At 58.1% G+C, this 42,822-nt stretch carries 37 protein-coding genes; 14 read left to right on the forward strand and 23 right to left on the reverse strand.

All coding sequences use genetic code 11. The annotated features are described in order from the left end of the window. Positions 1-115: 115 nt before the first annotated feature. Complete coding sequence (iadA, locus tag G5253_RS17475; protein WP_421203864.1) at positions 116-1,246, reverse strand: beta-aspartyl-peptidase; 1,131 nt, start codon at positions 1,244-1,246, stop codon at positions 116-118. A 66-nt stretch (positions 1,247-1,312) separates the two neighbouring features. Next, the gene (locus G5253_RS17480; RefSeq protein WP_266135644.1) at positions 1,313-2,092 is read right to left on the reverse strand and encodes an ABC transporter substrate-binding protein; all 780 of its coding nucleotides are present in this window, start codon (positions 2,090-2,092) and stop codon (positions 1,313-1,315) included. Between the two features lie 389 nt (positions 2,093-2,481). Here G5253_RS17480 and G5253_RS17485 point away from each other — a divergent pair, with 389 nt between their 5' ends. After that, positions 2,482-3,090 carry an ACP phosphodiesterase gene (locus tag G5253_RS17485; RefSeq protein WP_266135645.1) on the forward strand — a complete coding sequence of 203 codons (609 nt, stop codon included), beginning with the start codon at positions 2,482-2,484 and terminating at the stop codon, positions 3,088-3,090. A 56-nt stretch (positions 3,091-3,146) separates the two neighbouring features. Here G5253_RS17485 and G5253_RS17490 read toward each other — a convergent pair whose 3' ends face one another. Further along, positions 3,147-3,530, reverse strand: a complete 384-nt coding sequence (locus G5253_RS17490) for a DUF2069 domain-containing protein (RefSeq protein WP_019445364.1) — start codon at positions 3,528-3,530, stop codon at positions 3,147-3,149. Continuing rightward, complete coding sequence (gene arsC / locus G5253_RS17495) at positions 3,527-3,877, reverse strand: arsenate reductase (glutaredoxin) (protein ID WP_266135646.1); 351 nt, start codon at positions 3,875-3,877, stop codon at positions 3,527-3,529. Before arsC ends, G5253_RS17490 begins: the two co-directional genes overlap by 4 nt. A gap of 60 nt (positions 3,878-3,937) precedes the next feature. Here arsC and G5253_RS17500 point away from each other — a divergent pair, with 60 nt between their 5' ends. Further along, positions 3,938-4,420: a TlpA family protein disulfide reductase gene (locus G5253_RS17500; RefSeq protein WP_266135647.1), complete on the forward strand. Its 483-nt coding sequence runs from the start codon at positions 3,938-3,940 to the stop codon at positions 4,418-4,420. Positions 4,421-4,520: 100 nt separating this feature from the next. Here the strand turns inward: G5253_RS17500 and G5253_RS17505 are convergent, their stop codons facing one another. Continuing rightward, positions 4,521-5,975 carry a M48 family metalloprotease gene (locus G5253_RS17505; RefSeq protein ID WP_410170593.1) on the reverse strand — a complete coding sequence of 485 codons (1,455 nt, stop codon included), beginning with the start codon at positions 5,973-5,975 and terminating at the stop codon, positions 4,521-4,523. A 121-nt stretch (positions 5,976-6,096) separates the two neighbouring features. Here G5253_RS17505 and G5253_RS17510 point away from each other — a divergent pair, with 121 nt between their 5' ends. From G5253_RS17510 to G5253_RS17520, 3 genes are read left to right on the forward strand one after another with little or no spacing between them, the layout of a single operon-like run. After that, positions 6,097-6,330 (forward strand): sulfurtransferase TusA family protein, encoded by a 234-nt coding sequence (locus tag G5253_RS17510; RefSeq protein ID WP_201936513.1) that lies wholly within the window; start codon positions 6,097-6,099, stop codon positions 6,328-6,330. A 25-nt stretch (positions 6,331-6,355) separates the two neighbouring features. Then, a complete protein-coding gene (locus tag G5253_RS17515; protein WP_266135648.1) occupies positions 6,356-7,426 on the forward strand; it encodes an AI-2E family transporter in 1,071 nt (356 codons plus the stop codon). Positions 7,427-7,461: 35 nt separating this feature from the next. Further along, positions 7,462-8,268: a MipA/OmpV family protein gene (locus G5253_RS17520; protein WP_266135649.1), complete on the forward strand. Its 807-nt coding sequence runs from the start codon at positions 7,462-7,464 to the stop codon at positions 8,266-8,268. Positions 8,269-8,379: 111 nt separating this feature from the next. Here G5253_RS17520 and G5253_RS17525 read toward each other — a convergent pair whose 3' ends face one another. Next, the gene (locus G5253_RS17525; RefSeq protein WP_266135650.1) at positions 8,380-9,180 is read right to left on the reverse strand and encodes an alpha/beta fold hydrolase; all 801 of its coding nucleotides are present in this window, start codon (positions 9,178-9,180) and stop codon (positions 8,380-8,382) included. Between the two features lie 128 nt (positions 9,181-9,308). On the opposite strand from G5253_RS17525, the gene ppk2 reads away from it, so the two are divergent. Beyond that, positions 9,309-10,124: a polyphosphate kinase 2 gene (gene ppk2 / locus G5253_RS17530; RefSeq protein WP_266135651.1), complete on the forward strand. Its 816-nt coding sequence runs from the start codon at positions 9,309-9,311 to the stop codon at positions 10,122-10,124. A gap of 112 nt (positions 10,125-10,236) precedes the next feature. Here ppk2 and G5253_RS17535 read toward each other — a convergent pair whose 3' ends face one another. The 5 genes from G5253_RS17535 to yejK form a co-directional block, all read right to left on the reverse strand. Beyond that, positions 10,237-11,373, reverse strand: coding sequence for an ABC transporter ATP-binding protein (locus G5253_RS17535; RefSeq protein WP_005333867.1), 1,137 nt, complete (start codon positions 11,371-11,373; stop codon positions 10,237-10,239). Positions 11,374-11,441: 68 nt separating this feature from the next. Continuing rightward, positions 11,442-12,332 (reverse strand): maltose ABC transporter permease MalG, encoded by an 891-nt coding sequence (gene malG / locus G5253_RS17540; RefSeq protein WP_005333868.1) that lies wholly within the window; start codon positions 12,330-12,332, stop codon positions 11,442-11,444. Between the two features lie 12 nt (positions 12,333-12,344). Further along, entirely contained in the window at positions 12,345-13,997 is a 1,653-nt protein-coding gene (gene malF, locus G5253_RS17545; RefSeq protein WP_005333870.1) for a maltose ABC transporter permease MalF, read from the reverse strand. A gap of 75 nt (positions 13,998-14,072) precedes the next feature. Then, positions 14,073-15,254: a maltose/maltodextrin ABC transporter substrate-binding protein MalE gene (malE, locus tag G5253_RS17550; protein WP_005333871.1), complete on the reverse strand. Its 1,182-nt coding sequence runs from the start codon at positions 15,252-15,254 to the stop codon at positions 14,073-14,075. Positions 15,255-15,649: 395 nt separating this feature from the next. After that, positions 15,650-16,699: a nucleoid-associated protein YejK gene (gene yejK, locus G5253_RS17555; protein WP_216953345.1), complete on the reverse strand. Its 1,050-nt coding sequence runs from the start codon at positions 16,697-16,699 to the stop codon at positions 15,650-15,652. 73 nt (positions 16,700-16,772) lie between these two features. On the opposite strand from yejK, the gene G5253_RS17560 reads away from it, so the two are divergent. Then, the gene (locus G5253_RS17560; RefSeq protein WP_005333874.1) at positions 16,773-17,000 is read left to right on the forward strand and encodes a YejL family protein; all 228 of its coding nucleotides are present in this window, start codon (positions 16,773-16,775) and stop codon (positions 16,998-17,000) included. A gap of 47 nt (positions 17,001-17,047) precedes the next feature. Beyond that, positions 17,048-18,898, forward strand: coding sequence for a DUF3413 domain-containing protein (locus G5253_RS17565; protein ID WP_216953344.1), 1,851 nt, complete (start codon positions 17,048-17,050; stop codon positions 18,896-18,898). 85 nt (positions 18,899-18,983) lie between these two features. On the opposite strand, the gene G5253_RS17570 is transcribed toward G5253_RS17565, so the two are convergent. Further along, on the reverse strand, positions 18,984-19,769 hold the full coding sequence (locus G5253_RS17570) for a MetQ/NlpA family ABC transporter substrate-binding protein (RefSeq protein WP_254204306.1): 786 nt from the start codon (positions 19,767-19,769) through the stop codon (positions 18,984-18,986). Between the two features lie 603 nt (positions 19,770-20,372). Between G5253_RS17570 and G5253_RS17575 the strand changes: the two genes are divergently transcribed. The 3 genes from G5253_RS17575 to G5253_RS17585 all read left to right on the forward strand — a co-directional run bounded on the left by G5253_RS17575 (position 20,373) and on the right by G5253_RS17585 (position 25,526). Next, positions 20,373-22,247 carry a S8 family serine peptidase gene (locus G5253_RS17575; protein WP_216953342.1) on the forward strand — a complete coding sequence of 625 codons (1,875 nt, stop codon included), beginning with the start codon at positions 20,373-20,375 and terminating at the stop codon, positions 22,245-22,247. 18 nt (positions 22,248-22,265) lie between these two features. Next, positions 22,266-22,724 (forward strand): serine protease chaperone, encoded by a 459-nt coding sequence (locus G5253_RS17580; protein WP_216953341.1) that lies wholly within the window; start codon positions 22,266-22,268, stop codon positions 22,722-22,724. Between the two features lie 420 nt (positions 22,725-23,144). Further along, positions 23,145-25,526 (forward strand): beta-glucosidase, encoded by a 2,382-nt coding sequence (locus tag G5253_RS17585; protein WP_216953340.1) that lies wholly within the window; start codon positions 23,145-23,147, stop codon positions 25,524-25,526. A gap of 95 nt (positions 25,527-25,621) precedes the next feature. Here the strand turns inward: G5253_RS17585 and G5253_RS17590 are convergent, their stop codons facing one another. From G5253_RS17590 to queA, 8 genes are all read right to left on the reverse strand, one after another. After that, positions 25,622-26,599, reverse strand: a complete 978-nt coding sequence (locus tag G5253_RS17590) for an AraC family transcriptional regulator (protein ID WP_216953339.1) — start codon at positions 26,597-26,599, stop codon at positions 25,622-25,624. A 600-nt stretch (positions 26,600-27,199) separates the two neighbouring features. Then, positions 27,200-28,135, reverse strand: coding sequence for a lipoprotein NlpI (gene nlpI, locus G5253_RS17595; RefSeq protein ID WP_005344691.1), 936 nt, complete (start codon positions 28,133-28,135; stop codon positions 27,200-27,202). A 90-nt stretch (positions 28,136-28,225) separates the two neighbouring features. Next, positions 28,226-28,594, reverse strand: coding sequence for a rhodanese-like domain-containing protein (locus G5253_RS17600; protein WP_005344690.1), 369 nt, complete (start codon positions 28,592-28,594; stop codon positions 28,226-28,228). An 84-nt stretch (positions 28,595-28,678) separates the two neighbouring features. Continuing rightward, positions 28,679-29,626, reverse strand: a complete 948-nt coding sequence (secF, locus tag G5253_RS17605; protein ID WP_005344682.1) for a protein translocase subunit SecF — start codon at positions 29,624-29,626, stop codon at positions 28,679-28,681. Between the two features lie 10 nt (positions 29,627-29,636). Next, the gene (secD, locus tag G5253_RS17610) at positions 29,637-31,490 is read right to left on the reverse strand and encodes a protein translocase subunit SecD (protein WP_216953338.1); all 1,854 of its coding nucleotides are present in this window, start codon (positions 31,488-31,490) and stop codon (positions 29,637-29,639) included. A gap of 18 nt (positions 31,491-31,508) precedes the next feature. Continuing rightward, positions 31,509-31,844, reverse strand: coding sequence for a preprotein translocase subunit YajC (gene yajC, locus G5253_RS17615; protein ID WP_005337327.1), 336 nt, complete (start codon positions 31,842-31,844; stop codon positions 31,509-31,511). A 51-nt stretch (positions 31,845-31,895) separates the two neighbouring features. After that, positions 31,896-33,032, reverse strand: a complete 1,137-nt coding sequence (gene tgt, locus G5253_RS17620; RefSeq protein ID WP_005337329.1) for a tRNA guanosine(34) transglycosylase Tgt — start codon at positions 33,030-33,032, stop codon at positions 31,896-31,898. A 74-nt stretch (positions 33,033-33,106) separates the two neighbouring features. Then, a complete protein-coding gene (gene queA / locus G5253_RS17625; RefSeq protein ID WP_266135652.1) occupies positions 33,107-34,159 on the reverse strand; it encodes a tRNA preQ1(34) S-adenosylmethionine ribosyltransferase-isomerase QueA in 1,053 nt (350 codons plus the stop codon). Between the two features lie 212 nt (positions 34,160-34,371). On the opposite strand from queA, the gene G5253_RS17630 reads away from it, so the two are divergent. The 3 genes from G5253_RS17630 (at position 34,372) to ahpF (ending at position 37,781) form a co-directional block, all read left to right on the forward strand. Then, positions 34,372-34,818, forward strand: coding sequence for a CBS domain-containing protein (locus tag G5253_RS17630; protein WP_013723842.1), 447 nt, complete (start codon positions 34,372-34,374; stop codon positions 34,816-34,818). 692 nt (positions 34,819-35,510) lie between these two features. Next, positions 35,511-36,077 carry an alkyl hydroperoxide reductase subunit C gene (gene ahpC / locus G5253_RS17635; protein WP_005337335.1) on the forward strand — a complete coding sequence of 189 codons (567 nt, stop codon included), beginning with the start codon at positions 35,511-35,513 and terminating at the stop codon, positions 36,075-36,077. 123 nt (positions 36,078-36,200) lie between these two features. Beyond that, a complete protein-coding gene (ahpF, locus tag G5253_RS17640) occupies positions 36,201-37,781 on the forward strand; it encodes an alkyl hydroperoxide reductase subunit F (protein ID WP_266135653.1) in 1,581 nt (526 codons plus the stop codon). Positions 37,782-37,917: 136 nt separating this feature from the next. On the opposite strand, the gene G5253_RS17645 is transcribed toward ahpF, so the two are convergent. The 3 genes from G5253_RS17645 to G5253_RS17655 all read right to left on the reverse strand — a co-directional run bounded on the left by G5253_RS17645 (position 37,918) and on the right by G5253_RS17655 (position 42,729). Beyond that, complete coding sequence (locus tag G5253_RS17645; RefSeq protein ID WP_266135654.1) at positions 37,918-38,634, reverse strand: SIMPL domain-containing protein; 717 nt, start codon at positions 38,632-38,634, stop codon at positions 37,918-37,920. Positions 38,635-38,690: 56 nt separating this feature from the next. Further along, the gene (locus tag G5253_RS17650) at positions 38,691-39,251 is read right to left on the reverse strand and encodes a hypothetical protein (protein ID WP_266135655.1); all 561 of its coding nucleotides are present in this window, start codon (positions 39,249-39,251) and stop codon (positions 38,691-38,693) included. Positions 39,252-39,336: 85 nt separating this feature from the next. Further along, positions 39,337-42,729 (reverse strand): VWA domain-containing protein, encoded by a 3,393-nt coding sequence (locus G5253_RS17655; protein WP_266135656.1) that lies wholly within the window; start codon positions 42,727-42,729, stop codon positions 39,337-39,339. Positions 42,730-42,822: the final 93 nt, after the last annotated feature.

Genomic DNA, 42,822 nt, shown 5'->3' on the forward strand with positions numbered 1-42,822 from the left:
CCCCGATGCGGTACATAGGGGGTTCTGAGTAGAGAAATGCTAGTTGAAAATGTGTAAACCTATTTCAGGACTAGACAGAAGCAACCACGCACTGGCTGCGATATTGCTCGCAGCCTTATTCGCGCCACAGGCCGCCACTCATCACCCTTTCGATAGCAAACGTCCGGTCGTGCACCAGCAGCAAATCCGCATCCTGCCCGACCCCGATACGCCCCTTGCTGCAGAGCCCCAGCGCCTGCGCCGGATTGCTTGTCACCACGGCCAACGCCCTCTCCAGCGAGACACCGAGCCGGGTCGCGCGCACGCACTGCTGCCACAGGCTGGCAATCTGGCCACAGCGCATTTCGATTAGCCGCCCTTCGCCATCAAAGCGCGGCAGGCTGGCGTTGGCATCCGAACTGAAGGTGATGCGCTCGGCAGGCACACTGGCGGCCAACAGCTCGAGGAGCGCATCGGCGGCAAGCCGCTCGCCATCCTCCAGCAGATCGGGAAAGCTCGAGGTGGTGAGGTCGACCCAACCTCCCGCCTTGCCCCACTCGATGGCCTCGGCAAAGAGCCAGGGGTTGCGGTTGCAGTGAGTGGGATAGAGTTGGCGCAGCGGAATGTCGGTCTCATCGCGCAGGGCCCGCAGGGGCGCCAATGCCCCCTTGCCATCCCCGACATGGAAGAAGCTGACCCCGCTCTTGCCCGCAAGCAGCCCGGCCACTCGCGCCTCGCTGGCAAGCCTGGCCAGCTCATCGTGGGTCGGCGCACTGGATCTGTGGTCACTGATGGCCACCTCCCCCACCCCCAATACCTCGGGGATCAGGATGATGTCCGACTCCACCGTACCGGTCAGAGTTTTGACCGGCAGATGGTAGGAGCCGGTATACATAAAGGCGCTCACCCCGGCGGCGCGAAACTCGCGCACCTTGCCGAGCACCTGCGCGGGAGTGCGGGTCAGGCTGTCTGTGCCAAGCGCCGCCACCAGGGTAGTGACACCGGCCCTGAGCGCCTCGCTCGCCGCCAGCTCCGGGGTGCGAAAAGCAAAGCCCCCCTCCCCGCCGCCGCCGGTGATATGGGCCAGCGGATCCACCAACCCGGGCACCAGATAGCGGCCACGACCATCGACCCGATGCAGCGGCCAGTTTGTGGGCACCGTCAACCCCTTGCCCATCCAGGCGATACGGCCATCAGCCACCAGCAGATCCTGCTGGCCAAGGTGGGTGGGGCTGAAGATCTCGGCTCCCTCGATCAGGGTCAACATGGCGCTCCTCCTTGCACGATTGTCGCTTGCCCAATGAAAAGAGAGGGAGCAAGCTCCCTCCCCCCGTCAACCACCATATATATCGTACTTGAAGTACTTCTGGTTGATCTGCTGATAGGTGCCGTTGGCACGCAGGGCCTTGATCGCCTCGTCCAGCTTGCCCTTGAGCTCCTTATCGCTCTTGCGCACGGCGATCCCCATACCATCACCAAACCACTGGCGATCGGTCAGGGCGGGCCCCACATAATCGAACTTGTCGCCCCCCTCTTTGCCAAGCAGCCCCTGCTCAATGGCAGAGGCATCGGCCAACAGGGCCAGCACCCGACCCGCTTTCAGATCGAGATAGGCCTCATCGGCATTGCCGTAGCGGACGATGGTGACATTCGAGCCAAAATTGTCGGTCAGGTACTTGTCGTGGGTGGTGGCACGCTGCACCCCGATGCGCTTGCCCGCCATGCCTTCCGGGGTCAGCGTCAGCTCGGTCCCCTTGGCCGCCACAAAGCGATTGGGAATATGGGCATATTTCTCGGTGAAATCGACCTTCTGGCGCCGCTCGTCGGTGATCGACATGGCAGCGATGATGGCGTCGTATTTGCGCGACAGCAGGGCCGGGATCATGCCGTCCCAATCCTGCGCCACCAACTCGCACTTGACCGCCATCTGCTGACACAGGGCGTTGGCGAGATCGATATCAAACCCCTTGATCTCGCCCGACGCATCGGTCCAGGAGAAGGGCGGGTAGGCCCCCTCCACCCCGAAGCGCACGGTTTTCCACTCCTTGGCCATGGCGGGGATAGCCAGCAGGCTGGCAACAAACAGGGCTGAGAGGGTCAGTCTGATCTTCATCTTGAGTACTCCATTACATAAAAAGCGCACAGGCGCGGACAAGGCACCGCAGGCGAATGCATGCGATGACCAAAAGCGGCAAAATCTGGATGAGCGAGATCACGCCCGAGCGGGCGTCAGTGAACTGCTCCAGGGGTTCGATCTATTCGTCGAACCACTCGGAGAGATAGAAAGGCTTGAAGTAGAAGGCCAGAAAAAAGCCTCTGGCTTTGCGCATCATGGTGGTTTGTCGCGTCCTGTGACAAAGATGGCATCACCTTAGCACGCCCGAATTTTGCCCGGCAAGAGGCAGCCGCAGGGCAGTAGCAAAATCCAGATCATGGTCAAGGCGGGCGGGATCCGTTAGGCTCGAAGCACCTTGCCATCCCATAACAGACCCACTGCGACCGATGAATTTTCTGGCCCATCTCCATCTGGCTGCCCACACCCGAAGCTCCCTCACCGGCAACCTGCTCGGTGATTTTGTCAAAGGCACGCTGCCCACGGGGCTTGCCGCCCACTTCGATGAGGGGATCTGGCTACACCGCAAAATTGACGCTTTCACCGACAGCCACCCCGAGCACAAGGTGGCCGTCGCCTGTTTCGAGGCCCCCTGGCGCCGCTTTGGCGGCATAGTGGTGGATATGATCTACGACCACTGGCTGAGCCAGCACTGGGAGCTGGTCAGTACCGAACCCCTGCCCCGCTTCCTGCAACGCAGTTATGACCAGCTATTGGCGGATCACCCACGCCTGCCGGACGGACTGCCACTCCCCCTCAAACGGATGGCCGAGCAGAACTGGATCGCCTCCTACCGCCACAGGGAAGGGCTGGGGCAAGCGCTAAATGGCATCGGTCGCCGACTGCGCCGCCCGGTACAACTGGGAGAGGCGCTGCTGACCCTTGATGAGTCGCAGTGGCAAACATGCGAGGCGGGATTTCTGCGCTTCTATCCCCAGCTGATGGACTTTAGCCAGCAACAGCTGGCCCAATATCGGGCAGCCCACGGGGCACAGTGATCCCTCTGGATAGACCTGAGTCCCCATAAAAAACGCCCCTTGCGGGGCGTTTCTCATCAGTTGGCTTCGTCTTTCTTTTTGCGAATGCTTAAGCCAAGTTCGCGACCACGCAGACGGGCGTAGTAGATGGTGCCGACAAACGCGAGGGTGGTGAAGACCAGCTCCACCACCGCCAGCCACCGCTCCCCCTCATCCGTGGTGATCAGGGTGAGGGCGTGCAGGAAATAGGGCATCAACACGAAGTTGCCCCAGGCGTGGGTGTAGGGGTTGCCCTGCACGATCCCCTTGAGGGGGAAGAGCAGCGGCACCGTCCAGATCACCGGCAGCAGCCAGGGGTTGAGGTCGGGATGGGGCGAGAGCCACAGATGCCAGAGGATGACCCAGCCCAGCAGACCAAAGAAGCCGACCAGAGTCAGCAGACGAGCAAAGCGGGTGCTCACTTGAGGATCTCCAGCACCAGCTCCGGCGGGCGACCAATGCGGGCCTGACCATTCTTGATGACAATGGGGCGCTCGATCAGCTTAGGATGCTGGTGCATGGCACGAATAAGGTCGTCTCCGTTCACTTCGCCGAGGCCCAGCTCCTTGTAGAGATCTTCCTTGGTGCGCATCAGCTGGCGCGGGTCGCTAAAGCCAAGCAGGGTCAGCAGCTTGCGGATCTCCTCTTCGCTCGGGGACTGCTCCAGATAGAGCACCACATCAGGGGCGATCCCGTGCTGTTCCAGCAGCGCCAGGGTTTCACGGCTCTTCGAGCAGCGCGGATTGTGGTAGATTTGGGTCTCGCTCATGGTAACTCCCTGATTAATCGCAAGATGGGACAAGAAACGGCGCTATTGTAGGGGAAAGTGATGGTCAGGGTAAGCGGCAGTGGAAAGGAATTGAAACGAATTTGTTGGCTGATTGTGGCCGGCCTGCTGGGCGCCTGCACGCCCGCCCCCGAATTTACCGATGCAGCGGGGCAAACGGTGACCCTTGACCACTTTGCCGGCAAGCCGCTCTTGGTCAACTACTTCGCCCCCTGGTGCGCCCCCTGCCTGCGGGAGATGCCGCGCCTCAACGGGCTGGCGGAGGAGGGCGAGATCGCCGTGGTAGCGATCAACTACGACCCGACCACGCCGGCAGAGCTGGACAAACTGGCTGCGCAGTATCACATCAAGGTGCCCCTCCTTATTGCCAATGAAGATGCCAAGCTTCCCTTCCCTCGCCCAAGCGGCCTGCCCACCAGCTATCTGCTTGATAGCGAGGGCAAGCTCAAGCAAACGCTGGTCGGCGAGCTCGACCAGCAGCAGATCGAGATGCTCAAGGCGACCGCCAGCAGCATGAGTCACTAGCCCATCGCTGCTATCACCGTCATGTACATCACGCCACCGCCATAAACAACAAGGGCGCACCGTGGTGCGCCCTTGTTTGATAGGTCAATGCCAGGTTTCGTTAGCCCTTGAGGCTGTCGAGATCCTTCTTGGCCCGCTCCAGCTCGGTGATGCGCGCCTCCAGACGAGCCAGGGTCATCCGGTCGCTAGTGGTACCGCGCGCCACGATCAGTTCGTCGATGGCTGCCTGATAATCCCCGCGCAGCGAGAGCATCTCGGCCCGCGCCATATGCAGCTCGGTCATTCTGCCCGCCTTGCGATAGGCATCAGCCAGCAGGTTCCAGGCCAGATTGTTCTCCTCGTGGGCACGGGCATAGGGGTCAAGGATGGCGATGGACTTCTTGTAGTTGCCGCTCTCGAGGTAGGCGTTGCCGAGATTGACCACCACCACTTCGTTGTCCGGCATCCGGCTGCGGAACTTCTCGAGGCGCGCAATGGCCTGGGCACTGCGCCCCTTGGCCAGATCGATGTCAGTCTGGGCATCGACGATAAAGAGATCTTCCGGATGACGGGCCGCCAGCTCCTGCATCAGGGTATCAGCCTCGTCGGTGCGCTTGAGCTGGATCAGCGCCAGCGCCTTGCCATAGATGGCTGCATCCTTGAGCGGGTAATCCCCCTTCTGGATCCGGCTATCAAAGTAGCTCAGCAGCCCCTGCGGGGTATCGGTACCAAAACGCACCTGAATCCGCACCTTGGCCAGCCAGAAGTCGAGGCTGGGCGGCAAGTCGCGGCGGCCATAGCTGCCCGCCCGAGCGCGGGCCTCGCTGATCCGGGTCTCCGGCAGCGGGTGAGTGAGCAGCATCTCCGGCGGCTTGCTGGCGTAACGGTATTCAGCAGCCAGTTTCTGGAAGAAATTGGCCATCCCCATGGGGTCGAAACCGGCATCATAAAGCGTCTTCATGCCGATGCGATCCGCTTCATATTCGTTGTCGCGGGTGTAGTTGATGGCCGACTGCATGGAGAGGCCCAGCGTGGTTTGCAGCGCGGCGATACCGGCAGTCGGGTTGATCACTGCCAGCGCGATGGAGCCCACCAGACCGGCCAGGGTCACCGCCGAGCTGCTTGCCTGCGCTTCCATATAACGGGCGATGTGGCGCTGGGTCACGTGGGTGATTTCGTGGGCCAGTACCGAGGCCAGCTCGCTCTCGCTGTCGGCGTAGAGGAAGAGGCCAGTGTGCACCTTGACTCGCCCGCCGAGGAAGGCGGCCGCGTTGATGCTGGGATCATTGATGAGGAAGAAGGTAAACGGGAAACGTACCCCATCGGCGTTGGTCAGCAGTCGCTGACCCAGATCGTCAATGTACTGGCTCAGCACCGGATCATCGATGATCGGCAGACCCGCACGGGCAAAGCGCATAAAGGCGTTGCCGTAACGCACTTCCTGCTCGATGGGCAGGGCAGCAACCCCGGCCGTGCCGATGTCGGGAAGCTGATTGTTGGCCTCGGCATGAAACGTGGCGCCCATCAGGGAAGCCAGCAGGGGAAGCGATGCCATCAGGGGGGAAAAACGTGCCACGTTATCTCTATCTCCATCAGAAAGGGCCTCGGCAGAATACCCTTGCCCATCAAGGGCTACAAGCGTTGTTTCACGCTCTTATCACGGCCATAATAGCGGCCACCTGCCTGATGGAGCCCCCATGGAAATTCTCGACCTGACCCCCTGGCGTTGCCCCGAGCCGCTGATCCGGCTCAAGCTCTGGTTAAGGGAGGCCAAAAGCGGTCAAACCGTCACCATCCGGCTGGCCGATGCGGGCTCCCGGCAGGATATTCCGGCCTATCTGCACCGTCAGGGCCACCATGTCGAGATGCAGCAAGAACCGGACAATACCCTCTCTTTGCAGTTGGTTGTCGGGGCGAAACAGCCATCTTGAGCCCCAGTGATGTAAGGATGCCGTCATGTTAGAAGTATTGAAGCACTGGTATCAGACCCGTTTTTCCGATCCCGATGCCGTTACCCTGTTCCTGTTGCTGGTGTTCTGCTTTGCCATCATCTGGCTGTTTGGCGATCTGCTGGCCCCCCTGCTGGTGGCACTGGTAATGGCCTATCTGCTGGAGTGGCCGGTCGCCCGGCTGCAAAAAGCGGGGCTGTCGCGCACCCTGGCCACCAGCATCATCCTGATCCTCTTTATTGCGGTAGCAGTCGCCTCCTTGCTGGGTCTTATCCCGACGCTGGTGAGTCAGGGGATCAATCTGGCCAAAGAGGCACCGGCCATGCTGACCCACGCACAGGATTATGTCCGCACCCTGCCTGACAAATACCCCGAGCTCATCGACGTCAGTCTGGTGGAGACCGTCATCGACAATATTCGCCAGCGCATCCTCAGTGGCGGCGAGCATCTGGTGAGCGCCTCCCTCAGTTCGCTGGTCAACGTGGTCGCCATCATGATCTACCTCATTCTGGTGCCGCTGATGGTCTTCTTTATGCTCAAAGACAAGCGGGTACTGATGGGCAGCCTGCGCCGCTTCCTGCCGCGCAACCGCACCTTGGTCAACCGGGTGTGGGTCGAGATGAACAACCAGATCATCAACTACATCCGCGGCAAGGTGATCGAGATCCTCATCGTCGGCATCGCCACCTATGTCCCCTTCGCCCTGATGGGACTGCGCTACTCTGTGCTGCTGGCGGTGGCGGTCGGCTTCTCGGTGCTGATCCCCTATATCGGCGCTGCCGTGGTGACGGTTCCGGTCGCCATGGTCGCCCTGTTTCAGTGGGGGCTCACCCCCGAATTCGCCTGGCTGATGGTGGCCTATCTGGTCATTCAGGCCCTCGATGGCAACCTGCTGGTGCCGGTGCTTTTCTCGGAAGCGGTCAACCTCCATCCGGTGGCCATCATCATCGCCGTACTGGTCTTCGGCGGCTTGTGGGGATTCTGGGGGGTCTTCTTCGCCATTCCCCTCGCCACCCTGGTCAAGGCGGTGATCAATGCCTGGCCAAAACGCGAAGAGATGCCCAGTACCGTAAAATAACCTGCTTCCCCTGCAATCGTGACAACGGAGTGTCCATGACCTTTTTTCGTCAAATCAGAGCGGCAGGGCTGACGGCCCTGCTCCTCGCTGCAGCCCTCCCAGCGCGTGCCGATATCGATCTTGGCGCCATGGATCTGCTCACCAGCGACAGCCCAACCAGTCCGGTGCCACAAGGCTTTGTCGCCGGTGCGGCGCTCATCGGGGGGCAGGCCCGTTATGAAGCACAAGATAACAGCCTCTACGCCATCCCCGGCTTTATCTATTTTGGCGACCAGTTCATGTTTCTGGGGGATCGGGCCCGCTACTACTTCCACAAGGATGATAACGTGGCCCTCTACGGCTATGGCCGGATCCGTTTTGGCAATCTGGATCCCGAGGACTCGCCCGCTTTCAGTGGTATGGAGCAGCGAAAATGGCAGCTGGAAGGCGGGATCGGTGGCAACATCATCACCCCCTATGCCCTGCTGACCGTGCGGGCCAACAGCGATGTCACCGGCCGCAGCAAGGGGCAGGAGCTGCTGCTGTGGGCCGATTTCCCCATCCTGCGCGACAACCTGCTGATCATGCCGGGGATGGGGCTGATGCTGCGCAGCGACAAGATGGCCAACTACTACTTCGGCGGCATCTCCGAGAGCGAGGCGACTGCCCAGCGGCCCGCCTGGAATACCAGCACCACCCTATCCCCGATGGCGGCCCTCATCACCAGCTACCGCTTCAGCCCCAACTGGATTGGCATGTTTGCCGTGAACTACGAATGGTATGATCGGGACATCAAAAACAGCCCCATCGTCCAGCACGATGGCGAGCTCTATGCGGGTTTTGCGCTGGGCTATATCTGGTAACGGTTATGAGTCTTGAACCGTGAGACACGACCAAACAAAAGGGAGCCCTCGGCTCCCTTTTTCACGACCATCAAGCTGGTCGTACAGCCTACTCAGGCGTCCAATTCAGGCTTACAGCGTCGCCAGAAACTCGGCCAGCTGCTGATTGACGAAGGCCGGATTTTCCAGCGACGAGATGTGGCCAGCCATCGGGATCTCCCTGAACGGGCAACCCAGCACCTCGGCCATCAGATAGCCCTCCAGCACCGGACGGGCCTTGTCCTCGCAGCCTGTCATCACCAGCGCGGGAGTAGTGATCTCCTCCAGCCACTCGATACGATCTTCGCGGGTCACAAAGCTGCGGCCCACCGCCACCATGGCGGCAATCTTCTCGTTTGGCCAGGCGGCCAGACGCGCCTTGAAACCACTCATCAGCGCCTCATCAGGCTGGCTGGCAAAGAAGATAGGCGCCACCTGTTCGATGATGGGCGCCGGCACGGTGCCGAGCTGCTCGCTCATCGCCAGCATGCCGAGGTAGCGCTCGCAGGTGATCTGCGGTTCCAGGCCGACAAAACTGTCCATCAGCACCAGACCCTTGAGGCGGTTTGGCACCATGCGCGCCAGCTCAACACCCCACATGCCACCGATGGAGAGGCCCACCAACACGAACTCCTCAATGCCGAGGGCATCGAGCAGCGCCAGGTGATCCCGCGCCAGAGTCGCCAGGGTGCAGCCACCTTCGGGGAGCAGGTCGGAATCACCGTGGCCCCACAGCTCGGGAACAATGCAGCGATAGCTGCCCTTGAGCGCCTCGATTTGCGGCGCCCACATGGCGCTGTCCCACAGATAACTGTGACCAAACAGCAGTACCGGCCCTTGCCCTTCGTCCAGATAGGCCATCCGACAGCCCGCTATCTCCATAAAATGCTTCATGTTATCTCCTGTTGCCAGCGATGGGCGGGCAGTGTATCACGTCCCCCTTGGCAGGTGACGCCTCCCTGGTGCAAGCTTGCAGTGACTCAAAGAAGTCACCCATGAAAGGATGCCAAAAGGAGAAGCCCATGGCGAAGGAGAAGAGCAAGAAGCGGCCGCGTCTGGACAAGAAGTGCTACGAGCACCACCTTGCCCATCTGCAGGAGGAGCTGGTCAAGCTGCAGGAGTGGGTCAAGCAGGAGGGGTTAAAGGTAGTGGTACTGTTCGAGGGACGGGACGCCGCCGGTAAAGGGGGCGTCATCAAGGCGATCACCGAGCCGCTCAACCCCCGGGTCTGCCGGGTCACGGCGCTGCCCGCCCCCTCCGATCGGGAGCGCTCCCAGTGGTACTTTCAGCGTTATGTGGCCCACCTGCCCGCCGCTGGCGAGATGGTGCTGTTTGACCGATCCTGGTACAACCGGGCCGGAGTCGAGCGGGTGATGGGATTTTGCAGCGATGCCGAGTATCGCGAGTTTCTGCGCGCCTGCCCCGAGTTTGAGCGGATGCTGATCCGCTCCGGCATCACCCTGATCAAATACTGGTTCTCGGTCAGTGACGAGGAGCAGGAGAAGCGCTTTAAAGAGCGGATCAACACCCCCATCAAGCGCTGGAAGTTCAGCCCGATGGATTTGCAGTCCCGCTCGCGCTGGGTGGAGTACTCCCGCGCCAAGGATGACATGTTCACCTACACCGACACCGAGGATTGCCCCTGGTTCGTGGTGGAGGCAGATGACAAACGCCGTGCCCGCCTCAACTGCATCGCACATCTGCTGAGCAAGGTGCCCTACGAAGCGATCCACTACGAGCCCATCAAGCTCCCCCCCATCAAGACCGAAGGGTATGAGCGCCCGCCGCTGGCCAGCCAGACCTTTGTGCCCGATATTACCGCCGATCTCGAGGCTTGAACCGGGTTACCTTGCCTATCTGTATGTTCAAATCGCAGGCAATAAAAAGCCGGTCTGACGACCGGCAAAAAGGCATTGATTATTAAGAAAGGAAAACCAGCACAACAAAAAATCAGGTACGGATATATTTGGCGGTACGGGGGAACGCCTGCTCCTTGGCATCGAACAGGTAGCAGGCTTCGGCCGGGATACCCACGCTGTAGGTTTGACCGGTCGCCACATCCACATCCGAGGTGGCCTTGACGGTAAAGTCGTGACCATCCACATCCATATAAACGAAGGACTCGGCACCCAGGTGCTCGGCCACCTGCACGATCCCGCTCACCTTGCTGTGCGCATGGGGGTGATCCAGCGGCATCAGGTGCTCGGGACGAATACCCAGCTCCACCTTGTCACCCACAGCGCCACTGCGGGCATCGACCCGGGCCCGCACGGTATCGCCAGAGGTCAACTTGACCAGGCACTCCTGCTCGCCAATCTCCAGCAACTCGCCCGCCAGGAAGTTCATCTTGGGAGAGCCGATAAAGCCCGCCACGAACTTGTTGTCCGGGTTGTGGTAGAGATCCAGCGGTGAACCGAACTGCTCCAGGTTGGTAGCAGCCTCGGCCTTGAGCGGGCTCAGCACCACAATCTTGTCGGCCAGGGTCATCGCTTCCACCTGATCATGGGTCACGTAGATGATGGTGGAGTTAAGCTCTTTGTGCAGCTTGGCGATCTCGATCCGCATCTTGACCCGCAGCGCGGCATCCAGGTTGGAGAGCGGCTCGTCAAACAGGAACACCTGCGGCTGCTGCACGATGGAGCGACCGATGGCGACACGCTGACGCTGACCACCGGAGAGCGCCTTGGGCTTTCTGTCCAGCAGCGGCTCAAGACCCAGGATCTCGGCGGCGCGCATCACCCGCTTGTGGATGTTCTCCTTGTCCATTTTCTTGAGCTTCAGACCAAAGGCCATGTTCTCGTAGATGTTCATGTGCGGATAGAGGGCGTAGGACTGGAACACCATGCCGACGTTGCGCTCTACCGGCGGCACGTCGTTCATGTAGCGACCGCCGATGGTCAGCTCACCGCTGGTGATGTCTTCCAGACCCGCGATCATCCGCAGCAGGGTGGATTTACCGCAGCCGGACGGGCCGACGAAGACGATGAATTCGCCCTCCTTGATGGAGAGGTTGATGTTGCGCAGGGTGTCCTTGTGAACAGCCGGATCGTAATTTTTGCGAACGTTGTTGAGTACTACTTCAGCCATGACGAGCTCCGCTCTTGAATCTTTGCAAATCGTGATAGCGGGGGGAGTCAGCTCCCCCGGCCATAAACTTAACCTTTCACACCACCGGCGGTCAGACCGCCAACCAGCCAGCGCTGTGCCAACAGGAAGACCACTGTGATGGGGAAACCGGAGAGCACTGCGGCCGCCGCGAAATCACCCCACAGATAGTTCTGCGGATAGAGGTACTGCTGGGCCCCGACCGCCAGGGTCAGATTGTTCACATCCTGCAGCAGGATGGAGGCCATGGGCACCTCGGTAATGGAACCGATAAAGGCCAGAATAAACACTACAGCTAGGATGGGCACCGACAGAGGCAACAGGATCAGACGGAATGCCTGCCACGGGGTTGCACCGTCGATGGCCGCCGCCTCCTCCAGGGAGGAGTCGATGGTCTCGAAGTAGCCCTTGATGGTCCAGACGTGCAGGGCAATCCCCCCCATGTACGCCAAGATCAGGCCACCGTGGGTGTTGAGACCCAGCCAGGGAATATAGTCACCAATCTTGTTAAAGAGCGCGTAGATGGCTACCAGCGCCAACACCGCCGGGAACATCTGGAAAATCAGCATGCCCTGCAGGATGGTGGACTTGCCACGAAAACGCAGGCGGGCAAAGGCGTAAGCACAGGTGGTGGAGAGCGTCACGATCATCAGGGCAGTGATGCCGGCGATCTTGATGGAGTTCCACAACCAGGTCAGCACCGGGAACGGCGGCGGCGTGATGCTGCCGTCGGCGTTGGTGATGGACATGCCCAGCGCAAGCTTCCAGTGATCCAGCGTCGGATTGGAGGGGATGATCTCCCCTACCGCGAAGTTACCGTTACGGAACGAGATGGCGATAACCATGATCAACGGGAAGATGATCAACGCCAGGAAGCCCCACATGACCAGGTGGGTTGCCCACACCCGGTATTTGACTGATTTGGGTTGTACGATTGCCATGTTGAAGCCTCCTTACAGCTGCTTGTCGGCTTTGGACAATTTCAGGTTGAGCAGCGCCAGCGCACCTACGATGAGGAAGATAGCTGTGGCGATGGCACTGGCCAGACCGTAGTCCTGACCACCCGATCCCTGGAACGCAATCCGGTAGGTATAACTCACCAGCAAGTCGGTGGTACCGGCCGGAGTGCTGGCGCCGATGATGTCGGGCGCACCGTTGGTCAACAACTGGATAAGCACGAAGTTGTTGAAGTTGAAAGCGAACGAGGCAATCAACAGCGGTGTCAGCGGCTTCATCAAGAGCGGCACGGTGATCTTGAAGAAGTTCTGTACCGGGCCAGCACCGTCCATGGCGGACGCTTCATAGAGATCTTCCGGAATGGCTTTGAGCAGGCCCATGCAGAGGATCATCATGTAGGGGTAGCCGAGCCAGGTGTTGACAATCAGGATCATCACCTTGGCCAAGAAGGGGTTGGTATACCAGTCCGGCTTGATGCCAAACGCCGCTTCCAGGAACATGTTGATCTCACCGAAGTTCTGGTTGAACAACCCCTTGAACACCAGAATGGATATAAACGCCGGGATCGCATAGGGCAGGATCAACATGACCCGATAGAAACCGCGCCCCTTGAGCTCTTCCCACTGCACCAGACAGGCCAGCACCATGCCGATAGCCAAGGTGAAAGCGACGGAGCAGGTTGAGAAGATCACGGTCCAGATGAAGATCTGCAGGAAGGGTGACTGGATGCCCGGATCGGTGACGATGCGCGCGAAGTTCTTCCAACCGACGCTCACCACAAAGCCCGGAGCAATACCCTTGCCGACAAACTGACCCTGTTCGTCGATGTACTGATAGAAGCCGGTCTCGCCATTGGGCAGCATCAGCTCGCCATTCTGGGTATCACGCAGCAGGTTGCTGTCTTTGATCACCACGCCGGACTTGAGCACGGCACCATCCATCAGACGGGTGTAGTGCTGCTTCTGGGCGGCAAACTTGCGCAGGCTGCTCAGGGTCAGGTGGGTACCGCCATCCGGCAGCACCAGATCAAGGTCACTCAGGTGAGTACGATGCTCAACAATGGCGCGGATCGGTGCGGCCTTGCTGGCCGCTTCGCCAGTGAAGGGCTGCAGCTCGACCACTTGCTGGGTGTTCTGCACACGGCCCTCGCGGGACGCCAGCTCACGGGCCTTGTTGGTCATCAGGGAAACAGGTTGGCTGATAAAGGATTGATCATCCTGTGTCAGCAGCAGCTGGAACTGGCCGTTGTCGCCACCCAGCAGGGTAAAATCGAATTCACCGCCCGCCACCTTGTAGGTTTTCTTCAGGTGGTAGTCCCGCGCCTGCTCCACGGAGAGCAAGTTGGACCCCGAATAGTTGGTGAAGGCAATGCCAATGGTGTAGGCAAGAGGGAAGATGATAAACACAACCATGCCCGCAACACCCGGAAAGATGTAGCGATGGGCATAGGTCTTCTTGTTCATGAAGACATACAGACCGACGGAAACCACCACCAGATCCAGCAGCGCGAATACCCACTCGCCACTGGCGTACATCATCACGGCTGCGTAGCCGTTGAGGATGGCAACCAGGGCCGCTATGGTCCACTTAAGCCAGGTGTGCTTATCCTTCGGACCGGCATAGGACTCAACAGAAGGTACTACTTCCATGCCAATTAACCTTTATAACGCCAAGAGAGATTTGAGAGAGTGGGAGGCCATGACGGCCTCCCGGGTAGTGCGTGCTTACTGAACGATACGCTTGGCAGCGGTATCCAGTGCTTCGTCAACACCCTGACGACCGGAGGTCACGTTCTTGAGGGCAGTTTCGAAGGAAGACCAGAAACGGCTCATCTCGGGAACGGATGGCATCGGCTCGCCAGCCTGGGCGTTCAGCATGGTGGCCTTGATGTGCGGATCGGATTCCAGGGTCTTCTGGAAGGATTTCAGCGCAACGGCCCCCAGCGGCTTGTCGGCGTTAACCGGCGCCAGACCGGCATCGGTCAGCAGGTAGTTTTCCAGGAACTCGATAGCCAGATCCTTGTTCGGGCTGGCAGCGTTGATGGTGGCACCCAGTACGCCAACGAAGGCTTTGGCCGGCTTGCCGTTCAGGGTCGGCAGCGGCGCTACGCCGTACTTGATGCCGCTCTTGTCCAGGTTGCTCCAGGCCCAGGGACCATTGATCATCATGGCCACTTCGCCCTTGTTAAACTTGGCGTCCATCACACCGTAGTCGATGCCTTTTTCCAGGTGACCAGACTTGATCATCTCGGAGATGTAGCCCACGCCCATCTTGGCACCTGCATTGTTCACGCCGGTATCTTTGACGTCATAACCGGTAGCGGTTTTCTTGAAGGCGTAACCACCGTTGGCAGCCACCAGCGGATAGCTGAAATACGGGGTGTCATAAGCCCACATGATGGCGCGCTTGCCGTTTTTCTTCAGAGTCTCGTCAATCTTGGCGATCTCTTCGAAGGTTTTCGGCGGCTCGGGCAGCAGGTCCTTGTTATAGATCAGGCTGACTGCTTCCATGGCAACCGGGTAGCCATAGGTTTTGCCATCAACAGTCATGGCATCCCATGCCAGCTGTTCAAATTTGCCTTTGGTGGCAGCGTTCGGCGTTACCGGAACCAGCAAACCGGCTTTGACCCACTCACCGTAACGGTCGTGAGCCCAGAAGAAGATGTCCGGGCCGTTGCCAGTGGCGGCGGCTTGCTGGAATTTCACTTCAACCTGATCCGGGTGAGCCACAGTAACCTTGATGCCGGTTTCTGCTTCAAACTTCTTACCCACTTCAGCCAGACCGTTGTATCCCTTGTCACCGTTGATCCAGATGGTCAGCTGGCCTTCATCGATGGCAGCAGTAGCAGAGCAAGCGACGCCAAGAGTGGCCAGACCGATCAGGGATGACAGCAATTTCTTTTTCATGAGCCTTTCCTTGTATTAGTTCCGCGCTGTAAGAGCATTGTGTGCGAGATGAATATTATCCCAAGCGGCAAACGGCTCACATGACGCAACTCGCATTTTTGAAATGCAATTACGTATTTCCTTCCAGAAAGTTTTGAAAACATTTTCTTATTTCAGGGGGTTAGCGCCATTTATTGGCATATTTCTCGCCAACACAAGAAATTAAATTACCAAATAGAAATAAAAATACATGAATGAAAGGGTTTTCACCTCATTGAAAACCCTTTCACATGGATAATTCTGTTTAATTTGTTAACAAAGCACCGAGTTGCTTTCGCTACCCCCTGCCCCATTAAATAAAAAGACACCGCAGCGAACTGCGGTGTCTTTTTGCCAAAAATGAAGGCCGGATCACATTATGACTGGCGCAGCAGCTGATCCTTGAGATTGGGCGGCACCCCCTTGATGGTCAGGGTATCGGTCTGCGGGTCATAAAACACCCGGCTGTTCAACAGTTTCTGCTCAAAGCTCAAAGTCAGGCCGCCGCCGGAGCCGACAAACTTGGTCAAGCCGCGCAGGGTAGAGCGATCAGCCGGGAAACGCTCTTCCAGCTCATACTCCTGACCGATAAAGCTGTAAAAATCGAGATCGCCATCGCCGGGCAATTCCGCTGACAGCTCCTTGATTTCGATCTCTTCACCGGCGCTCGCCTGCTCGGTGCAATATTTGAAGACCTGCTTTTTATAGTCATTGCGCTCGGTCGGTTCGAGCTGGCGACTGTCGCAATAATCTTCTACCGCCTGCAGCAAGCCTTTATTTTGCACCTTGGCATCCATCCCCTCGCGGGCCCCCAGCAGATCCATAAAGAAGTCGCCCAGTTTGCGACCGATACGTCCCTTGCTGAAGGTGATATAGCGGCGCGAATCCGGTTGGGTTTTCCATTCGGTCAAATCGATGCGAGCCACCAGATTGAGTTTGCCGATATCCAGATACTGGATGTGGCGCAATTCCAGCGCTTCGCTGACGGTGACGCTCTCCTTGCCTTCCAGCAGAGCGATCATCAGGTAATCAACCCCCACATAGTTGTACTTGGCAAACAGCAGTACCCCCTGCTCGTCGAGGGCATGTTCCACCAGTTGCCTGACCAGCAGCTGGGTCATCTCCACCGAGAAGGGGACAAATTCGAGCTGCTCGTCGAGCAGTTGTTCGAGGGCGATACGAAACGCGGGTGAAGGCTGCTTGGGAGCCTCTTCACCGTCCGCCAGCTCGGCGACAGCGGCCTCGGGGTCTGCAAAAAAGCCAAAGCCCTTGCCCCCCTTGCCATTGTAAATGCGGTGCAGCTCCGCCATCAGCCCCTGTACTGCCTCGTCAGCAGGCAGAAGCTGGCTGCGGGTATCGGCGTGAGGTTGACCATCGCCGCCCTGGCGCAAGGAGTGAAGAATGATCTTGTCGATATCGAGACTCATGTCACAAAGCCATAGTGTTAGCCGAAAGGGTGAAGTATTATAAGGCGCTTTGAACCGAGATGAACTGAAGATTATGCCTATCGTATCAAAGTACAATAACGAGCAATTTGACGCCCTGATGAACGACCTGATCACCGCGCTGGAAAAGCATAAAGCGCCGGTGGATCTCAGCCTTATGGTGCTTGGCAATCTGACCACCAATATCATCAACGGTATGGCACCGGCCCAGCGCCAGGCCATCACTGAAAAGTTTGTCCAGGCCCTGACCGCATCGGTCGATAATCGCCACGACGCACACTGAGTCCCCGACTCTGTTGATTTGACGTTTCTCAACGCAGATGGATCACTATGGTCGAAACCGGTAACCCCTATCGTGATAATGTCTCTCGCCTGATCACCTGGGGGCATTGGTTCTCCTTCTTCAACATTATTCTGGCCATGCTCATCGCCACCCGTTATCTGGGTGCCATCAGCTGGCCATCGACCACGCTTGGCGTGATCTATCTCGTTGTAAGCTGGATTGGCCACTTCTCGTTTCTGAGTTTTGTCACCTACCTGTTGACGATCTTCCCGCTCAGCTTCGTGCTGCCCAAAGAGAAACCGCTGCGGTTCATCTCGGCCATCATCGCCACCCTGGCGCTGGTGCTGCTGCTGATCGACACCCAGGTATTCCGGCTGTTCAAGTTCCACCTCAACAGTCAGGTATGGCAGTTGCTGCTGGATCAGGCGCAAACCGAAGAGGGCTCAATCTGGAGCATCATCTTCGTTGCCGTGCCCACCATCTTCCTGCTGCAACTGCTGCTGTCGGCCTATGTCTGGCGCAAGATCAACAAGCGCAAGCGCCGCCAGTACGGCAATCAGGTGGGGCTGGCCCTGCTGATCTGCTTTATTCTGACCCACGTGGTCAACAGCTGGGCGGATGCGACCCTCTATCAGCCCATCACCATGCAGAGAGCCAACTTCCCCCTCTCCTACCCTATGACGGCCCGCTCCTTCCTGGCCAAACATGGCTGGCTGGATCTGGATCAGTACGAGAAGCAGGCTGCTTCCCAGGGGGATAACAGCGACAGCCGGATGCATTACCCACTGCGCCCGCTCAACGTCAACGCCCCCCTGACTCACAACAATCTGCTGATTGTGGTGGTCGACTCATTGCGTTTTGACATGCTCAACAACATCAACATGCCCAATCTGCAGCGCTATGCGGATCAGCATCTGACGTTCCGCAATCACCTGAGTGGCGGCAACGACGACCTGATGGGCATGTTCAGCCTCTTCTACGGGTTGCCCGGTCACTACTACAAGGACATCAGCAGCGACAAGCGTCCACCGGTGCTGTTTGACGAGATGTTGCGTCAGGATTACCAGTTCGGGCTGTTCGGCGCGATGGAAGATGCCCAGAAGTATCGCAAGAGCATCCTCGCCGGTCTGCGCAAACAGGTGTTTGTCTCCGAGCAGAGTGACGATGGCAAGCTGCTGACCGACTGGCAACAGTGGCTGGAGAAGCGCTCTCCCGAGCGTCCCTGGTTCTCGCTGGTCTATCTCTCGAGCCCAGGCGACTACCAGTTGCCCGCCACCATGAAGGGGCCGTTCCAACCGGAGCTCGCCAACTTCAATCCGGCGACCGCCTATCGGGCGGAGAACTTGCAAAAACTGGAGAACCGCTACAAGAACTCGGTCTTCTATACCGACCAGTTGCTTGAGCAGATGCTGACCAAATTGCAGTCGCAGGGGATGGACAGCAACACCATCGTCGTGATCACCTCCAACCATGGTCAGGAGTTCAACGACACCCGCAGCAACAGCTGGGGCGCAGGCAGCAACTACTCACCCTATCAGGTGCAGGTACCACTGGTACTGGCCTGGCCGGGGCGCGGCAGTGACGTTCGGAAACAACCAAGCAGCCATTTCGATCTGGCGCCGACCCTGATGCAGGGGATGCTGGGCGTGCGCAATCCGGCGCGCGATTACAGCGTTGGCCGCTCGCTGTTTGATACCAGCCCGCGCAACTGGCTGCTGGCCGGGGATCAGAACGACTTCGCCATCTATGAAGGGGAGACCATCACCCACTTCAACAAGCAGGGTGACTTCGAACTGCTGGAGCGCAACAGCTATCGCCCGATCAAGCACGGCACCCCGGATATGGGCGCCATGATCCAGGTGATGAACGAGCTGAACCGCTTCTATCGCAACCAGTGAAGCGCCCGTTGATGGCTTGATACCATAAAAAACGCCCCGAATTCGGGGCGTTTTTCGTTGTATAGCCGGGCCACGTTCACGACAGTTAGCCACCCCACCCTTGCGGGTACTTGTAGCCGACGAAACGCTTGGCTGCATAGGCTTTGAAAGCCGCCGAGTTGTAGGCCGCCGCCACATCTTTGGCAAAAGGCTGGTCCGCATCTGCGCTTTTCACCACCACCCAGTTGATAAAATCGTAGCTGCGCTCCAGAAACAGTCCTTCACTGAACGGGATTCCGCTGGAGGCGGCAAAATTACCGTTGATCACCGAGAAGTCCACATCCTCCCGCGAGCGGGGCAACTGCGCGGCTTCCAGCAGTACCAGCTTGAGATTGTGCGGATTGTTCACCACATCAAACTCGCTCGCCTTGAGCGGGTTTATCCCCTCCTTGAGAGTGAGCCAACCAAGATCCTGCAGCATCAGCAGCGCCCGCGCCTGATTGGTGGGATCGTTGGGGATGGCCACCGTGCTCCCCTCTTTCACCTTGTCGAGTGCTGCCAGCTTGCCGGAATAGAGTCCCATCGGACCGGTTGGCACCTGGGTAATGGGCGCCAGCGACAAGCCGCGATCTTTGGCAAAACTCTCCAGATAGGGTTTGTGCTGGAAGCAGTTCACATCCAGTGATCCGTCAGCCAGAGCAATATTGGGCGTCACATAGTCGGTGAACTCCACCAGCTTGACCTTATACCCCTTGGCCTCCAGCTGCGGCTTGATGGAGTCGGTCACCATGTCGGCAAAATCCCCCACAGTGGTACCAATCACGATCTCCTGTTTGGCCGGCAAGGGCGCATCGGCGGCAACCGCGGGAAAAGAGAGGCTCCCGACCGCCATCGCGGCAATAAAGGTGCTGGCGCCAGCAGTGGCGCGCAAGGAAACAGTCAAAGGAGAAGATAAGAAGGAACGAAACGGCATAGGGACTCCCTGTCAGGTACGCATCAAGCTATGGGACTGCGGCGGGGCGACACTCATAGATTAGGCCCCTCAAACCGCAGCAATCTAGCCATCCAAACGGCTATTTCAATTACCATAACAGAGCCATCCACCGCCGCCAAGCAATAAACCGCTGGTCCCACCCCATCACCCTTGCTGTCACCCCCGAATGCATAGCTGCTCTCACGTTGGCACACACAACCATGCCACTCACGTTCAAGAGCGCACGAGCTCCACTCGGGATTGCCCCGAATCGAGATGGCTGCGGCGAAGGAGAGTCGCGAGAGGAGTGAATTACAGATAAAAAGATCAGTAGCGAGCGGTGAGAACCATTCTCAATAGAACACATAACCAGTGTCATTGGAATACCTACCACAAACTGAATCGGATTTCTTTGAACCTCATTGCGTTTTTTGAAAATGGCTCTTTTTGAACCCCTACCACCCGTGTATAGATTTCCGTCGCACTCAGGATGGTGCGATCCAAGATGGAGTTAAAAAAATAATGAAGCAAACATCGTTAGCACTGGCGATCACAGCACTGCTGTCGACCCTGCCCAGTGCGCTCGTTCAGGCAAATGAAGGTTGTGCGCCGCTCACCGGCAAGGAGAGCGGCATGGATATCGGACGCAGCAGCACCGAGCGCTGCCTGCCAGGTACCAATCCCCTGCAGGATCAGCAGTGGTATCTGCTCAACAGCGGGCAGGATGGATTCAGCGCCCGTGGTGGTATAGCGGGCAATGATCTCAACCTCTGGTGGGCTCATCGCACCGGCGTGCTGGGCCAGGGAGTCAATGTGGCCGTGGTGGATGATGGCTTGGCTATCGCCCACCCGGATCTGGCGGAGAACGTCCGTCCGGGCTCAAAAAACGTGGTGACCGGCAGCGATGACCCGACCCCGACCGATCCGGATACGGCCCACGGCACCTCGGTCTCCGGCATTATTGCGGCGGTAGACAACGCCATCGGTACCAAGGGGATAGCCCCGCGAGCCCAGCTGCAGGGATTCAACCTGCTGGATGACAACAGCCAGCAGTTGCAGAAGGATTGGCTCTACGCCCTTGGCGACAGCGATGCCAGTCGCGACAACCGGGTGTTCAACCAGAGCTACGGCATGAGTGTGGTGGATCCCCGCTCTGCCAACTCTCTGGATCAATCCCAGCTTGATCGTCTGTTTGAACAGCAGACCCTCAAGGCGCAGGGCGCGGCCTATATCAAGGCCGCCGGCAACGGCTTCAACAAGATAGCGGCGGGCGGCTATGTGCTTAACCGCACCGGCAATGGCCCCAAATTGCCGTTTGAAAACAGCAACCTCGATCCCTCCAACAGCAACTTCTGGAACCTGGTGGTGAGCGCGCTCAACGCCGATGGCGTCAGATCCTCCTACTCCAGCGTCGGCAGCAACATCTTCCTGAGCGCGACCGGCGGCGAATACGGTACCGACTCTCCGGCGATGGTGACCACGGATCTGCCCGGCTGCGACATGGGTTACAACCGCACCGACGATCCCAGCACCAACCGGCTGCACGGCAACCCGCAACTGGATGCCAGCTGCGACTACAACGGTGTGATGAACGGCACCTCCTCCGCCACCCCCAGCACCTCCGGCGCCATGGCGCTGCTGATGTCCGCCTACCCGGATCTGTCGGTACGTGACCTGCGGGATCTGCTGGCGCGCAGCGCAACCCGGGTCGATGCCACACAGAAACCTGTGATGGTCAGCTACACCAGCAGCACCGGCAAGGTGCGTGATATGAAAGGGCTGGAAGGGTGGGAGCGCAATGCCGCCGGCATGTGGTTCAGCCCGACTTACGGTTTTGGTCTGATTGACGTCAACAAGGCCCTTGAGCTGGCAGCCAATCACCAGCCCCTCCCCCCGCTGGTACAGCTGCCATGGCAGAAGATCAATGTCACCGGCAGTGCCGCCGCCATTGCCGATGTGGGCAACAGCCCGACCAGCTCAACAACCCGCATCGCGACACCCTTGACGGTAGAAGCGGTTCAGGTGATGGTGAGTCTGGATCATCAGCGTCTGCCCGATCTGCTGATCGAACTGGTCTCCCCCGCCGGCACCCGCAGCATCCTGCTGAGCCCCTTCAACAGCCTGGTCGGCCAATCTCTCGACCAGCAGCAACTGGGCTTTGTGCGAACCAAGGGATTGCGCGACATGCGGATGCTATCCAACAAGTTCTACGGCGAATCGGCGCAAGGCCAGTGGCGACTGGAAGTAACCGACGTTGCCAACGGTACCCGTCAGGTCTCTCTGCTCAATCGCGAGACCCGTGAGCGTACCACCCTGACCGAGCGCAACAATCGCCAACCGGGCAAGCTGATCTCATGGTCCCTGCGGGTCCTGGGTCACGATGCCAACCGCAGCTAACACGCTAGGAGTATTACCATGAACAAACCTGTTACCTTGCTTCTGGCAACCCTGCTGGCCCCCCTCTCGGGACAGCTCTGCGCCCAGGAGTCCGTCACCATGGATGGCAAGCAGTACAGCACTATAGAGGTAAATGGCCAGACCTACCTCATTCCTGACAACGGCAGCAAGAAGCGGGTCGCCCGCAGCCTTGACAGCAAGGTCCCGCAACAGACCCTGCGCCGCGGTGACGTGTTGATGCAAGGGGCCGCCAGCCCCGAGCTCACCGTCAGCGGCACCCTGCTGGTGGAAGCCGATGACAACCAGGCCAGCGCGCTGGCCAGCCGGCACGGCCTGCGCTTCAAGCAGAGCAGCGGCGGCATCGCCCTGCTGGAAGCCAAGCCGGGCACCGATCTGAACGCCGTCGCCACGGCGCTCAAGCAGGAGGGGGTCAAGGTGCAGATTGAACTCGCCGGGGCCCTCAAACAGCCCAAGTGAGCCGTCCCGGGCCATTGCCCGGGCATATCAGCTGATCTTCGAGGGGGCCGCCGGCCCCCTCGCGTGTTGATCGCAGCCATCCTCATTGGCCGTCAGGCCATCCGTTTTCCCTCCTTCTCCCCTGCCCTTTCCCCTCTTGCCACCCCCACCTTTGCTTTGGCACCGCCTTTCGATGCGACCTTGCTCACAACTCGGCCCCCTTGCTCCCGCCGGCACATTTCTCGCTCCCTCGGGGCAAGGCAGCCATCGCCCGGCTTGTTAACCTGCCTGCAGCCAAACGCCGGCCCACCGGCACGTTCGGCCTTCCTTGCGATATCCAATGGCAGCCGCCAGCAGAGCGGCCCAGCCCGGGCGGATGCCTTGCGCCCGGTGTCGATATCTCCTTTGTATTTTTATTCAGACAGTTACGAGGACGTCTTCATGCCTATCACCACAAAATTGAAAGCGGTTTCACTGGGTGTCAGCCTGGCGCTGGCCGGCCTGCTGGTCGGTTGCAACCAGAATGACTCGGATCCCCTGGTCAAGGACGATGCCTATTACCGCGGCCAGGCCGAGGCCATGGTGGCCAAGCTGACCCTGAGCGAGAAGCTGGACCTGCTCTCCGGCCCCGGTTACGGCAGTGCCAACGGCGCCATCAACGTCAAGCAGGACGTGCCCGGCGTGGCGGGTTACATCAACGGCGTGCTGCGCAGCGCGGACGGCATCGACATTCCGGCCCTCAAACTGGCGGACGGGCCGGCCGGGGTGCGGATCAACGCCAACCGCGACGGTGACAGCGCCAGCTACTATGCCACCGCCTGGCCCATCGGCTCGCTGCTCGCCTCCAGCTGGGACGTCAAGCTGGTCAAGGCCGTCGGCGAAGCCATGGGGGACGAGGTGCGCCAGTACGGGGTCGACATCCTGCTGGCCCCGGGCATGAACATCCAGCGTAACCCGCTCAATGGCCGCAACTTCGAGTACTACTCGGAAGACCCCCTGCTCACCGGCAAAATCGGCGCCGCCATGGTCAACGGGGTGGAGAGCAACGGGGTAGGCACCACCATCAAGCACTACTTCGGCAACAACTCCGAGACCAACCGCAACCAGATCAACGCCATCGGCGAACCGAGAACCTTCCGCGAGATCTACCTGCGCGGCTTCCAGATAGCGGTGGACGAGGCCCAGCCCTGGGCGGTGATGACCTCCTACAACAAGATCAACGGCACCTATGTGAACGAGCGCAGGGATGCGGTGACCGACCTGCTGCGCGGCGAGTGGAAGTTCGACGGCCTGGTGATGTCCGACTGGTTTGCCGGCGACGTGGCCAACAACGCCTACAAGCAGGTGCTGGCGGGACAGGATTTGATCGAGCCGGGCAACGTCAAGGAGCAGTTGCAGCAATCCATCGAGCACGGCGATCTCGACGAAGCCAAGGTAAACGAGGCCGCCATCCACATCCTGACCCAGGTAATGAAGAGCCCCTCCTACAGCCAGCTGGCCATCAGCAACAGCCCGGATCTGACTGCCCACGCCAAACTGGCCCGTCAGGCCGGCGCCGAGAGCATGGTGCTGCTGCGCAACGAGGCCGCGGCCCTGCCGCTGGCGGCAAGCAGCACCCTGGCCAGTTTCGGCATCAATCAGATCAACACCTACAAGGGCGGCACCGGCAGCGGCGATGTGAACGCCGCCAGCACCACCACCATCGCGCAGGGACTGGCGGCACACTTCCCGGTCAACGAGGCGCTGCAGAGCTACTACCGCGATTTTTACGAGAACAACAAGGTCTATCACGAGGGGCAATTTGGCGCCAAGGGCTACTACACCTGCGCCGAGGCACCGATCAGCGGCGATCTGGCGGCGCTGATCGCCAGTGCGGCAGCCACCCAGCAAGCCGCCGTCATCAGCATCGGCCGCCAGGCCGGGGAAGGGGCGGATCGCAGCAGCGGCAAGGGGGACTATCTGCTCGGTGATGACGAACGCGCCCTCATCGACGCGGTGAGCAGCGCCTTCCACGCCCAGGGCAAGAAGGTGGTGGTGGTGCTCAATGTCAACGGCGTCATCGACACCGCCCAGTGGAGCGACAAGGTGGATGGCATCCTGCTGGCCTACATGGCCGGCCAGGAGACCGGTCACGCGGTGGCGGACGTGCTCTCCGGCGCGGTCAACCCGAGCGGCAAACTGGCCCAGAGCTTCCCGCACAGCTACGCCAGCGTACCCTCCGCCGGCACCTTCCCGGGCGAGGACACCGACGGGGACGGCGAACCGGACGATCTCTACTACAACGAAGGGATCTACGTGGGCTATCGCTACTACAGCACCTTCGAGCAGGCGGTCTCCTACCCGTTCGGCTTCGGTCTCTCCTACACCAGCTTCAGCTACACCAGCCCCGCCATCGCCAGTAATACCCTAGCGGACGGCAGCGCCGGCAACCTGGTGCTGACCGCCACCATCACCAACACCGGCGCCGTGGCAGGCAAGGAGGCGGCCCAGGTCTATGTGACCGCCCCCGAGGTCAAGCTGAAGAAACCGCTCATCGAGCTCAAGGCCTTTGCCAAGACGGCGCAACTGGCACCGGGGGCCAGCGAACAGCTGAGCTTCACCATTCCGGCCAGCATCCTCGCCAGCTTCGATGAGGCCAGCAACCAGTGGATCGTGGAGCCGGGCCGCTACAGCGCCTACATCAGCCCCTCGTCGGATGTCTCCGCCAGCACGCCGGTCAGCTTCACGGTTAGCAAGGAGATCGTGGTGAGCAACACCACGCCAGGGGCACTGGCACTGCCGACCGGGGTGGATCCCGCCAGCGTCACCACCATCACCCGCTAACAAAGGCAGGCACGGCCGGGCCCCCAGCCCGGCCTTGCCCGAACATTGCCCAGCAATGACCCGCCCACGGGACCGGCCTTGCACCGGTCCCGTTTTTATTGGCGGGCGTTGCGATAGGCCAGCGGCGTCATCCGGGTGTTGGCCTTGAAGAAGCGGTTGAAGGCGCTCTGGGACGAGAAACCGACCCGATCGCTGATGCTCTGCAGCGGTTGATCCCCCTCACCCAGCAAGCGGCAGGCTTCGCTCACCCTCGCTTCCCTCAGCAGGGTCGAGAAACTGCTCCCCTCCCCCTGCAATTTGCGATTCAGGGTCCAGCGGCTGACATTCATGGCCGCGCACACCTCCTTGAGCAGGCTCTCGTTGCTCTCCAGCTCCCCTTCCCGGATCTTGTGGCGGATCCGCTCCCCCACCAGACAGGCAAAGGGGGCCCGCTCGGCGATGTCGGCGCAGATCTGCGCCAGCTGGGCCAGTTGCAGACGACCCAGCGGCTCGTTGTAGCAGTGGCTGGGGCAGTCGAGTTGGGCATTGTCGATGGTCAGGGTGTTTTCCCCCTGCTCCCAGCGGCAGCTAGTGGCGAAGAACTGGTCCAGCAGTTGATGGCGCGGTGGCGGCCGCCCCGTGAAGCCCACCGAGACCCGAGGATCCGCCAGATAGACCCGCAAAATCCGGTAGAGCATGATGAAGTTGGGGATGGCCTGACTCGCCCCCAGGCTGGCGGGCCCCTGATTGACATACAGGTATTGGCTGGCCTGCGCCCCCCGCCGCACCCGCAGCTCGTCACAACTGCCGATGATGGGGCGATAGGCCAGCAGCATCTCTAGCGCCGCCCGCGGTGATGGCTGGTTCAGGCACAGGCTGATGAGGGGTGGATAGTGCTGGTAGAGCTGGCCGATGTCGTAGGAGAGGATGGTTTCGTGAAAAATGGCCAGATAGGGCTGCATCAGTTGCAGCATCCGGTAGTGGCTGTGGGCCGGCAGCCGGCCCTGCTCCCGCTCGATGTCGAACGACGTGAGGCCGCCCGCCATCAAAATGGCATCGGGATCGCCCCCCTGCTGCTGGCAGGCTCCCAGCATTCGTCTGATCACCTGGTTTGATACGCTCTGTGACATCCGTCGTCCAGGCCTCCGTGCTGACAGGAAATTGCTCGTGATCTCCACTTTATCGACTACTGATCCACCTCCCATCGAACAGGGTTAGGAGACCAAGGACCATTATGGGGCGGTCACAGGACGAGCAGATGTAACGGAGTGTAAAAGCACGGGCCAGCACGCATATTTACTCCCTATCGTCAGCCTCACCCATTATGAGAGAGGCAGTCCGGCAGGAATCGGACAAGAGCAGCGATAGTCAACCAGTCGCCCACCGCGATAGGGAAGAGAATCACCCATATCAGGAGGCATACGACGAGCCGACCGGGTTTCACACGGAGTCGGCCCCATCCATCTGTTGAGCTGCATGGATCAGATGTGCCCGTTCATTATTCAGAGGCGGGCGGCAGAGTTGGAAAAACTGGTGGGGTTGTGTGGATTAGCGACACGAAGCTCACTGTGACATGGAGCCAAGCCACGGGAGTGGGTGTGAAAAAGCAGATAAAAACAATGCCAGTCAGGCTTTACTGACTGGCATTAGCCTCATACCGAGGTTTTTTATCACCGGGTAATCGCCATCTCCATTCAGGAGGGCTGTTCGCCTTTGCTCTGGGCACCCGGCGGCAAGGGTTTGCGCGCCATCAACTCCAGTTCGAGCAGAGCATAGCGGTGCTCGATGAAGTCATAGACGTTGTTGGAGAGCGCCAGCTTGAAGTAGCTGATGGCTTCCTTGCGGTTGCCTTTGCCCAACTCGAACTTGCCCAGATAGAAATAGGTTTCACACAGGCGCTCGGCCAGCTCCCGGTTATCTTTCACCCCTTTCACCACATTGCCCATCAGCTGGGACGCGTTGATCTCACCGGTGTAGAGACGCACCAGATCCCAGTTCCATGCATCGTCATCGTACTTGTTGAGGCGCTCGCGCATCCGGCTCATGGCCGCAGCGGGATTGAGCTTCTGCTCGGCCAGATAGAGCCAGATCACCCGATAAGGGTCTTCCGGCTGCGCTTCGTAGAAACGCTTCATATCGGCCGCTGCCAGCTCGGGACGATTACCGTAATAGAGGGCAATACCGCGGTTAAGGTAGGCATAGTCATAATCGGGTGCCAGCTCGAGGGCTGAGTCGAATGCCTCATAGGCTTCGTCGTAGTTCTGCTGCTGTACCAGATAGACACCGATGAAGTTGTAGGCTTCAGCGAAATCCGGTTTCTCCCGCAGGGCCCTGTTGAAATCGAGACGGGCAAGGGAACGCAAGCCGACGCGATCAAACACCACGGCACGTTCATAGAACAACTCGGCCCGTTGCTCCGTGGTCAACTCCATTTCACTCAGCATCTGCCCGAGTCGGGCGAGCGCCAACTCGCTTTGGTAGGAGACCTGCAGGGGGGTCGCCAATACCAGTGAAGCAGGCTGCGCCTTGGGAACCTTAGGGGTGTTGACATGACTGCTACTGCTGCAACCCCACATGGGTAGCAGCAACAGGATACCAAGGAGGTATCCAATCCCTTTCCTGACGTTCAATGAACACTCCGACGCTTACGCTTGACCCCGCATATGGTAAAGGTCAGCCGCCACTTTGTCATGTAGCTGAGCCCCTCTCCATCAAATAAATCAGGATTCGACAGGGTATCCGGCCTCCAGCCAGCCGCGAAAACCGCCGTCAACACTGATTACGTTGCGATAACCCATCTGTTGCAAATTGTCGGCCGCCAGTACGGAGCGAAAACCGCCACCACAATAGAGATAGAGCGTGGTCTCGGGATCCGGGAACAGGGTCTCGATATCCCGCTCAATCACTCCACGACCCAGATATTGGGCTCCGGGCAGATGGCCTTTGGCCCACTCGCTCTCTTCCCGCACGTCGATCAGGTGAAACGTGCGCCCTTCGTCCTGCCAGCGCTTGATCTGGTGAACATCGGTTTCGGTGATGCGGGAGCGGATCCCGTCAACCAGCGCCAAAAAACGGGGATTGTGTTGCATGGCAAGCTCCTTTTGTTGAAATCATCTGCGTCAGCAAACGACACGCAGAGATAAGAAAAGAGCGCCATGAGGCGCTCTTCACTGTTACGGCAGGATTTCCTGTTGGTCCGCACCCTCTTTCTCTACCTGGGTGGGCAGCATGTGCTCGCGCTTGACGCCGAGGAACATGGCAAACGCACTCGCCACATAGATGGAGGAGTAGGTACCGAACGCCACACCGATCACCATGGCCACGGCAAAACCGTGGATCAGCGCGCCGCCCTTGAGCAGCAGCGCCAGCACCACCACGAAGGTGAGCCCGGAGGTGATGATGGTACGGCTCAGGGTCTCGGTCATGGAGAGATCGAGAATGTAGTCGGTATCCCCTTTGCGCACCTTGCGGAAGTTCTCCCGCAAGCGGTCGAACACCACTATGGTATCGTTCAGGGAGTAACCCACCAGGGTCATCAATGCCGCCAGCACGGTCAGGTCGAACTCGTACTGGAAGTAGGCAAAGACGCCCAGGGTGATCACCACGTCATGCACCAGCGAGAGGATGCCGCCCATGGCCAGACGCCATTCAAAGCGCACCGCCACGTAGATCAGGATACAGATGATGGAGGCCAGCATCGCCAGCGCCCCGTCAGTAGCAAGCTCGTCACCGACTGAAGGGCCGACGAATTCGACGCGTTTGAGTACAGCGCCCTCATCGAGCAGCTTGGCCGCTGCCAGCACCTCGTTACCCTGCTGCTCGACCTTGACCCCCTCTTTAGGGGTCAGACGGAACAGTACGTCACGGCTGGAGCCAAAGTGTTGCAGGGTGGCTCCTTCAATCTTCTGCTCTTCCAGAACGTCGTGGATCTTGTCCAGGCTCACCGACTGCTGGAATCCCACCTCGATGGTGGTACCACCAGTAAAGTCCAGACCCCAGTTCAGCCCCCGATCAAACAGGAAGAACAGGGCTACCACCATCAGCACGGAAGAGAAAACCACACCCGGCTTGGCATAGCGCATAAACGGGATCGGTTTTTCAAAATGTAGAATCTGAAACATTTCTCTATCCTCAGATGGGCAGCTTGTCGATACGCCGTCCACCCCAAGCCAGGTTGATAATGGCACGGGAAACTGTGATGGCAGTAAACATGGAGGCGGTCAGACCAATGCCCAGCGTCAGGGCAAAGCCCTTGATGGCGCCAGTACCGATACCGAACAGGATCACGCAAGTGATCAGCGAGGTCACGTTGGAGTCGGCGATGGTGGAGAATGCCCGATCAAAGCCCAGATGGATGGCTTGCTGAACACCGCGACCGTTGCGGATCTCTTCACGAATACGCTCGTAGATCAGTACGTTGGCATCCACCGCCATACCCAGCGTCAAGACGATACCGGCGATACCCGGCAATGTCATGGTGGCCCCAGGGATCATCGACATGATGCCGACAATCAACACCAGGTTCATGCAGAGCGCCAAGTTGGCGACCCAGCCGAACGCGCGGTAGTAGATCCCCATGAACAGCACGATCACCAGCATGGCCCAGCCGATGGCTTCCATACCGCTGTCGATGTTCTGTTGACCCAGGCTCGGGCCAATGGTGCGCTCTTCCACGATCTGGATCGGGGCGATCAGGGCACCGGCACGCAGCAACAGCGCCAGGTTGTGGGCTTCGTTGGCGTTGTCGATACCTGTGATGCGGAACTGGCTGCCAAGGCGCGACTGGATGGTGGCGACGTTGATCACCTCCTCCTGCTTGCGGAACTTGCGCTTGCCATCCGGACCAGGCTGACCGACCGGCTTGTACTCGATGAAGACGGTCGCCATCCCTTTACCGACGTTGTCCTTGGTAAAGTTGGCCATCTTGTTGCCACCCTGGCCATCCAGCTTGATGTTGACCTGGGGACGGCTGTACTCGTCGAAACCGGACTGGGCACCCACGATGTGGTCACCGGTCAGGATCACTCGCTTGTGCAGTACCACCGGACGACCATTGCGATCGGTATAAACCTTGGAACTGGGGGGAACTCGCCCTTCAGCAGCCGCCTGAATATCAGCCGCCTCATCCACCATGTGGAACTCCAGGGTCGCGGTCGCACCGAGGATCTCCTTGGCACGAGCGGTATCCTGAATACCGGGCAGTTCAACGACAATGCGTTCGGCGCCCTGCTGTTGTACCAGCGGCTCGGCCACACCCAGTTCGTTGACCCGGTTACGGATGATGGTGATGTTCTGCTCGAGGGCGTACTTCTTCACCTCCTTGATCTTGGCTTCGCTCAGACCAGCCAGCAGGATGAACTCATCCCCCTTCTGCTCGGTAGTGAAAGTCAAATCAGGGTTCTGACGACGCAGATGAGAAACGGCGCGTTCCTGATCGGCTTCGTCACGGAAGATCACCTGCACCTGATCACCGACCCGGCGTACGCCGGAGTAACGGATCTTCTGGGTGCGCAGCTCGGAGCGGAAATCCTGCACCATCTGCTCTTGCTGCTTGGTCAGTGCTTCGGCCATGTCCACTTCCATCAGGAAATGCACACCACCGCGCAGATCAAGACCCAGCTTCAGAGGCGCCGCACCGATGGCTTCGAGCCAGGCGGGAGTGGAAGGTGCCAGGTTGAGTGCGGTAATGAAGTTGTCGCCCAGCTTGTTGGCAACGATATCGCGCGCCTTCAGCTGGTCTTCGGTGTTCTTGAAACGGATCAGGATAAAACCGTGCTCGAATGCAGCATGTTTGACCGGGATCTTGGCCGCTTCAAGGGTCTCTTTCACCAGATCAAGAGTATCTAGCTTGACTTCGGCACCACGGCTGGCAGAAACCTGCAAAGCCGGATCTTCGCCGTAAAGATTGGGGGCTGCATATAGAAAACCGATGGCGATCACCAGGATCACCATCAGGTATTTCCACAGCGGATAGCGATTCAACACGCTGTGCTCCTTGGGAGATTAAAGGGACTGGATAGAACCCTTGGGCAGAACGGCAGAGACGAAGTCCTTTTTGATGGTGACTTGAGTCTGGTCGTTCAGGGCGATCACCAGGTAATCGCTGTCTGCAGCCACTTTGGCAATTTTGCCAACCAGGCCACCAGAAGTGAGCACTTCATCACCCTTGGACAAGGAGCTCATCAGATTGCGGTGATCCTTGGCACGTTTGGCCTGGGGACGATAGATCATGAAGTAGAAGATCAGGCCGAATACGGCCAGCATGATGATCATTTCCATACCACCACCCTGTGCACCCGGTGCTGCGCCTTCTGCATACGCCTTGGAGATAATGCTCATTTAACAACCTCTTATTGATGTAGATTAAAAAAACAAAATTATATGTTGTTGTTATTTAACGTCATTTTCAGCTAACGGAGGCACAGGCTTCCCTTGCCGACGGTAAAACTCTGTTACAAAGTCGTCTAATTTACCCTGCTCGATCGCGTCCCGCAAACCCTGCATCACACGCTGGTAGTAACGCAGGTTATGAATCGTATTCAGACGGGCACCGAGGATCTCGTTGCACTTGTCCAGATGGTGCAGGTAGCTGCGGCTGTAGTTCTTGCAGGTGTAGCAATCGCATTCGGCATCCAGGGTGCTGGTGTCGTTGCGGTGCTGGGCATTGCGGATCTTCACTACGCCATCAGTGGTGAACAGGTGGCCGTTGCGGGCGTTGCGGGTCGGCATGACGCAGTCGAACATGTCGATACCACGGCGCACCCCTTCCACCAAGTCTTCCGGCTTGCCAACACCCATCAGGTAGCGCGGCTTGTCAGCCGGAATTTTCGGGCAGACGTGCTCGAGGATGCGGTGCATGTCCTCTTTGGGTTCACCCACGGCCAGACCACCGACCGCATAACCGTCGAAACCGATCTCCAGCAGCCCCTTGAGGGAGACATCACGCAGATCTTCGTAGACCGAGCCCTGAATGATGCCGAACAGGGCGTTCTTGTTGCCCAGCGCATCAAACTTGTCGCGGGAGCGCTTGCCCCAGCGCAGGGACATCTCCATCGACTTGCGCGCTTCTTCATAAGTGGCCGGGTACGGAGTGCACTCGTCGAAGATCATCACGATGTCGGAGCCCAGATCGTACTGGATCTCCATGGACTTCTCGGGGTCGAGGAAGATCTTCTCGCCATTGATGGGGTGGCGGAAGTGGACGCCCGCTTCGGTGATCTTGCGAATATGTCCCAGGCTGAACACCTGGAAACCACCGGAGTCGGTCAGGATCGGGCCCTGCCAGTTCATGAAGTCATGCAGATCGCCGTGGGCACGCATCACTTCCTGACCCGGGCGCAGCCAGAGGTGGAAGGTGTTACCCAGCAGGATCTGGGCGCCGGTTTCACGCACTTCTTCCGGGGTCATCCCCTTGACGGTGCCGTAAGTCCCGACCGGCATAAAGGCCGGCGTTTGTACCACACCACGTTCGAAGACCAGTTGACCGCGACGGGCACGGCCGTCGGTGGTTTTCAGTTCAAATTTCATTGCTACCTCGGCTGCGTCAGATAAACAGTCTGACTATAGGAGGGCCGCTCACGGCCCGGTAAATAAGCTGAAGCTTATGCTTCAACCTGGCGACGGGTGACGAACATGGCATCCCCGTAGCTGAAGAAACGGTACTGTCCGACCACGGCTGCCTGATAGGCCGCCATCACGTTGTCATAACCGGCGAAGGCGCTGACCAGCATGATCAGGGTCGACTCCGGCAGATGGAAGTTGGTGAGCATGGCATCGACAATCTGGAACTGGTAACCAGGGAAGATGAAGATATCGGTGTCACTAAAAAAGGGCGCCAGCGGTTTGCCCTGTGCCAGGGTGACCTTGGCCGCGCTCTCCAGCGAACGGACCGAAGTAGTACCGACCGCAATCACCCGGCCACCACGGGCACGGGTGGCCGCGATGGCATCCACCACCTCTTGCGGCACTTCCGCATACTCGGAGTGCATGTGGTGATCTTCAATCTTATCTACCCGCACCGGCTGAAAGGTGCCCGCCCCTACATGCAGGGTGACGAAGGCCGTTTCAACCCCTTTGGCCCGAATTTTCTCAAGCAGCGGCTCATCAAAGTGCAGGCCGGCGGTCGGCGCAGCGACAGCGCCCGGCTTTTGATTGTAAACGGTCTGGTAGCGCTCCTTGTCGGCATCCTCGTCGGGGCGGTCGATATAGGGGGGCAGCGGCATGTGGCCGATGGCCTCCAAAATCTCCAGCACCGGACGCGGGTCGAGGAAGTGGATCTCGAACAGGGCGTCGTGGCGGGCGCGCATCTCGGCTTCAACGCCACCATCCATGATCATCCGGGTGCCGGGCTTGGGCGCCTTGGAGGCACGGACATGGGCCAGCACGCTGTGCTCGTCCAGAATGCGCTCGACCAGTACCTCCAGCTTGCCACCGCTGGCCTTCTGGCCAAACATGCGCGCCGGAATGACACGGGTGTTATTGAATACCAGCAGGTCACCCGGATTGAGCTGATCCAGCACATCCACAAATTGACCGTGGCGCAGGGCGCCAGTTTGACCATCGAGCTGCAACAGGCGGCTGGCAGTACGCTCTGCCATCGGATAGCGGGCAATCAGCTCGTCTGGCAGATCAAAATGAAAATCGGATACTTGCATCTTTCACCTCGGGGGGAATCGGCGGCTAGTCTAGTTATCCCCATCTTCCAAGGCAACCCAAAAGACCAAAAACCCAAGAGAGACAAGGGGTAGCGAGCAATATTGAGACACACATCCGGTTAATGATTCTTTAATGTTCTGTATTGACCCTGATCATGTTTTGCCAATGGGCACTGGGCTAGGGTGAAAGCAGATACACAAGGAGGCCCACCATGATGACCCTATCCGAAATCATGACCGAACACCCCTTCACTCTGGGTCCGTCAAACAGTGTCAAACAGGCGATGGACCTGATGCAGCAGGAGCGAATCCGCCACATTCCCATCGTCGACGAGCAGCATCATCTGCTGGGGTTGGTAACTCTCACCGATATCCTGGCCACCCGGGAATCCAAGCTGCTGCTCATCAGCCCGGAGCGGGAAGCCGAATTTACCGACAGCGTGCAACTCGACGAGATCATGACACGGCAAGTGGCGAGCGTAGATCCTCACGCCGGCATCAAGGAGGCAGCACTTTACCTGCAGCGCCACAGATATGGCTGCCTGCCGGTACTCAAAGGACGCAAGCTAATCGGCATTGTCACCGAGTCGGACTTTATTGCCGTGGCCATCAACCTGCTTGAATTGATGGAAGAGCAGGAGCCCCCAACCGACTTTTGACAGATTTTGGTGTAATTAAATTACAATAAAAGCGTTTTCAGCCGTCAAAATAAGCTGGAATGATGAAACACTTTCATTTTGACTGAAAAATTACACCAAACACTTGCCTTGTGATCTGCATCACACTATTATTCCTCTCATGCAATAGTTGCCGAGGGGGAGACGAGGGATTGTGCACCCATTATCTTCCTCTCATATGTCTGCAAGTTTGCACACCCCGTAGTTAGTCTTTGCTGTAAAGCATTTGTTTATATAGCCATTCCTTGTTTGATGACCCGGCCCTGTCGTTGCGATAGCGCCGGGATTTTTTTATCTGCGCTTTTCGGCTTCCTCCCTACCAGCACATCCCCCATCGCTGCGACCAGTTCCCTCAACCTCCTGCCCCACCTGTTTGCACCACCGTTTATCTCATCGCGTCATCGTAACTCTACACACCCCTTCTTATGCCTTGAAAAGGCGATGTAGCGCACAGATATTGAACCACGACAAGGAGTTATCTCAGTAAGCCAGAGATATTCATGTTAGGTACAGCCATAGTGAGCTATCTAATAAGTAGATTTAAGCGATTCAAAAATGCGGCTTTTATCGATTAGCGGAAGCCCTTATGATGAATCCATCGAAAGTTAAGCGCCTCGTCTGGCAAGACTCTTCAACACCAGACCGGCATATGTACATCACCAAGGAGCAATTACATGTCTACCTACATCAACACTGAAATCAAGCCGTTCAATGCTACCGCCTACCACAATGGCAAATTCGTTCAGGTGTCTGACGCTGACCTGAAAGGCAAGTGGTCCGTGGTCTTCTTCTACCCGGCTGACTTCACCTTCGTTTGCCCGACCGAGCTGGGCGACCTGGCTGACAACTACGCTGAATTCCAGAAACTGGGCGTCGAGATCTACTCTGTCTCTACCGATACCCACTTCACTCACAAAGCATGGCACGACACCTCTGACACCATTCAGAAGATCCAGTACCCGATGATTGGTGACCCGACTGGTACCATCACCCGCAACTTCGGCGTGATGATCGAAGAAGCTGGTCTGGCTGACCGCGGTACCTTCGTGATTGACCCGCAGGGCATCATCCAGATCGTCGAGATCAACGCTGGCGGTATCGGCCGTGACGCACTGGAACTGCTGCGCAAAGTCAAAGCGGCCCAGTACGTTGCCTCCCACCCGGGCGAAGTGTGCCCGGCAAAATGGAAAGAAGGCGAAGCCACTCTGGCCCCGTCCCTGGACCTGGTAGGCAAGATCTAAGCCTCCCACTTCCAAGACCGGCCCGCATAAGGGCCGGTCTGCTTTCCGGCATTGCCAAATAGGCCTGAAAGCAGACCGACTCACATTTAATGCCAACTCGCCATTACAAGAAGGAATTCGACCATGTTGGATACCAACCTCAAACAACAGCTGAACACCTATCTGCAGTACATCGTCAATCCCATCGAGATCAGCGTGTCCGGCAACGACAGCGACAAATCTGCAGAGCTGCTGGCACTGGCCAGCGAGATCGCCGAGATGTCCCCCAAGATCACCCAGACCTCTGGCACTGCCGTTCGCAAGCCTTCCATGAGTGTCGCGCCGCAGGGCCAAGCCCCGCGCGTTCACTTTGCCGGCATCCCCATGGGTCATGAATTTACCTCTCTAGTGCTCGCCCTGTTGCAAAGCGGCGGCCACCCCTCCAAGGCCGATGTGGCCGTGCAGGAGCAGATCCGCAATCTCAAGGGTGAGTTCCACTTCGAGACCTATATCTCCCTCTCCTGCCACAACTGCCCGGACGTAGTACAGGCTCTCAACCTGATGGCGACCCTGAACCCCGGCATCACTCACACCATGATCGATGGCGCCCTGTTCCAGGAAGAGGTCGCCGAGCGTCAAATCATGGCGGTACCGAATGTCTACCTGAACGGTCAACCGTTCAGCCAGGGCCGTATTTCACTCGAAGAGATCGTCGCCAAACTCGACACCGGCGCCGCCGAGCGCAAGGCTGCCGAGCTGAATGAGAAAGATCCCTACGACGTACTGGTGGTGGGCGGTGGCCCGGCTGGCGCCGCAGCGGCCATCTATGCCGCCCGTAAAGGCATTCGCACCGCCATCGTTGCCGAGCGTTTCGGTGGTCAGGTGATGGACACCGTCGGTATCGAGAACTTTATCTCCGTGCCCTATACCGAAGGCCCCAAGCTGGCCGCCAGCCTGGAGCAGCACGTCAAAGAGTACGGCGTGGAAGTGATAACCGAGCAGCGCGCCGTCGCCATCAGCAAAGATGGGTATGTGAACGTGGATCTCGCCTCTGGCGCCACCTTGAAGAGCCGTGCCGTGATCCTGGCGACCGGTGCGCGCTGGCGTGATCTGAATGTGCCGGGCGAGCTCGAGTACCGCACCAAGGGCGTGGCCTACTGCCCGCACTGCGATGGTCCCTTCTTCAAGGGCAAGCGAGTAGCTGTGATCGGTGGCGGTAACTCCGGCATCGAGGCAGCGATCGACTTGGCTGGCATCGTCGATCATGTGACTGTGGTGGAGTTCGCCGACACCCTGCGAGCCGATGAAGTGCTTCAGAAGAAGGCTCGCTCCATGAGCAATATCGACATCATCATGAGCGCGCGCACCACCGAAGTGATCGGTGATGGCAGCAAGGTGGTCGGTATGGACTACGAAGATCGCACCACCGGTGAGATCAAACACCTGGCGGTGGCGGGAATCTTCGTCCAGATCGGCCTGGTACCGAACACCGAGTTCCTGAAAGGGAGCGAGATTGCTCTGACCCGCTTTGGCGAGATCGAGATCGATACCAAAGGGGCGACCTCCCTGCCCGGCGTCTACGCCGCAGGGGATGCCACCACGGTACCGTTCAAGCAGATCATCATCTCCATGGGTGCCGGCGCCACCGCTGCACTGGGTGCGTTTGATTACCTCATCCGCAACCCAGCTCCTGAAGCGACCAAGGTTGACGCTGTGACCGTCTGATAAACCCAGCGCAACAAAAAGCCGACGCCCGATGAAGTAAACACGAGCGTCGGCTTTTTTATATCTGCATCGATGCGCAATAAAAACCCCGCAGCAAATGGCGGGGTTATTCATGACTGGACTTAAACTACGGGCATCACTCCAGCAAGAAAACAGCCTCGATATTATCACTTACCGTGATCTGCTGTTGTTGATAGCTGTTGTCCGCCATATCCGCCGCAGGTGCAGCCATCGCCATGGCCTGCACCATCTTCAGGTTGCGGCTGTAGGCGGTAATGGGCGAAGCATTGCGGTACTCCACACTGTAGACCTTGCCAAGCTTCATCCCGAACGCCTTGGCCAGAGATTCAGCCTTGGTTTTGGCATCCTCAACGGCATTCAAACGGGCCTGCTCCTTGATGACCTGCGGCGACTTCAACCCGTACTCAATCTGGGATACGGACTCCAGCCCAGCTTTGAGGGCGGTATCCATCAGGGGGCTCAATTTATCCAGTTGATAGAGTTTGACCGCCAATTGCCGCTGGGCACGGTATCCCAGCAATACCGGCTTCTTGTTCTCGCCATACTGATATTCCGGAGAGACCATCAGGTTGCCAGCCTCAACATCGCTGCGCTTGATCCCCAGCCCTTCCAGTTGGCTGAAAAAGGCTGCGACCTTGGTATCGACCTGCTGCTTGGCATTGAGGCCCTGCTTATCCAGTGCACTCACCGCCACATTGAGGGTGAGCATATCGGGTTCGGTCTTCTGCTCGGCATAACCACTCACTACCAGATGGGGCGCTTGCGGCACTTCAATCGCCAGCAGCGGAGCACTGACAACCAGAGCAGAAAGAGTAAGAAGGGGACGCCACATAGAAAAAAACCTCAATCGGAAAGATTGAGGTCATTATGCCCGTGCAGTTACGGGATTCATATATCATGCAAGGGGGGGAGCTGATCCAGTATCTGATTGGTCAGATCGAGACTGATGGTGACCACGCTGCAGACATCTGGGCTCTGCTCTACCTTATCTTGTGACGATGTCGCACCGCAGACCTGCACCTCATCATCGAAATGGAACGAGTCCCACGACAGAACATGTCCTTGCACCACCTGTCCGATATCGGTGCCACCACTTGCCTCCTCCATCGCAGACCAAGGGATGGTATCAGACGGCCCAAGCAAACTTTGTAACAACGGAGGGTGAAAACTGACCAGCGGATACTCCTGCTGACCCTGCTCATGGCCAACCAGAATCATGTTATGGGCAGACTCGGTATCCAAAACAGGCACATAGGTGATAGAGGCTGCTGCAAAGTCAACATAGAGCGAGCCCGCTACATCACCGGCCTCATTCTCTATCTCCATCCCATCCAGCCGATCACCAGCGATCGAGGCCTGATAGCCAAACTGGCCTGCGCAGGTAATGTTGCCCTGTCCATCCCAGCTATAACGGATGCCATCAATGTCGACCCAGTTGAATGACTGCATGATTACCCTCTCTTCTACGGCCGCTATCTTATCCATCCACCTTGAGAAAAAACAGGGGCCAGGCAAGCCCGGCCCCGAGACAGGGTTACGGATCAACCTTCAAGTTACCGTCATCCAGCAAGTGCTTGATGATATCCTGATTGGACCCAATCGAGGCTAGATCGAGTGAGTTCTGGAACTGGATGGTCAGTTCCGGGCTCCCACCGGCCCCGGCAGGATCTATCGTCAACGTCTTGGTCGTCGTGTTGAACTGCAGATAGTTGTCCAGCACGGCTGCCAGATCCTCGTTGTTCCCCACTGCAGGTACGCCGACCAGCAGATCTGACAGATCCAGTACATCTCCACCATTGTTGGTATCACCTAAAGTGAAATCAGTAATGGTATCGATACTGCCGTCCGCATCCCCCGCCAACCACTTGAAGGTGTCACTCTCCCCACCACCGGTCATGATATCGCTGCCAAGGCCACCGATCAGAATGTCCTTACCAAGGTCGCCCGTGAGTATATCGCTACCAGAACCACCATCCAGATAATCATCACCGACACCTCCAACAAGGTTGTCGTTCCCTTCCTGGCCAAAAAGGATATCGTTGCCACTGCCACCATATAGGGTGTCATTACCACCACTGCGGCTACTCTCCCCACTCAGCTCAGTAATATGGGTCCGGATGTAATCCACCGTCTGTTCACGTGTCCACCCATGACTGGACTCCAGCGTTTCAAATACCAGCCAACCAGAACCTTTGGGCAGATCCAGTCCCAACTCGCTGGCCAGCGTATCGGTATTGAGCACATCGCCAAACAGGATGTCATTGCCAACACCACCATCGGCCACGTCATTGCCGGCCCCCAGCAACACGGTAATCTGATCCCCCTCGGTCAGGGCTGCCGTCAACTGCTCGGCACTGGTCACAATCTGGGCATCGCCGATCGGGGCATTGAAACCCTGCTCGATCCGGATATTGTCTATCCGTACCTCAGGATTCCGGTCATTGGAGCTGTCGAGCAGTTCGAACACAAACCCGTATTGCCCGACAGGCAGTCCATCGGTTGTGATAGTGCTGTAAGCCGTCAAAACAGATGAACTAACGCCAGTAATGGTGCCCGTTTGCACTGGATTGAGCATATCCCAGACACCACCCTCGAGTTTCACCAACTTCCAGGTGAAGCTGTCGCTGCTATTAACACCATTCAAGGCATACTGGAACTGCAGACTTGCTCCGGCTTGTGCCGCAGAAACCTGGATGGCATTGGCCACGGCGAGCGCCAATATTGTCCTGTCAGAATCAGAACCGGTTCGATCATCCCGGATCCGCAAGCTTCCATTCGTAACAGTATGCGATCCCTGAGCATCACCACTGAGCACCCATCCCGAGGCGGCATTTATGCCGCTACCACTACCAAATGTGGCCAAGTCAAGGAAGCTGCCTGCCGAGTAAAACTGATCTGCCGTTTCAGTCGTGTTATCAAAGAACTTCAACAAATCCTTGTTAACATCATTGGTCACCCCGATTGCATTGACCTGGCTGATGGCACTGAGTGAAACAAAAGCATCCACCGACTCCTTGATCACCTCAAATGTGGTGCTGTTGCCTGGTCCGGCGACCTGATTGCTGTCATTGAGGTAGTAAGTCGGGTTACCATCCGTGACAAAGAATGTCAGGTTCTGGTAACCGGGAGCAGCCTTGCTACCATCATTGAACCACTGCACGGCCTGATTGAACGCGGCTTCATAGTTGGTGCCACCATTGGCAACCAGTGCATCAATGGCATTGGTCAGGTTGCTCACATTACTGGCATCAAGCCCTACTATTGTCACACTCTCGCTGGCATTCGCCGCAAAACCAATCAAGGTGACATTGATCTCACCATCATGATCTTTCAACTGGTTGGCCAAATGGGTCAGGGAGGCCTTGAGCATATTCAGTCGTGATCCAGCCATACTGCCAGACACATCGACCACCAGGGCAATATTGTAATTCTCACCCGGGATGAAATTGGTACTGGTGCCGCCGATGTCCCCCACCACAATATCGTGACCAGCACCGCCTGCAACCAGACCATCCACACTACCGTTGGAGTTGGGCACCTTGTGATCATCATCCGTGCCGGGGGTCCCGGTAGTGTCGGGGGTATCCGAGGTGTTGCTGCCCACAACCAGAATATTGGACGCGACGGGAGGCTCATTGCTCTTGACCGATACAGTAAAGTTGGCGCTGGCTTTATCTCCATCGGCATCAGTCAAGGTAGCGCTGAAATCAAGGTCAATATCAGGAGGCGTGATCTTGTCGATCACTCCGAAATTCTCGATCCTCACCGAGTCATTGCCATTCAGCACAAAGCGGACATAAAGCTGGCTGAACTCCCCATCGGGTTCTATGCTGGCCAACTGCATCGATCCTTTGAGTCCTGACAGAACAAGCTCTCCGGAATCGACGACGGTCACGCCGTCGGCAGCATAAGCCACCCACTGTATGGTGCTGGTATTGGTGTTGCCAACCCCGTAGACGTTGAAAGAGAGCCCATCAACGGCTGCCGTCGTGGATACCTTGAACCCTTCGTTATTATCCAGGTTGCCGTTCTTAATCCCGAAACCATTGTTGTTCGGGTTGAGATTATCTGCATCACTCCCCGGCAGATTCTGAGGATTATTGACGCTGCCATTGAACAGCAGACCATCGAACAGGACACCAATCCCGCCAGCAGTAACTCCGATCGTCTCAACAGGCCCACCAGCACCGAACTGTGCTCCGATCGAGAAAGTCTGGGTTGGCTGGGGAGTAACCAGTTCAAAGCTGTAAGTATTGTCGTCATTGAGTGTCAATGTATAGAACACTTTAGGTGGCTGCCCACTACCATCAATGGTTGCTACCAGAGTCTTGCCATCAGTCGACAAGGTTTCGGTGATCCCTGCCAAATCAGGCCATCCCGTCAGTTTCAGTCCACCAGTACCCAGAGGGCCATCAGCACCAAAAGAGACGCCAAACAATCCACCGGTAGTGATGTCGGCTACATTCATCACTTCCAGACTTTCGATGCCTGTGATCACGGGCATATCGTCTTCAATAACAACACTGACCTGCTTGGTATCACTCAAGTCACCATCACTGGCTGACAGGTTGAAGGTAAATGTCTTCAGTCCTTCCTTATTGTCTCCAAATTCATGATCGATGGGCCCCAGCAAGGTGACGGTATATTTACCAACCGGATCTACAGATACTTGTATGACTGGGATCCCTCCCGCTGACCCCACCAGTGTCGCAGACCCTATACCACTCCACACAACTGGTACCCCTCCAGAGCTCAGGCCAGATGGAGCAGAAAGAGTGAACGTAAAGGTATTGCTGTCGATATCTGTCACACTTGCCGTCGCATAGGTCGAAGTGCTGTCGGTAATATCGCCGGGATTGGGTGAATTGTCTGGATTGGATCCCGGCAATCCCTCCTCGGATATGCGCAGATCCGAGACAGTCAGCATGGGAGCATCGTTAGTTGCAGTGACGGTCACGGTGAAGGGCTTGTTGTCTGCCCCGCCCTCGTCCGTGGTCCCCGCCACATTACCACTCACGAC

This window comes from Aeromonas sp. 602658 (assembly GCF_049173005.1).
In the GTDB taxonomy this organism is placed as follows: Bacteria; Pseudomonadota; Gammaproteobacteria; order Enterobacterales; family Aeromonadaceae; genus Aeromonas; species Aeromonas veronii_A.

Excerpts from the sequence above, each read along its gene's own strand:
- malG (WP_005333868.1), bottom strand. The coding sequence starts at position 12,332 with ATGGCAATCGTACAACCCAAATCAGTCAAATACCGGGTGTGGGCAACC.
- malE (WP_005333871.1), bottom strand. The coding sequence starts at position 15,254 with ATGAAAAAGAAATTGCTGTCATCCCTGATCGGTCTGGCCACTCTTGGC.
- G5253_RS17600 (WP_005344690.1), bottom strand. The coding sequence starts at position 28,594 with ATGCAACACAATCCCCGTTTTTTGGCGCTGGTTGACGGGATCCGCTCC.
- G5253_RS17580 (WP_216953341.1), top strand. The coding sequence starts at position 22,266 with ATGAACAAACCTGTTACCTTGCTTCTGGCAACCCTGCTGGCCCCCCTC.
- G5253_RS17630 (WP_013723842.1), top strand. The coding sequence starts at position 34,372 with ATGATGACCCTATCCGAAATCATGACCGAACACCCCTTCACTCTGGGT.
- G5253_RS17655 (WP_266135656.1), bottom strand. The coding sequence starts at position 42,729 with ATGCTGACTGTCTCGGATCTGCGCATATCCGAGGAGGGATTGCCGGGA.
- G5253_RS17590 (WP_216953339.1), bottom strand. The coding sequence starts at position 26,599 with ATGCTGGGAGCCTGCCAGCAGCAGGGGGGCGATCCCGATGCCATTTTG.
- G5253_RS17575 (WP_216953342.1), top strand. The coding sequence starts at position 20,373 with ATGAAGCAAACATCGTTAGCACTGGCGATCACAGCACTGCTGTCGACC.
- arsC (WP_266135646.1), bottom strand. The coding sequence starts at position 3,877 with ATGAGCGAGACCCAAATCTACCACAATCCGCGCTGCTCGAAGAGCCGT.
- G5253_RS17520 (WP_266135649.1), top strand. The coding sequence starts at position 7,462 with ATGACCTTTTTTCGTCAAATCAGAGCGGCAGGGCTGACGGCCCTGCTC.
- yejK (WP_216953345.1), bottom strand. The coding sequence starts at position 16,699 with ATGAGTCTCGATATCGACAAGATCATTCTTCACTCCTTGCGCCAGGGC.
- G5253_RS17560 (WP_005333874.1), top strand. The coding sequence starts at position 16,773 with ATGCCTATCGTATCAAAGTACAATAACGAGCAATTTGACGCCCTGATG.
- G5253_RS17565 (WP_216953344.1), top strand. The coding sequence starts at position 17,048 with ATGGTCGAAACCGGTAACCCCTATCGTGATAATGTCTCTCGCCTGATC.
- G5253_RS17585 (WP_216953340.1), top strand. The coding sequence starts at position 23,145 with ATGCCTATCACCACAAAATTGAAAGCGGTTTCACTGGGTGTCAGCCTG.
- secF (WP_005344682.1), bottom strand. The coding sequence starts at position 29,626 with ATGTTTCAGATTCTACATTTTGAAAAACCGATCCCGTTTATGCGCTAT.
- ahpF (WP_266135653.1), top strand. The coding sequence starts at position 36,201 with ATGTTGGATACCAACCTCAAACAACAGCTGAACACCTATCTGCAGTAC.
- G5253_RS17485 (WP_266135645.1), top strand. The coding sequence starts at position 2,482 with ATGAATTTTCTGGCCCATCTCCATCTGGCTGCCCACACCCGAAGCTCC.
- G5253_RS17510 (WP_201936513.1), top strand. The coding sequence starts at position 6,097 with ATGGAAATTCTCGACCTGACCCCCTGGCGTTGCCCCGAGCCGCTGATC.
- tgt (WP_005337329.1), bottom strand. The coding sequence starts at position 33,032 with ATGAAATTTGAACTGAAAACCACCGACGGCCGTGCCCGTCGCGGTCAA.
- G5253_RS17515 (WP_266135648.1), top strand. The coding sequence starts at position 6,356 with ATGTTAGAAGTATTGAAGCACTGGTATCAGACCCGTTTTTCCGATCCC.
- G5253_RS17525 (WP_266135650.1), bottom strand. The coding sequence starts at position 9,180 with ATGAAGCATTTTATGGAGATAGCGGGCTGTCGGATGGCCTATCTGGAC.
- malF (WP_005333870.1), bottom strand. The coding sequence starts at position 13,997 with ATGGAAGTAGTACCTTCTGTTGAGTCCTATGCCGGTCCGAAGGATAAG.
- G5253_RS17645 (WP_266135654.1), bottom strand. The coding sequence starts at position 38,634 with ATGTGGCGTCCCCTTCTTACTCTTTCTGCTCTGGTTGTCAGTGCTCCG.
- ppk2 (WP_266135651.1), top strand. The coding sequence starts at position 9,309 with ATGGCGAAGGAGAAGAGCAAGAAGCGGCCGCGTCTGGACAAGAAGTGC.
- G5253_RS17535 (WP_005333867.1), bottom strand. The coding sequence starts at position 11,373 with ATGGCTGAAGTAGTACTCAACAACGTTCGCAAAAATTACGATCCGGCT.
- G5253_RS17650 (WP_266135655.1), bottom strand. The coding sequence starts at position 39,251 with ATGCAGTCATTCAACTGGGTCGACATTGATGGCATCCGTTATAGCTGG.
- G5253_RS17570 (WP_254204306.1), bottom strand. The coding sequence starts at position 19,769 with ATGGCGGTCGGGAGCCTCTCTTTTCCCGCGGTTGCCGCCGATGCGCCC.
- queA (WP_266135652.1), bottom strand. The coding sequence starts at position 34,159 with ATGCAAGTATCCGATTTTCATTTTGATCTGCCAGACGAGCTGATTGCC.
- iadA (WP_421203864.1), bottom strand. The coding sequence starts at position 1,246 with ATGTTGACCCTGATCGAGGGAGCCGAGATCTTCAGCCCCACCCACCTT.
- G5253_RS17480 (WP_266135644.1), bottom strand. The coding sequence starts at position 2,092 with ATGAAGATCAGACTGACCCTCTCAGCCCTGTTTGTTGCCAGCCTGCTG.
- yajC (WP_005337327.1), bottom strand. The coding sequence starts at position 31,844 with ATGAGCATTATCTCCAAGGCGTATGCAGAAGGCGCAGCACCGGGTGCA.
- ahpC (WP_005337335.1), top strand. The coding sequence starts at position 35,511 with ATGTCTACCTACATCAACACTGAAATCAAGCCGTTCAATGCTACCGCC.
- G5253_RS17500 (WP_266135647.1), top strand. The coding sequence starts at position 3,938 with ATGGTCAGGGTAAGCGGCAGTGGAAAGGAATTGAAACGAATTTGTTGG.